Origin of the sequence: Micromonospora sp. SD12 (assembly GCF_052068495.1) — a bacterium.
GTDB lineage: Bacteria > Actinomycetota > Actinomycetes > Mycobacteriales > Micromonosporaceae > Micromonospora > Micromonospora echinofusca.
Genome location: NZ_JBQHDF010000004.1, coordinates 397646 through 455316, shown reverse-complemented (window position 1 = coordinate 455316; position 57671 = coordinate 397646). Strand labels below are relative to the sequence as shown.

Annotated in this window: 44 protein-coding genes (2 of these 44 running past the window's edge); 30 read left to right on the top strand and 14 right to left on the bottom strand. The window is 73.5% G+C overall.

What is annotated here, in order from left to right:
• The 4 genes from mnmA to ACTMS2_RS11920 form a co-directional block, all read left to right on the top strand.
• Positions 1–9, top strand: the 3' portion of a protein-coding gene (gene mnmA, locus ACTMS2_RS11935) for a tRNA 2-thiouridine(34) synthase MnmA (protein WP_441175434.1). It extends 1065 nt beyond the left edge of the window; 9 of the gene's 1074 nt are visible here — the last part of the coding sequence; the start codon falls outside the window, past its left edge; the stop codon is at positions 7–9.
• 93 nt (positions 10–102) lie between these two features.
• Complete coding sequence (locus tag ACTMS2_RS11930) at positions 103–1107, top strand: methionine synthase (protein ID WP_441175433.1); 1005 nt, start codon at positions 103–105, stop codon at positions 1105–1107.
• Between the two features lie 36 nt (positions 1108–1143).
• Positions 1144–1503 (top strand): VOC family protein, encoded by a 360-nt coding sequence (locus ACTMS2_RS11925; protein ID WP_441175432.1) that lies wholly within the window; start codon positions 1144–1146, stop codon positions 1501–1503.
• A 169-nt stretch (positions 1504–1672) separates the two neighbouring features.
• Positions 1673–2674 carry an ADP-ribosylglycohydrolase family protein gene (locus ACTMS2_RS11920; protein ID WP_441175431.1) on the top strand — a complete coding sequence of 334 codons (1002 nt, stop codon included), beginning with the start codon at positions 1673–1675 and terminating at the stop codon, positions 2672–2674.
• Between the two features lie 70 nt (positions 2675–2744).
• Here the strand turns inward: ACTMS2_RS11920 and ACTMS2_RS11915 are convergent, their stop codons facing one another.
• Positions 2745–3272 (bottom strand): type II toxin-antitoxin system PemK/MazF family toxin, encoded by a 528-nt coding sequence (locus ACTMS2_RS11915; protein ID WP_441175430.1) that lies wholly within the window; start codon positions 3270–3272, stop codon positions 2745–2747.
• 198 nt (positions 3273–3470) lie between these two features.
• Here ACTMS2_RS11915 and ligA point away from each other — a divergent pair, with 198 nt between their 5' ends.
• The 6 genes from ligA to ACTMS2_RS11885 all read left to right on the top strand — a co-directional run bounded on the left by ligA (position 3471) and on the right by ACTMS2_RS11885 (position 14537).
• Positions 3471–5606, top strand: coding sequence for an NAD-dependent DNA ligase LigA (gene ligA, locus ACTMS2_RS11910; RefSeq protein ID WP_441175429.1), 2136 nt, complete (start codon positions 3471–3473; stop codon positions 5604–5606).
• A 176-nt stretch (positions 5607–5782) separates the two neighbouring features.
• Positions 5783–8398, top strand: coding sequence for an EAL domain-containing protein (locus ACTMS2_RS11905; protein WP_441175428.1), 2616 nt, complete (start codon positions 5783–5785; stop codon positions 8396–8398).
• A gap of 239 nt (positions 8399–8637) precedes the next feature.
• The gene (gatC, locus tag ACTMS2_RS11900) at positions 8638–8943 is read left to right on the top strand and encodes an Asp-tRNA(Asn)/Glu-tRNA(Gln) amidotransferase subunit GatC (RefSeq protein WP_089001642.1); all 306 of its coding nucleotides are present in this window, start codon (positions 8638–8640) and stop codon (positions 8941–8943) included.
• A gap of 76 nt (positions 8944–9019) precedes the next feature.
• Positions 9020–10495, top strand: coding sequence for an Asp-tRNA(Asn)/Glu-tRNA(Gln) amidotransferase subunit GatA (gatA, locus tag ACTMS2_RS11895; RefSeq protein ID WP_441175427.1), 1476 nt, complete (start codon positions 9020–9022; stop codon positions 10493–10495).
• A 13-nt stretch (positions 10496–10508) separates the two neighbouring features.
• On the top strand, positions 10509–12002 hold the full coding sequence (gene gatB / locus ACTMS2_RS11890) for an Asp-tRNA(Asn)/Glu-tRNA(Gln) amidotransferase subunit GatB (RefSeq protein ID WP_441175426.1): 1494 nt from the start codon (positions 10509–10511) through the stop codon (positions 12000–12002).
• Between the two features lie 177 nt (positions 12003–12179).
• The gene (locus ACTMS2_RS11885; protein ID WP_441175425.1) at positions 12180–14537 is read left to right on the top strand and encodes a transketolase-like TK C-terminal-containing protein; all 2358 of its coding nucleotides are present in this window, start codon (positions 12180–12182) and stop codon (positions 14535–14537) included.
• Positions 14538–15144: 607 nt separating this feature from the next.
• Here ACTMS2_RS11885 and ACTMS2_RS11880 read toward each other — a convergent pair.
• The 3 genes from ACTMS2_RS11880 to ACTMS2_RS11870 form a co-directional block, all read right to left on the bottom strand.
• Positions 15145–16719, bottom strand: a complete 1575-nt coding sequence (locus ACTMS2_RS11880) for a metallophosphoesterase (protein ID WP_441175424.1) — start codon at positions 16717–16719, stop codon at positions 15145–15147.
• 57 nt (positions 16720–16776) lie between these two features.
• Positions 16777–17952 carry a PQQ-dependent sugar dehydrogenase gene (locus tag ACTMS2_RS11875; RefSeq protein ID WP_441175423.1) on the bottom strand — a complete coding sequence of 392 codons (1176 nt, stop codon included), beginning with the start codon at positions 17950–17952 and terminating at the stop codon, positions 16777–16779.
• Between the two features lie 67 nt (positions 17953–18019).
• On the bottom strand, positions 18020–19834 hold the full coding sequence (locus tag ACTMS2_RS11870; protein WP_441175422.1) for a SpoIIE family protein phosphatase: 1815 nt from the start codon (positions 19832–19834) through the stop codon (positions 18020–18022).
• Between the two features lie 186 nt (positions 19835–20020).
• Here ACTMS2_RS11870 and ACTMS2_RS11865 point away from each other — a divergent pair, with 186 nt between their 5' ends.
• Entirely contained in the window at positions 20021–20947 is a 927-nt protein-coding gene (locus ACTMS2_RS11865) for a 2-hydroxyacid dehydrogenase (RefSeq protein WP_441175421.1), read from the top strand.
• 36 nt (positions 20948–20983) lie between these two features.
• Here ACTMS2_RS11865 and ACTMS2_RS11860 read toward each other — a convergent pair whose 3' ends face one another.
• Positions 20984–21361: a PH domain-containing protein gene (locus ACTMS2_RS11860; RefSeq protein ID WP_101414506.1), complete on the bottom strand. Its 378-nt coding sequence runs from the start codon at positions 21359–21361 to the stop codon at positions 20984–20986.
• A gap of 203 nt (positions 21362–21564) precedes the next feature.
• Here ACTMS2_RS11860 and ACTMS2_RS11855 point away from each other — a divergent pair, with 203 nt between their 5' ends.
• Together ACTMS2_RS11855 and ACTMS2_RS11850 are read left to right on the top strand one after the other, a co-directional pair.
• Positions 21565–23832 (top strand): putative bifunctional diguanylate cyclase/phosphodiesterase, encoded by a 2268-nt coding sequence (locus tag ACTMS2_RS11855; protein ID WP_441175420.1) that lies wholly within the window; start codon positions 21565–21567, stop codon positions 23830–23832.
• 71 nt (positions 23833–23903) lie between these two features.
• Positions 23904–24728, top strand: coding sequence for a MerR family transcriptional regulator (locus ACTMS2_RS11850; RefSeq protein ID WP_441175419.1), 825 nt, complete (start codon positions 23904–23906; stop codon positions 24726–24728).
• Positions 24729–24777: 49 nt separating this feature from the next.
• Here ACTMS2_RS11850 and ACTMS2_RS11845 read toward each other — a convergent pair whose 3' ends face one another.
• Positions 24778–25797, bottom strand: a complete 1020-nt coding sequence (locus ACTMS2_RS11845) for a LacI family DNA-binding transcriptional regulator (protein ID WP_441175418.1) — start codon at positions 25795–25797, stop codon at positions 24778–24780.
• Between the two features lie 389 nt (positions 25798–26186).
• On the opposite strand from ACTMS2_RS11845, the gene ACTMS2_RS11840 reads away from it, so the two are divergent.
• The 7 genes from ACTMS2_RS11840 (at position 26187) to ACTMS2_RS11810 (ending at position 36472) form a co-directional block, all read left to right on the top strand.
• A complete protein-coding gene (locus ACTMS2_RS11840; protein WP_441175417.1) occupies positions 26187–27476 on the top strand; it encodes an ABC transporter substrate-binding protein in 1290 nt (429 codons plus the stop codon).
• Positions 27477–27562: 86 nt separating this feature from the next.
• The gene (locus tag ACTMS2_RS11835) at positions 27563–28579 is read left to right on the top strand and encodes a carbohydrate ABC transporter permease (RefSeq protein WP_441175416.1); all 1017 of its coding nucleotides are present in this window, start codon (positions 27563–27565) and stop codon (positions 28577–28579) included.
• Between the two features lie 108 nt (positions 28580–28687).
• Positions 28688–29575 (top strand): carbohydrate ABC transporter permease, encoded by an 888-nt coding sequence (locus ACTMS2_RS11830; RefSeq protein WP_441175415.1) that lies wholly within the window; start codon positions 28688–28690, stop codon positions 29573–29575.
• Positions 29572–32022, top strand: a complete 2451-nt coding sequence (locus ACTMS2_RS11825) for a glycoside hydrolase family 2 protein (protein ID WP_441175414.1) — start codon at positions 29572–29574, stop codon at positions 32020–32022. Before ACTMS2_RS11830 ends, ACTMS2_RS11825 begins: the two co-directional genes overlap by 4 nt.
• A gap of 78 nt (positions 32023–32100) precedes the next feature.
• A complete protein-coding gene (locus tag ACTMS2_RS11820; protein ID WP_089003636.1) occupies positions 32101–32439 on the top strand; it encodes an ArsR/SmtB family transcription factor in 339 nt (112 codons plus the stop codon).
• Positions 32436–34142 carry a SulP family inorganic anion transporter gene (locus tag ACTMS2_RS11815; RefSeq protein WP_441175413.1) on the top strand — a complete coding sequence of 569 codons (1707 nt, stop codon included), beginning with the start codon at positions 32436–32438 and terminating at the stop codon, positions 34140–34142. Before ACTMS2_RS11820 ends, ACTMS2_RS11815 begins: the two co-directional genes overlap by 4 nt.
• A 593-nt stretch (positions 34143–34735) precedes the next feature.
• Positions 34736–36472 (top strand): GmrSD restriction endonuclease domain-containing protein, encoded by a 1737-nt coding sequence (locus ACTMS2_RS11810; RefSeq protein ID WP_441175412.1) that lies wholly within the window; start codon positions 34736–34738, stop codon positions 36470–36472.
• Between the two features lie 63 nt (positions 36473–36535).
• Here the strand turns inward: ACTMS2_RS11810 and ilvD are convergent, their stop codons facing one another.
• A complete protein-coding gene (gene ilvD / locus ACTMS2_RS11805) occupies positions 36536–38383 on the bottom strand; it encodes a dihydroxy-acid dehydratase (RefSeq protein ID WP_441175411.1) in 1848 nt (615 codons plus the stop codon).
• 110 nt (positions 38384–38493) lie between these two features.
• Between ilvD and ACTMS2_RS11800 the strand changes: the two genes are divergently transcribed.
• The 5 genes from ACTMS2_RS11800 to serA all read left to right on the top strand — a co-directional run bounded on the left by ACTMS2_RS11800 (position 38494) and on the right by serA (position 46566).
• Positions 38494–40836: a putative bifunctional diguanylate cyclase/phosphodiesterase gene (locus ACTMS2_RS11800; RefSeq protein ID WP_441175410.1), complete on the top strand. Its 2343-nt coding sequence runs from the start codon at positions 38494–38496 to the stop codon at positions 40834–40836.
• 269 nt (positions 40837–41105) lie between these two features.
• Positions 41106–42992 (top strand): acetolactate synthase large subunit, encoded by a 1887-nt coding sequence (locus ACTMS2_RS11795; RefSeq protein ID WP_441175409.1) that lies wholly within the window; start codon positions 41106–41108, stop codon positions 42990–42992.
• On the top strand, positions 42992–43507 hold the full coding sequence (gene ilvN / locus ACTMS2_RS11790) for an acetolactate synthase small subunit (RefSeq protein WP_089001623.1): 516 nt from the start codon (positions 42992–42994) through the stop codon (positions 43505–43507). Before ACTMS2_RS11795 ends, ilvN begins: the two co-directional genes overlap by 1 nt.
• A gap of 126 nt (positions 43508–43633) precedes the next feature.
• Positions 43634–44647: a ketol-acid reductoisomerase gene (gene ilvC / locus ACTMS2_RS11785; protein ID WP_089001622.1), complete on the top strand. Its 1014-nt coding sequence runs from the start codon at positions 43634–43636 to the stop codon at positions 44645–44647.
• Between the two features lie 320 nt (positions 44648–44967).
• Positions 44968–46566 (top strand): phosphoglycerate dehydrogenase, encoded by a 1599-nt coding sequence (gene serA, locus ACTMS2_RS11780; protein ID WP_089001621.1) that lies wholly within the window; start codon positions 44968–44970, stop codon positions 46564–46566.
• Between the two features lie 65 nt (positions 46567–46631).
• Here serA and ACTMS2_RS11775 read toward each other — a convergent pair whose 3' ends face one another.
• A complete protein-coding gene (locus ACTMS2_RS11775) occupies positions 46632–46988 on the bottom strand; it encodes a hypothetical protein (RefSeq protein WP_089001620.1) in 357 nt (118 codons plus the stop codon).
• Between the two features lie 430 nt (positions 46989–47418).
• Complete coding sequence (locus ACTMS2_RS11770; protein WP_441175408.1) at positions 47419–48264, bottom strand: FAD:protein FMN transferase; 846 nt, start codon at positions 48262–48264, stop codon at positions 47419–47421.
• A gap of 222 nt (positions 48265–48486) precedes the next feature.
• On the opposite strand from ACTMS2_RS11770, the gene ACTMS2_RS11765 reads away from it, so the two are divergent.
• Positions 48487–49518, top strand: coding sequence for a 3-isopropylmalate dehydrogenase (locus tag ACTMS2_RS11765; protein ID WP_089001618.1), 1032 nt, complete (start codon positions 48487–48489; stop codon positions 49516–49518).
• 196 nt (positions 49519–49714) lie between these two features.
• Positions 49715–50812 carry a branched-chain amino acid aminotransferase gene (locus tag ACTMS2_RS11760; protein ID WP_441175496.1) on the top strand — a complete coding sequence of 366 codons (1098 nt, stop codon included), beginning with the start codon at positions 49715–49717 and terminating at the stop codon, positions 50810–50812.
• 71 nt (positions 50813–50883) lie between these two features.
• On the opposite strand, the gene ACTMS2_RS11755 is transcribed toward ACTMS2_RS11760, so the two are convergent.
• The 4 genes from ACTMS2_RS11755 to ACTMS2_RS11740 all read right to left on the bottom strand — a co-directional run bounded on the left by ACTMS2_RS11755 (position 50884) and on the right by ACTMS2_RS11740 (position 53442).
• Complete coding sequence (locus ACTMS2_RS11755) at positions 50884–51648, bottom strand: tyrosine-protein phosphatase (protein WP_441175495.1); 765 nt, start codon at positions 51646–51648, stop codon at positions 50884–50886.
• A gap of 34 nt (positions 51649–51682) precedes the next feature.
• Positions 51683–52141 (bottom strand): PRC-barrel domain-containing protein, encoded by a 459-nt coding sequence (locus tag ACTMS2_RS11750; RefSeq protein WP_357086715.1) that lies wholly within the window; start codon positions 52139–52141, stop codon positions 51683–51685.
• 207 nt (positions 52142–52348) lie between these two features.
• Positions 52349–52879: a carboxymuconolactone decarboxylase family protein gene (locus ACTMS2_RS11745; RefSeq protein WP_441175407.1), complete on the bottom strand. Its 531-nt coding sequence runs from the start codon at positions 52877–52879 to the stop codon at positions 52349–52351.
• Positions 52880–52881: 2 nt separating this feature from the next.
• The gene (locus tag ACTMS2_RS11740) at positions 52882–53442 is read right to left on the bottom strand and encodes a peroxiredoxin (RefSeq protein WP_089001610.1); all 561 of its coding nucleotides are present in this window, start codon (positions 53440–53442) and stop codon (positions 52882–52884) included.
• A 341-nt stretch (positions 53443–53783) separates the two neighbouring features.
• Here ACTMS2_RS11740 and cimA point away from each other — a divergent pair, with 341 nt between their 5' ends.
• Positions 53784–55364 (top strand): citramalate synthase, encoded by a 1581-nt coding sequence (cimA, locus tag ACTMS2_RS11735; RefSeq protein WP_441175406.1) that lies wholly within the window; start codon positions 53784–53786, stop codon positions 55362–55364.
• Between the two features lie 4 nt (positions 55365–55368).
• Here the strand turns inward: cimA and ACTMS2_RS11730 are convergent, their stop codons facing one another.
• Positions 55369–56358 carry an endonuclease/exonuclease/phosphatase family protein gene (locus ACTMS2_RS11730; RefSeq protein ID WP_441175494.1) on the bottom strand — a complete coding sequence of 330 codons (990 nt, stop codon included), beginning with the start codon at positions 56356–56358 and terminating at the stop codon, positions 55369–55371.
• Positions 56359–56761: 403 nt separating this feature from the next.
• On the opposite strand from ACTMS2_RS11730, the gene ACTMS2_RS11725 reads away from it, so the two are divergent.
• Both ACTMS2_RS11725 and ACTMS2_RS11720 read left to right on the top strand, forming a co-directional pair.
• Positions 56762–57289, top strand: a complete 528-nt coding sequence (locus ACTMS2_RS11725) for a hypothetical protein (protein WP_441175405.1) — start codon at positions 56762–56764, stop codon at positions 57287–57289.
• Between the two features lie 262 nt (positions 57290–57551).
• Positions 57552–57671 carry the beginning of an AAA family ATPase gene (locus ACTMS2_RS11720; RefSeq protein ID WP_441175404.1) on the top strand. Its footprint extends 930 nt past the window's final position, so 120 of the gene's 1050 nt are visible here — the first part of the coding sequence; the start codon lies at positions 57552–57554; its stop codon lies off the right edge, out of view.

Here is a 57671-nt window from a genome sequence, read left to right as displayed (position 1 = left end):
GCCGGCTGACGCCCGACCGGGAGCGTGCCTCCGGCCGGGCACCCCGGTCCGGTGCCCCGGCGGCCGGGTGGCGGGCGTCCGCGTACCGGATAGTCTTCGGCCGTGACAGATCAGGTGTGGCCCTGGCCGGCCGGCGCGGCGACCGGCATCGGTTCGCTTCCCGGCACCGACATCGCCGAGGCGCAGCGGATCGTCCTTGGTGAGCTTCCCGGCCTGCCCCACCTGCCGGAGCTGCCGGCGCGGGGCCCCGGCGCCGACCTGATCGGCCGGACCGCCGGCCTGCTGGTCGAGCTGCCGGTGGAGCTGTACGCCGCCCGCTGGCGGATCGCGCCGCGCCCGGGGCGGGACGTGCGCCGCGCCCGCGACCTGATGGAACGCGACCTCGACCAGCTCGCCGAGCAGGCGGAGGAGTACGCGGGGCCGGTCAAGATCCAGGTAGGTGGTCCGCTGACCCTGGCCGCGTCCCTGGAGCTGCCGATCGGCGGCCGGATGCTGCGCGACCCCGGCGCCGTCCGGGATCTCACGAACTCGCTCGCGGAGGGGCTGCGCGGGCACGTCGCGGCGGTCGCCCGCCGAATGCCGCGCGCCACCGTGCTGCTCCAGCTCGACGAGCCGTCGTTGCCGACGGTGCTCGCCGGGCGGGTGCCCACCGAGAGCGGGCTCGGCGCGTACCGGGCCGTCGATCCGAGCGCCGCCGCGTCGCTGCTGCGCACGGTCGTCGAGGCGGCCGGGGTGCCGACCGTGGTGCACTGCTGCGCGCCGGACGTGCCGCTGGAGCTGATCCGCTCGACGGGCGCCATCGGCGTCGCCCTCGACCTCGGCCTGGTCACCGACCTGGATCCGCTGGGCGAGGCGATCGACGCGGGGCTCGGGCTGCTGGCCGGCGCCGTCCCCACCACGCCGTCGTCCGCCGGTCGCGCGCCGACCTCGGCGCAGGTCGCCGATCGCGTACGCCAGCTCTGGGACCGCCTCGGGTTCCCCCGCCGGCAGCTCGCCGAGCAGGTCGTGGTGACCCCCGCCTGCGGCCTCGCCAACGCCACCGGGCAGTACGCGCGCGCGGTGCTCGCCGCCTGCCGGGACGCGGGCCGGCGGCTCGCCGAGGACTGAGGTTTCCCGTCGTACGGGCGGGGCAGGATGGCCGGCATGATCGGACAACTGCGCACCGTGGTCATCGACTGCCCCGATCCCCGGGCCCTGGCCGGGTTCTACTCGGAGCTGCTGGGCCTGCCCGTCGACGCCGACGCCAGCGACGACGGCTGGGTCGTGATCGCCGGCTCGGGTCACCGCCTCGCCTTCCAGACGGCGCCCGACCTGCGCCCGCCGGCGTGGCCCGACCCGGAGCGCCCGCAGCAGTTCCACCTGGACGTGCAGGTGGCGGACGTGGACGCGGCCGAGCAGCGGGTGCTGGCGCTCGGTGCCCGGCGGCTGCCCGGCGAGGGCGACGACTTCCGGGTCTACGCCGACCCGGCCGGTCACCCCTTCTGCCTGGTCTTCTCCGTCTGAGCGTCCGCTCCACGCTGGCCGACGCGTCGCCGGCGCCCGGGCCGGGCCGCCGGCACCACGGCCGGGCCGGGCCGATCCCTGCGCCGCCGCCGGAGCGCGCGGGCGCCGCCGGGTGCGGTGGACCGCCCGCCGGGTGGTGCCGGTTGCGTGCGGGCGGCATGATCGCGGAATGATCGACACCTCGCTCCGGCGGGCCGCCGGTTCCCTCTTCGGCCTCGCCTACGGTGACGCGTTGGGCAAGCCGACCGAGTTCCTGACCGTCGCCGAGATCGTTCGCCGCTACGGGCCGGCCGGGCCCCGCGAGCTCGCCGGCGAGCCGGCGCTGGTGACCGACGACACGCAGATGGCGCTGGCGGTCGGCTGGGCGCTGCACGACGCGCCGGCGCTGACCCCGGAGGCGGTCGAGCCGCTGCTGCGCAAGCGTTTCCTGGACTGGGCGGCCAGCCCGGAGAACAACCGGGCGCCGGGCATGACCTGCCTGCGGGCCTGCGCCGAACTGGAGCGCGGGATGCGCTGGCAGGAGGCGACGGTGGCCGGCTCGAAGGGCTGCGGGGCCAACATGCGGGTCACCCCGGTCGGCCTGGTCGACGTCGACCTCGACACCCTCGCCGGGCTGGCGCAGCTCCAGGCGGGGCTGACCCACGGCCACCCGACCGGCCTCGCCGCCAGCGAGCTGACCGCGTACGCGGTGCGACTGCTGCGCGACGGCGCGGCGCTGGCGGAGCTGCCCCGGCTGCTCGCCGACCGGGCCCGCGACCAGCGGCGGGTCTACCGCGCCGACTGGCTCGGCGACCTCTGGCAGCGCCCCGGGGTGGACACCCCGGAGGACTTCGTCGCCCGGGGCTGGGACGAGTGCCTCGCCGTCCTCGGCCGCCTCGACGCCGCGCTCGCCGCCCCGGACGACGGCGGCGACCCGTGCCGGCACACCGGCGAGGGGTGGATCGCCGAGGAGGCGCTGGCCACGGCCCTGTTCTGCGCGATCCGGCACGCCGACGACCCGGTGGCCGCGCTGGCCCGGGGCGCCACCACCGCCGGCGACTCCGACTCGATCGCCGCGCTGGCCGGCGCCTTCGTCGGCACGGCCCGGGGCATGGCGGCCTGGCCCGCGCCCTGGGCCGCCCGCATCGAGTACGCCGACCAGCTCACCGCCCTCGCCAGGGCCTGGGACTGAGCCCACGCCGTCGCCGCTGGGGTGCCCGACAGGCGGGTCGGGTCAGGCACCCGGCTGGCCGGGGTGAGGGTCAGGCACCCGGCAGGTGGGGGAGGCGGCGGATGCGACGCCACAGGGCGGGATCGCAGTCGCCGGCGCGGCGGGCGAAGTCGGCCAGCGCGACGTGCACCGGCTCGGCCAGGTCGACGAAGCTGTCGTGGTCGGCGTCGGGGTCCCACCGGCGGGTGGGGATGAGCACGTGGTCGTCCCGGGAGCTCTTGTCCTGACTGGTGATCTTCAGGACGTCGGCGCCCCCGCCGTCGGCGCGCAGCACCAGGCAGGGCCGCACCTTCGAGCCGGTGCCGTCGGCGTACGGGACGTCGGCCCACCAGATCTCGCCCGGGCGCGGCGCCCCGTCGGGGGCCCGCTCGGCGGTGCGCGGCCGGGGCGGCGCGCTCGACCGTCCGGGGCCGCCCGGCGGTGTCCTGCGGCCGGGCCGGGCACCCGGACGCCTCGGCGGTCGCCCGGCGTCGTCGCGGTCGCCCCGCCGGTCGTTCCACGCCCAGCCGGCGGCCACGGCCAGCACGATCCCCGCCGCCCAGAGCAGCCATTCCGGCATCCGTACCCCCGCCTGGTCAGTGGGTGCGGCGCGCAGGCCGCGGCGTCGACGGCGGTGCGGACCGCCCGCGCGGCACCGCCGTCCGGCGATCCTCGCACGGCCGGGGCCCCGACGCCGTCCGGGCGCGACGGGTGGCCGCCGGATTGTCCCACCGGACCGATACGGTGCCGAGGTAGCGGAATCACGGGAGGTCGCACGGTGTCCGAGGAAGCCATCGCCCAGCAGGTCACTCCGGCACAGGAGGCGGCCGCCGGCGCCGAGCCGACCCCCGATGCCCGGGAACGGCACGCCACGCTCAGTCAGGAGCTGACGGAACACCAGTACCGCTACTACGTGCTGGACGCGCCGACCATCCCCGACGCCGAGTTCGACCGGCAGTTGCGCGAGCTGGAGGCGCTGGAGGAGCAGTACCCGGCGCTGCGCACCCCCGAGTCGCCGACGCAGCGGGTCGGCGGCACCTTCTCCACCGACTTCACCCCCGTCGCCCACGCCGAGCGGATGCTCTCCCTCGACAACGCCTTCGCCGACGAGGAACTGGCGGCCTGGGCCGAGCGGGTCGAGCGCGACGCGGGCGGCCCGGTGCCCTACCTCTGCGAGCTGAAGGTCGACGGGCTCGCCATCAACCTGACCTACGAGCGCGGCCGGCTGGTGCGGGCGGCGACCCGGGGCGACGGGCGCACCGGCGAGGACGTCACCGCCAACGTGCGCAGCATCCGCGACGTGCCGGGCCAGCTCGCCACGTCGGCCGAGTTCGGCGACGTGCCCGAGTTCGTCGAGGTCCGGGGCGAGATCTACTTCCCGGTGGCCGCCTTCGCCGACCTCAACGCCGGGCTGGTCGAGCAGGGCAAGCCGCCGTTCGCCAACCCGCGCAACGCCGCCGCCGGCAGCCTGCGCCAGAAGGACCCGCGGGTCACCGCCTCCCGGCCGCTGCGCCTGGTGGTGCACGGCATCGGCGCCCGCCGCGGCTTCCAGCCGGTGGCGCAGTCCGAGTCCTACGCGGCCCTGCGGGCGTGGGGGCTGCCGACCAGTGACCGCTGGCGGGTGGTGCCCGACCTGGCCGGCGTCGCCGAATACATCGCCTACTACGCCGAGCACCGCCACGACGTCGAGCACGAGATCGACGGCGTGGTCGTCAAGGTCGACCCGGTCCCCATCCAGGGCCGGCTCGGCTCGACCAGCCGGGCGCCGCGCTGGGCCATCGCCTTCAAGTACCCGCCGGAGGAGGTGAACACGAAGCTGCTCGACATCGACGTCGAGGTCGGCCGCACCGGCCGGGTCACGCCGCGCGCCGTTCTCCAGCCGGTCAAGGTGGCCGGCTCCACCGTCGCGTACGCCACCCTGCACAACGCCCGGGAGGTCGAACGCAAGGGCGTCCTGATCGGCGACACCGTGGTGCTGCGCAAGGCCGGCGACGTGATCCCCGAGGTGCTCGGCCCGGTGGTCGACCTGCGTCCCGCCGATGCCCGGCCGTTCGTCATGCCCACCACCTGCCCGGCCTGCGGCACGCCGCTCGCGCCGGCGAAGGAGGGCGACGTCGACATCCGCTGCCCCAACTCCCGCACCTGCCCCGGTCAGCTGCGGGAGCGGGTCTTCCACCTGGCCGGCCGCAAGGTGTTCGACATCGAGGCGCTCGGCTACAAGGGCGCGGCGGCGCTGCTCGACGCGCAGGTCATCACCGACGAGGGCGACCTGTTCTCGCTGGACGAGAAGCAGCTCGCCCGGTCGCCCTTCTTCGTCAACAAGGACGGCACGCTCGGCAGCAACGCCGCCAAGCTGCTCGACAACCTGGCCGTGGCCCGCGAGCGCGACCTGTGGCGGGTGCTGGTGGGCCTGTCCATCCGGCACGTGGGCCCCACCGCCGCGCAGGCGCTCGCCCGGCACTTCCGCTCCATCGAGGCGATCGACCGGGCGAGCGAGGAGGAGCTCTCCTCGGTCGACGGCGTGGGGCCGACGATCGCGGCGAGCATCCGGGAGTGGTTCGCCGTCGACTGGCACCGCGAGGTGGTCCGCAAGTGGCGCGAGGCCGGCGTGCGGATGGCCGAGGAGGCGGTCGACGAGGGGCCGCGCCCCCTGGAGGGGCTCACCGTCGTGGTCACCGGCACCCTGCCCGGGTTCAGCCGTGACCAGGCGTCCGAGGCGATCCAGAGCCGGGGCGGCAAGGTCAGCGGGTCGGTCTCCAAGAAGACGTCCTTCGTGGTGGTGGGGGAGAACCCCGGCTCGAAGGCCGACAAGGCGGCCAGCCTCAAGGTGCCGGTCCTGGACGAGGGGGGTTTCCGGGTGCTGCTCGACGCCGGTCCGGAGGCCGCCCGGGAGGTCGCCCGCGTCGAGGAGTGACGGCGGGCGCGGCACGTCGCGCGTGGACCCGGCGGGGCAGGTCGAGATACCAACTTAATTACGACTACGACCGATTCGCGACTGTCGTGCCGGGCATTGCGACACGGAGGGCGTTTCATTGGTGGCACGGCGTGCGACCGGGTCACGCCCCGTGGACCGAGCCCTCGGGAGGTGTGATGGAGGCCGCAGACTCGCGCAACTCCGTTCCGCCTGGCCGGGCGCGCCCGTTCTTCGCCTTCGTCTGGTCGGTCGTCGCGCTGGCCGCGGTGCTCTGCGTACGCCCGCTGCTCGACCTTCCGGCCGAGCTGCCGCGGCTGCCGGTGGCGTTCTGGGTGATGGCGGCCCTGGCCGTCGGCTGCGACGCGCGCCCGTTCGTGCCGCCCGGGCGCCGGCAGACCTCCGCGGTCTTCCCGTCCACCTGCTTCACCTTCGCCATCCTGCTCGGCTGGGGCTTCGGCCCGGCGCTGCTGGTGCAGGCCGTGGCCGTCGTCGTCTCGGGCTGGCGGATGGGCCACGCCCCGTGGCGCACGGCGTTCAACGCCGCCCAGTACGCGGCCGCCCTGGGCGCCGCGTACGTGGTCACGTCGCTGGGGCCCGGCAGCATCTTCGACGGCGGCCGGCTGCGCGGCACGGACGTGCTGGCGGTGGGCGGCGCGACGGCGGCCTGGTTCGCCGTCAACTACGCGCTGGTCAGCGCGGCCGTCCGGTTGCGGTTCGGCGACCGCTGGTGGCCCAGCCTGCGGCAGGGGCTGGGCTTCGAGCTGCTCTCCACCGGCTCGTTGCTGCTGCTCGCCCCGGTGCTGGTCACGGCGGCGCGGGCCAGCGCCGCGCTGATCCCGCTGGTGCTGGTGCCGCTGTTCGCCGTCTACCGGATGGCCCGGCTCAGCGTCGAGCAGCAGCAACTCGCCTCCCTGGACCCGCTCACCGGCCTGCCCAACCGCAAGGCGCTGCTGGCCGAGGTCGGCGAGCAGGTGCACGTGCACGCCGAACGCGCGGCCCGCGGCGAGCCCGGCGCGCGGCTGGCGCTGCTCCTGATCGACCTCGACCGGTTCAAGAACGTCAACGACGCGCTCGGGCACGCGGTCGGCGACCGGCTGCTGGTCGAGGTGAGCGCCCGGCTGACCGGCGTGGTCGGTGAGGGCATGGTCGCCCGGCTGGGCGGAGACGAGTTCGCCATCGTGACGACCGGCCTGACCGACGCCGACGAGGCCCGTGAGCTGGCCGGCCGGGTGGTCCGGGCGCTGGCCGAACCCGTGTCGCTGGACGGGTTGCCGCTCGACGTGGGCGGCTCGATCGGCATCGCGCTCTTCCCCGAGCACGGCGAGGACTTCGCGACCCTGATGCGCCACGCCGACGTGGCGATGTACGACGCCAAGCACCGCAACGACACCGTGGCGGTCTACGCGGCCGAGTCCGACCACAACTCCGCCGAGCGGCTCGGCCTGCTCGCCGACCTGCGCCGGGTGCTGGAGGCGGGCCGTCCGGCGACCGCCCCGCCCGCCGGGCAGGTCGCGGCCGGACCGGCGGACGTCGGCGCCGACGGCGCCCCGGGCGACCAGGCGGTGGCCGTCGCGGCCGGGCCGACGCCGGGCGGCCGCCTGCCGGGTGACGGGCGGGCCGGCGCCACCCGGGGTGGCGACGGGGCCACGCTCTCCGCCGACGTCGCGGACCTCACCCCCGGAGCCGGTCGCTGGCGGCTGCGCCGCCGTCGGCAGCGGTCCGGGCCGCCGCCCGGGGACGAGCTGATCAACCGGATCGTCACCGCCGCCGACCCGATCCGCCGCCGGGCGGCGACCGCCGCGGTGGACGGCCCCGACCAAGGCGACGGTCCGGGCCGCCGCAACGGCGCCGGGCACCCCGGCGGGCAGGGCGCCGCCGTCGTACGCCGGCAGGGCCCGCCCGTCGACGACGGCGCGGGGGAGCCCGGCGGCGGCCGCACCCCGGCGGGCCGGCGGGGTCCCCGCCACGACGCGACCGGCCGGCGGGACCCCGACGCCGCTCCGGCCGCCGACGCCGGCGAGATCACGATGTACTACCAGCCGCAGGTCGCCATCGCGACCGGCGAGGTGGTCGGCGTGGAGGCGCTGCTGCGCTGGCGGCACCCCCGCCGGGGCATGGTGGACCCGGAGGAGCTGATTCGCGTCGCCGAGCAGAGCGCGGTGATGCGGCTGCTCACCCGCCGGGTGGTGGACGATGTGGTGGAACAGCTCGCCAAGTGGTCGGCCGCCGGGACGCACCTGCCGGCGGCGCTCAACGTCAGCGTGCGTGACCTGCACACCGGCGAGATCGCCGACCAGATCGCCGACCGGCTCGCCCGCTACGGGGTGCCGCCGCAGCGGCTGCAACTGGAGATCACCGAGGGCGCCCTGATGGCCGACCCACGTCGCGTGCTGGCCACCATCACCCGGCTGCACCGCATCGGCGTGGGCATCGCCCTGGACGACTTCGGCACCGGCTACTCCTCCCTCCAGCACCTGCGGCGGCTGCCGCTGTCCGAGGTGAAGGTGGACCGCTCCTTCGTGCTGGGGATGGCCGACGACGCCGACGACGCGGCGATCGTCAAGTCGACCATCGAGCTGGCGAAGGCGCTCGGGCTGCGGGTGGTCGCCGAGGGCGTCGAGGACGAGCGCACCTGGCGCATGCTCCACGCGGCGGGCTGCGACGCGGCGCAGGGCTGGTTCTACGCCCGGCCGATGCCGGCCGAGGAACTCGTCGGCTGGCTGGCCCGCTACCGGCCCGTTCGCCCTACGCCCAGCCCCGACACCGAGATTCCCCGCCGACACGCCCGCTGAGCCGCCCACCCGACGCACCCGGGACACCGGTGGCACGGCGCGTCGGTCGAGGCACCCGGGCCACCGCCCGCGCGGCGCGGCGGCGGACGAGGACCCCTGCCCGCCGCGCCGGAGGGGGAGTCGGGGACGCGCCGCCGGGGCGGAACAATAGACTCGCTCCGGTCACCGCGCGTCACGCACCTCGGCCGCGCGGCCGACACCCGGTCCGACCCGCAAGCACCGTCACGAAGGGGGCACCGATGGCCGCCATCTCCCGCGAGGAGGTCGCGCACCTGGCGCGACTGTCGCGGCTCGCCGTAACGGAGGAGGAGCTGGACACCTTCGCCGGCCAGCTCGACGTGATCCTCCAGGCGGTCGCGCAGGTCGGCGAGGTCGCCGCGGCGGACATCCCGCCGACGTCGCACTCGGTGCCGCTGACCAACGTCCTGCGCGAGGACGTCGTGGTGCCCGGGCTGACCCCGCAGGAGGCGCTGTCGGGCGCGCCCGACGCCGAGCAGCAGCGGTTCCGCGTACCGCGGATTCTGGACGAGGATGTGGCGTCATGAGCGAGCGCAGCGAGCGAATCATCAGGCTCGGCGGGTTCGTCGGTCAGGGCGCCGGTGAGCGAAGCGAGGCGGCGTCATGACCGATCTGACCAGACTGACCGCGACGGAGATCGCGGGGCTCGTCGCCAGCGGTGAGACCTCCGCCGTCGAGGTCACCCGGGCGCACCTGGACCGCATCGGCGCCGTCGAAGACCGGGTGAACGCGTTCCTGCACGTCGACTCCGAGGGCGCGCTCGCCGCCGCCGCCGACGTCGACGCCCGCCGCGCCGCCGGCGAGGAACTGGGCCCGCTGGCCGGCGTGCCGGTCGCCGTGAAGGACGTGCTGACCACCAAGGGCGTGCCGACCACCGTCGGGTCGAAGATCCTGGAGGGCTGGCGCCCGCCGTACGACTCGACGATCGTGCAGCGCCTGCGCGCCGCCGGCACGGTGATGCTCGGCAAGACCAACATGGACGAGTTCGCGATGGGCTCCTCGACGGAGTACTCGGCGTACGGGCCGACGCACAACCCGTGGGACCTCAGCCGCATCCCGGGCGGCTCGGGCGGCGGCAGCGCGGCGGCGCTGGCCGCGTACGAGGCGCCGCTGGCGATCGGCTCCGACACCGGCGGCTCGATCCGCCAGCCCGGCGCCGTCACCGGCACCGTCGGCGCGAAGCCCACCTACGGCGGCACCTCCCGCTACGGCCTGGTGGCGTTCTCCTCCTCCCTGGACACTCCCGGCCCGTGCGCCCGCAACGTGCTGGACGCGGCGCTGCTGCACGAGGTGATCGGCGGGCACGACCCGCGCGACTCCACCTCGATCCCGCAGCCCGTGCCGGACGTGGTGGCGGCCGCCAGGCTCGGCGCGACCGGCGACCTGACCGGCGTGAAGCTCGGCATCGTCAGCGAGTTCGTCGGCGAGGGCGCCGAGCCGGGCGTGATGGCGGCGTTCCGCGAGTCGGTCGACGCGCTGACCAAGCTGGGCGCCGAGATCGTCGAGGTGTCCTGCCCGCACTTCCGGTACGCGCTGCCGGCGTACTACCTGATCGCCCCGAGCGAGGCCTCCTCCAACCTGGCCCGGTTCGACGGCGTCCGGTTCGGCCTGCGGGTCGGCGACGACGGCAACCGGTCGCTGGAGGAGGTCATGTCGCTGACCCGGGAGGCCGGCTTCGGCGCCGAGGTCAAGCGCCGCATCATGATCGGCACCTACGCGCTCTCGTCGGGCTACTACGACGCCTACTACGGGCAGGCGCAGAAGGTCCGTACGCTGATCACGCGGGACTTCACCGCCGCGTTCGAGCAGGTCGACGCGCTGATCTCGCCGACCACCCCGTTCGTGGCGTTCCCGCTCGGCGCGCGCACCGCCGACCCCTACCAGATGTACCTGGCCGACCTGTTCACCATCCCGACGAACCTGTACGGCGGGCCGGGCATCTCGGTGCCGTGCGGGCTCTCCGACGGGCTGCCGGTCGGCTTCCAGATCATGGCCCCGACGATGGCCGACGACCGCATGTACCGGGTCGCCGCCGCGCTGGAGAGCGCCGTCGGCACGTTCACCCCACCGGCACTGTGAGGCAGGAGCTCAGATGACGACGACACTGCCCGCGTACGACGAGGTCGTGGCGCGCTACGAACCGGTGATCGGCCTGGAGACCCACGTCGAGCTGGGCACGAACACCAAGATGTTCTGCGGCTGCCCGACGGACTTCGGTGGCGAGCCGAACACCCGGGTGTGCCCGGTCTGCCTGGGCCTGCCCGGCTCGCTGCCGGTCGCCAACAAGGCCGCCATCGAGGCGACCATCCGGATCGGCCTGGCGCTCAACTGCTCGATCGCCGAGTGGTGCCGGTTCGCGCGGAAGAACTACTTCTACCCGGACATGCCGAAGGACTTCCAGATCAGCCAGTACGACGAGCCGCTGTGCTTCGAGGGCTACCTGGACGTCGAGGTCGACGGCGAGCTGGTGCGCATCGGCATCGAGCGGGTGCACCTGGAGGAGGACACCGGCAAGACGCTGCACGTCGGCGGCGCCACCGGGCGCATCCACGGCGCCACCGAGTCGCTGGTCGACTACAACCGGGCCGGCATCCCGCTGGTGGAGATCGTCACCAAGCCGGTCCCCGGCACCGGCACGCTCGCCCCCGAGGTGGCCCGCGCGTACGTCACCGAGCTGCGCGACGTGATCCGGTCGCTGGGCGTCTCCGACGTGCGGATGGAGGAGGGCTCGCTGCGCTGCGACGTCAACACCTCCCTCAACCTGCCCGGCGAGGAGTGGGGCACCCGCACCGAGACCAAGAACGTCAACTCGCTGCGTTCGGTCGAGCGGGCCGTCCGGTCGGAGATCATCCGGCAGGCGTCCGTGCTTGACGCGGGCGGCCGGATCACCCAGGAGACCCGGCACTTCCACGAGGACACCGGCGACACCACGCCGGGCCGGTCCAAGGAGACCGCGACCGACTACCGGTACTTCCCGGAGCCCGACCTGGTGCCGCTGGCGCCGGACGCCGCCTGGGTCGCCGAGCTGAAGGCCGCGCTGCCGGAGCTGCCCCGGCTGCACCGGCGCCGGCTCCAGGAGCAGTGGGGCCTGTCGGACCTGGACATGCAGTCGGTGCTGAACGCCGGCGCGGTCGAGCTGATCGAGCAGACCGTGGCCGCCGGCGCCTCCCCGGCGGCGGCCCGCAAGTGGTGGCTGGGCGAGCTGTCCCGGCGCGCCAACGAGACCGGCGTGGAGCTGGCCGACATCGGGGCCACCCCGTCGCAGGTCGCCGAACTCCAGGGCCTGGTCGACGCCGGCAAGCTCAACGACAAGCTGGCCCGTACCGTCCTGGAGGGCGTGGTGGCCGGCGAGGGCTCGCCGACCGAGATCATGACCAACCGGGGCCTGGAGGTCGTCTCCGACACGGGCGCGCTCACCGCCGCCGTCGACGAGGCGATCGCCGCCAACCCCGACATCGCCGACAAGATCCGCAGCGGCAAGGTCGCCGCGGCCGGCGCCCTGGTCGGGGCGGTCATGAAGACCACCCGTGGCCAGGCCGACGCCAAGACGGTCCGGGAGCTGATCCTGGAGCGCCTCGGCGCCTGAACCGGCAGGGGAGGGGACCTTCCGACGCCCTCCGTACGGGAGGGCCCCTTCCACCGCATCGAGCCGCCGCGTGCGCCCGTCGCACGCGGCGGCTGCGCACCCGTAGAAGCCCACCCTCGCGACCCGCCCGCCCCCGACCGGCCGTCAACGGTGACTGCCGGACCCCTGGAGTCGACCGTGAACCGTACCGACCTCGACGTCCTCGAAGAGATCCAGCAGCGGGTGCTCTGGCTCGCGACCCGGATCGTGGACGCGGCCAACCACGACCGGGACACCGGCGACGGGGTGAAGGTGGGCGGGCACCAGGCGTCCAGCGCCTCGCTGGTCACCGCCATGACGGCACTGTGGTTCGCGCACCTCGACGCCGAGGACCGGGTGGCGGTCAAGCCGCACGCCTCGCCGGTCTTCCACGCCATCCAGTACCTGCTGGGCAACCTCGACCGCTCCTACCTGACGAAGCTGCGCGCCCGGGGCGGGCTCCAGTCGTACCCGTCGCGGACGAAGGACCCCGACGAGGTCGACTTCTCCACCGGCTCCGTCGGGCTCGGCGCGGCGGCGCCGCTCTTCGCGGCGGCGACCCGCCGCTACGTCGACGCGCACTTCGGCGCCCGCCCACACTCCCGGTTCGTCGCCCTGATCGGGGACGCTGAGCTGGACGAGGGGAACATCTGGGAGGCCGTCGCCGACCCGGCCACGACCGGGCTGGGCAACGTGACGTGGCTGGTCGACTTCAACCGTCAGTCGCTGGACCGGGTGGTGCCCGGGGTGCGGATCAACCAGTGGCGGGGTCAGTTCGAGGCCGCCGGCTGGCACGTGGTCGAGGTCAAGTACGGCCGCCGGCTCGCCGAGGCGTACGCGCGGCCGGGCGGCGGGGCACTGCGCGACTGGATCGACGCGATGCCCAACGAGCAGTACCAGTCGCTGTTCGGGCTGACCGGCGCGGCGCTGCGCAAGCAGTTCCTCGACGGTGCGCCCGACGGGATCGAGGCGTTCATCGCCGACGTCGGCGACGACGAGTTGGGGCCGCTCGTGACCGACCTGGGCGGGCACGACATGGCGGCGATGCTCGACGCGTACGCCCAGTGCGACGCGGTCACGGACCGGCCCAGCGTGATCTTCGCGTACACCGTGAAGGGGTGGGGGTTGCCGATCGCCGGCAATCCGCGCAACCACTCGGCGCTGCTGAGCAGCGAGCAGGTCGACGCGCTGCGGGCCGCGCGGGGGCTGACGCGCGAGACCGAGTGGGACCGGCTGGACCCGGCGTCTCCGGCCGGCATCCGGGCCAACGAGCGCCGGGAGGCGCTGTCCCGCGCGCCCCGCGAGCGGGCGCTGGGCGTCACGGTCCCCGACACGACACGGGTACGCGCGAACAAGCCGATCTCGACGCAGGAGGTCTTCGGGCGGGTGCTGGTCGAACTGGCCCGCAACCCCGAGGTGGGCCGCTACCTGGTGACCACCGCGCCGGACGTGGCGACCTCCACCAACCTGGCCGGGTTCATCAACAAGACCGGCGTCTTCGCCCCGACGGAGCAGCGCTCCTGGAACGAGGACCGGATGCTGCGCTGGACGGAGAGCCCCGCCGGGCAGCACATCGAGCTGGGCATCTCGGAGATGAACCTGTTCCTGCTGCTGGGGCAGCTCGGCCTGTCGTGGGACCTGTCGGCGCAACCGCTGCTGCCGGTCGGCACGGTCTACGACCCGTTCGTGCTGCGCGGGCTGGACGCGTTCCTTTACGGCACCTATTCCGGCTCCCGGTTCGTGGTCGCCGGCACCCCGTCGGGCATCACGCTCGCTCCGGAGGGCGGCGCCCACCAGTCCACCATCACCGCCTCGGTGGGGCTGGAGCTTCCCGGGGTGACGTTCCTCGAACCCGCGTACGCGGCCACGCTGGACTGGCTGCTCTGCGACGCGCTGGGCCAGATCGCCGGCGGGGCGGCCCCGTCGGCGACGGCCGCCCCCGCCGAGGACGGCGCGTACTACTTCCGGCTCAGCACCCGCCCGATCGACCAGGCGCCCTTCGAGGCGGCACGGGCCCGCCTCGGCGACGCGGTGCTGCGCCGGCAGGCGGTCGCCGGGGCGTACCGCCTGGTCGACGCCCACGAGGCGTACCCGCATTTGGCCGACGCCCCGGTGGTGCAGCTGGCCGCCTCCGGCGCGGTGCTGCCCGAGGTGCTCGCGGCGGCGGCGGAACTGGCCGAGGAGGGCATCGCCGCGCACGTCGTCGACGTCACCTCGCTGGACCGGCTCTACCGGGCCTGGCAGCGCACTCTGCGCCAGGGCGTACGCACGGCCACGGTGCCGAGCGTGCCGGGCGCGCTCCGTTCGGCGTTCGCCGACCGGGTGCCGGTGGTGACGGTGCACGACGCCGCCTCGCACGCCATGGCGTGGCTCGGCTCGGCGCTCGCCGCCCCGGCGGTGCCGCTGGGCGTGGACGAGTTCGGCCAGTCCGGCAGCGTCCACGAGCTGTACGACCTGCACGACCTGCTCCCCGGCAGCATCGTCAACGCCGCCCTCGCGGCCCTGTCCCTGCGCTGACGCTGACAAGGCGGCCGGGGGCGGCGGCCCTGGTGCGGAGGGCTGCGGGCTCGGAGCGTGGACGGGTGGCGGGCCAGGTCGCCTTCCGGCTGCGCCCGGCCCACGTGGCCGCCGAGCAGGCGTCGAGAGGCTGCGGGCACGGGGTGTCGTGGCACTTCGGCATGTGTCGTGTCGAGTCAGTGCGGGGCTTGCGGCGCGGCGCGGACCGGCGTTCGGCGAGCCCTCGTCGTCGCTCAGAGTGACGACTGTTTGACGTTACGGAGAGTGGCGGGCGGTGCGGGGCGCGCCGCCAACCGTTCCCGCCCTTTGCTCTGCAGCCCCCGGCGCACCACTCTCCTGAACAGGAAAAATGTCAACTCGACCGACCGGCGGCTGGCCGCAGATCGCTACCTGGAGTTACTGGTGCGTCCGTGGCTGCAGAGCAAAGCGTCTGAGGGCCTGGGTTGCCGTGGACGCTGGTGGCCACGCAGCGTAACGCCGGTGAACGGAGTTTGCGCTGCGGCAACTGGTCGGGACGAACCCGGAGCGGACGGTCAGCCACCGGGACGCCGACAGGCTGGCTACTGGCGCGGCCCGCTCGGCACCCAGCGATCAGCGCGGATCAGGGTCAGCGGGTCGGGGTGGGGGTGACCGGCGCGGGCACGCCGGCCTGCGGGTCCTCCACGACGTGCCGCTCCAGGTTCACCTGCGCCTGCCCCGTGCCGCCGACGGTGATGTCGTCGTACGCCTGGAGCAGCTTGTCCTTGTCGAAGTAGAGCACGGTCATCGTCAGCGGGGTGGGCTTCTCGCCCTCCAGGCCGCGCAGGCCGGCACCGCCCGTGGAGCCCTGCACCATCAGCTGAGTGGGGCCCTTCCCGGGCACCTCCGGCAGCTTCGAGACCTGCCGGGCGTGGGTGTGCCCGGCGAGGACCAACGGGCAGGTGCCCGAGAGCGGGCCGGCGGAGGCCGGGTCGTGCACCAGCGCGATGTTCACGGGGCGCGGCGAGCTGGCAACCGTGGCCGCGAGCTGGTCGCCGACGCCGATGAGCTGGTCCGCGGTCTGCTGGGTGAGGCCGCTGCCGGCCGGCGACGTGTTCTTGTCGGGGGTGAAGCGCGGGTCGCCGATGCCGGCGATGGTCAGCCCCGCGACCGTCGTGGTCGTGTTGCTCAGCACGATCGCGTTCGGCTGGCGGGCCACGGCCGCCGCGGTCCGACCCGAGTCGTGGTTGCCCCGGATGTAGACGTACGGCTTCTTGAGCAGGCCGATCGAGCCGACGTAGGAGGCCTCCGGCTCGGAGCCCCAGTCGGTGATGTCCCCGGTGTCGATCACCACGTCGATGCCGAACTGCTCGACGACGGTGCGGATGAGCTGCCAGCCGGTCGGGTTGAGGTGCATGTCCGAGACGTGCAGTACGCGGGTCGTGCCGGGGGCGGGCTCGTAGACCGGCAGCGACGACACCGTGGTGTAGAGCTGGCTGACGTTGCCGACGATGCGCTGGAGCTGCTCGGCGTAGCGGGTGTAGTCGTTCGCGATCCGCCGGGCGTCACCGACGATCGCGGGCGCGTTGACCAGCAGCCCCTCGTAGCGCGGCTCCTCGATGGCCTCCGGCCGGATGGTGGTGGCGGCGGCGGCGAGGCTGCCGGCGGTGACCACCAGCGCCAGAGCGCCTGCCCAGGCCGCCCGGCGGGTGTCGCGGAAGACCAGCAGGGCCAGCAGCAGGGTGACCAGCACCGCCGAGGCGAGCGTCCGCAGCCCGAGCCGCAGCACACCCTCGCGGACGTCGTCGACGGCCGACTGGCTCGCCCGGTTGATGCTCGCCGGATCGTCGAGCAGCGCCTCGGTGCGGCTCTGGTCCAGCGCGCCCAGCTCCACGGTCAGGTGGGTCGGCCCGTCGTGGCTGTCGAGCAGCAGCGCACCCAGCGGCGGGATGTCGACGGTGGTGCCGCCGCCGACAGCCGGCGCGACCGAGAGGTCGGCCTGGAACGGGCCGATGTCGGTGCTCACCCGGCCGCCGGCGAGCACGCCGATCACCACGCCGACCAGGGCGACGGCGAGGACCGCCAGGATCACCCCGGTCCTGCGCAGCGCTCGCCGGCCGGTCCTTCCGGCGCCGTCGCGCCGGGGTGCCGGGCGCGGGGCGCGACCGGTCGCCGGGACGTCCTCGTCCCGGTTCGCGTGCTCTTCGTTCTCCTGGCCGTCCATGGTGAGATTCTGACCTGCCCACTGAAGGATCTTGGGAAACCCGGACGAGCCGGTGCGTCAGCTCCGGCCGGCCCCGCCACCGGCGAAGACCAACCGCAGCAGCCGGTCGTCCTCGGGTGCCGGCTGGCCCCGCCCGTCGTGGTTGGAGGTGCTCACCCAGATCGAGCCGTCCGGCGCGGCGGCCACCGCCCGCAGCCGCCCGAACCGGTCGGTCAGCAGCTCGCGCGGCTGGCCGAGCACGGTGCCGGTGTCGGTCAGCTCGACCAGCCAGAGGCGCTTGCCGCGCAGGCACGCGGTGACGAGCAGCCGGTCGGCGGCGGTCAGCCCGGAGCAGGACGCGTCGGACGTCGGCCACTGGGCGATCGGGTTGACGAAGCGCTTGTCGTCGTCACGCCCTTCGACCGTCGGCCACCCGTAGTTGCGCCCTTTGGTGATCTGGTTGATCTCGTCCCAGGTGTTCTGGCCGAACTCCACGGCGTACATCCGCTTGCCGGCGTCCCAGGCGATGCCCTGGACGTTGCGGTGGCCCAGGGACCACACCGGGGAGTTCGGGAACGGGTTGCCGGGCGCCGGCTTGCCGTCCCTGGTGATCCGCAGGATCTTGCCGCCGAGGCGCTTGACGTCCTGCGCCTGCGGCCGGTCGCCGGCGTCGCCGGTGCTCGCGTAGAGCAGGCCGTCCGGGCCGAAGGCGAGGCCGCCGCCGTTGTGGATGCCGGCCTTGGGGATGCCGGTGAGGATCGGGGTGGGCGTGCCGCCCAACTCCAGCCGGACGATCCGGTTGTCCCGTTCGGTCGTGTAGTAGACGAAGATCGCCTTGTCCCGCTGGTAGTCGGGCGAGACGGCGATGCCCATCAGCCCGCCCTCACCCGAGGCTGCCACGTCGGAGATGGTCTGCACCGGGGTGACCTTCAGCCCGTCGGGCCCCGACTCGGGGCCGACCCGCAGGATCCGGCCGCTGTCCCGCTCGGTGACCAGCGCCGCGCCGTCGGGCAGGAAGGCGATCGCCCACGGCACCCGCAGGCCCTTGGCCAGCACCGTGGTGACCACCTCCTGGCCGGTGCCGCCAGCGCTCGCCGTCGCCGACGGCGTCGGGAAGGTGGGCGGCTCGCCGGCCGGGTCGGGCTCCGGCTCGCCGAAGCTGCAACCGGCGGTCGCCAGCAGCAGCGCCGCGCACGAGGCCGCCAGGGCCGTCCGCAGACGGCGGGTGCGAGGGTACGGGGGACGGGCGCTCACCCGGCCCAGGGTAGCCGGCCACGGCGACGGACCGGGGCCGTCGGATCGGACCGGTTCCGTGGTGCGGTCAGATCGCCCGGACGGCGAGCAGCGCGACGTCGTCCTCCCGCCGGGGGGCGGTGGTCAGCAGCAGGTCGCAGAGATCGCCCAGCGGCAGCCGGTCGGTGCCGGCCAGCCGGGCGAGCAGCTCCGTCATCCCCTCGTCGATGGGCCGGTCCCGCCGTTCGATGAGCCCGTCGGTGTAGAGCAGCAGGGTGTCGCCGGTGGCCAGGTGGGTGTGCCGGGTGGTGCGCCGGACCGGCCGGTTCAGCCCGAGCAGGGGCTCCGGCGCCCCCGCGAGCAGCTCCACCGCGCCCCCGACCCGGACCGCGAGCGGCGGGGGGTGCCCCGCGTTGCACCAGGTGACCCGCTGGCCGCCGGCGTCGTCGGCGTGCAGCCGCACCAGGGCCGCCGTGGCCGCCGTCCGCAGGTGCAGCCCGCGGATCGTCTCGTCCAGGCGGCTCATCAGCTCGTCGACCGCGTCGGGCCGGCCGTACGCGTTGCCCCGGACCAGGTTGCGCAGCTGCCCCATGGTCGCGGCGGCCTCGATGTCGTGCCCGGCCACGTCGCCGATCGCCGCGATGAGCTCCCCGCCCGGCTGGCGGAAGGCGTCGTACCAGTCGCCGCCGACCTCGACCCGGTCCGCCGCCGGCTGGTAGCGGGCGGCCAGTTCGAGGTCCCGGGTGACCGGCAGTTCCGGCAGCATGCTGTGTTGCAGCACGTGCGCGACGTGCCGCTGTTCGCCGTACATCCGGCTGTTGCCGATCGCCTGACCGGCCCGACGGCCGATGTCCTCGGCGATGAGCAGGTCGCTGTCGTCGAAGTCGCGCCGCTGCGGGCCGTTGATCAGGGTGACGCAGCCGAGCACCCGCCCGGCGTCGATGATCGGCACGCTGAGGTGCGAGGAGAAACCGAGGCGGGCGGCGAGTTCCGGCATCTCCGGCCCGACCGTGCCCCGGCGCACGTCGTCGAGGGTCGCCGCGGCGGCCAGTACGGGCCGGCCGGTGCGCAGCACCGCCCGGGTGATCGAGTGGGCGCTCAGCCCGGTGCGCATCAGCTCGGCGAAGCGGGCGACGTCCGGGGCCCGGGCCGGGTCGCGGTGGGCGGCGGTCACGTCGCGGGGCGCCCCGTCGGGCCCGACCAGGGTCACCAGGGACCAGTCGGCCAGCAGCGGCACCATCGTGTCGCGCAGGTGGCGCAGCGCGGTGGCCACGTCGAGCGTGCCGGCCAGCGTGCCGGCCAGCCCGGCCAGCAGCTCCAGCCGGCCGTTGGCCTCCTCGGCGCGCCGCCGCGCCTGCTCGGCACCGTCGAGGGCGATCCGCAACCGCAGCTCGGAGGAGCAGGCGGCGGCCAGGTCGGCGAGCGTCCGCAACTGCTCGGCGGTCCAGTCGCGGGGCTTGTCGTCGATCGCGCAGAGCGAGCCGAGGACGCGACCCTCCAGGTCCGTCAGCGGCATTCCGGCGTACGCGACGACGCCCAGCTCGGGCACGGCGAGGTTGTCCCGCAGGGCGGGGTGCAGCCGGGCGTCGGGCAGCACCATCGGGGTCCCGAGGTCGACGACGTGCTGGCAGAACGAGTGGCTCAGGGGCGTCTGCCGCCGCGCGGCCCACGGCCGGACCAGGCCCACCTCGCCGGGAAAGAATTGGCGCTCGGCGTCGACCAGGGACACCAGGGCGACCGGCACGTCGAGCAGGTCCCCGACCAGCCGGGCGAACCGGTCGAACGCCTCGTCGGGTGCGGCCGTCAGCCGGGTCTCCGCGAGGGAGCGCAGCCGATCGGGGTCGCGGAGCGCCGAGATCGGATCGGCCCGCTCGGGGCCGTCGTCGCGCGAGCCGTCGGTCATTGACCACCTGTCCGTGCCGGATGGAGGCCGACCGGCACTCCGGTCCTCCCTTATACCCCCTGCGGACCGCAATCGCCTCGGCCGTCGCAGCGTCGCCCTGATCACTGCGCCGGCGGTCCACCCGTCCGGGTGCCGCAGCCGCCCCGCCCGACGGGCGGAGGCACCGGGAGCCTATCGTCGGCGGGCGTGAAGGTATGGATTCCGCACCAGGACGGTCAGGCGCTCCTCGGCGAGCTGCCGCAGGAGGTCACGGTCGAGGTGGCCGAGGACGTCTCCCGGCTTCCCTCGGAGACGGCCGGTGTCCGGTTCTGGGTGCCGCCCTTCCTGTCCGGCGGGGACGCCACCGCGCTGCTGCGCGAGCTGCCCGACCTGGCGGTGGTGCAGTTGCTCTCCGCCGGGGCGGACGCGTGGGCCGGCCGGGTCCCGTCCGGGGTGACGCTCTGCGACGCCAGGGGGGTGCACGATCCGTCCACCGCAGAGTGGGTGGTCGCGGCGATCCTGTCCCAGCTGCGCGCCTTCCCTGCCCTGGCCCGCGCGCAGGCCCGGCGCGAGTGGGCGTACGACGAGGTGGCCCCCACCGATCAGCTGGCCGGCAAGCGGGTGCTGATCGTCGGGGCGGGCTCCATCGGCACGGCGGTACGCGACCGGCTGGCGCCGTTCGAGGTGAGCTTCACGCTGGTGGCCCGGACCGCCCGCCCGGAGCAGGGCGTGCACGGCGTCGAGGAGCTGCCGGGGCTGCTTCCCGAGGCCGACGTGGTGGTGCTGCTGGTGCCGCTGACCGAGCAGACCCGGGGGCTGGTCGACGAGAGCTTCCTCGCCGCGATGCGGGACGGCGCGCTGCTGGTCAACGCCGCCCGTGGGCCGGTGGCCCGGACCGAGGCGCTGGCCGCCGAGCTGCGTACCGGCCGGATCTCGGCCGCGCTGGACGTCACCGATCCGGAGCCGTTGCCGGCCGACCACGAGCTGTGGACGATGCCGAACGTGCTGCTCACCCCGCACGTCGCCGGCTCGGTACGCGGCCTGCTGCCGCGCGCTTACCGGCTGGTCGCCGAGCAGGTCCGCCGGTTCGCGGCCGGTGAGCCGCTGATCAACACGGTGGTGGACGGCTACTGAGCGGCCCGGCGGTGCTCAGTAGCGGCCCGGCGGTGCTCAGCCGGCCGCGCCGGGCAGGCTCTGACCGGTGGCCGAGACGAGCCGGGGCAGGTCGGCGGCGCGTACGGCCGGCAGGGTGACCTGCTGACCGTCGTCGAGCCGGGCGACCGCCCGACCGCGCGGGTCGGCGGCCAGCTCGACGATCCGCTCCCAGCCGATCCGGCGCTGCCCGACCAGGGCCCGCAGGCGCAGCTCGCGGGCGTCCGCGTCGGTGCCGGCCCGCCACGCCCAGACCGCGACGGCGAGCGGGACGAGCAGCACCGGCAGCAGGTACCACCGGGCACCGGCCACCGGCAGGGCGCCGAAGAAGGCGACGATCGCGGCGGCCAGGATCGCCTGGTTGTGCCGGAAGTGGACGGTGTCTGGGCTGGTCACCCTCCGATGATCCCACCCCTGTCGGCGCCGGTACGCGGCGGGCCGAGCCGGCCGGACCGGCGGCGTCGGTGACGGAGGTCACTGGCTGGTGGGCGTCACCGCCTTCGCGGCCGGTCGTTGCCGACTGATGGGCAGCGGACTCACCCCGGGTCCGACGCCCTGCACCGTCGCACCGCCCGTGCCCCCTCACGAAGGCGACCGCCGTGCCCCTCGCGTACCCGCAACACGCGTCCGTCCCTCGTCCCTCCCGGCCGGACGTCCTCGTCCTCGCCGCCGTCACGCTGCTCCTGCTCGCCGGCGCTCTCGGCCGGATGCCCGCCCTGGCCGTGGTGGCGCTGGCCGCCGCCGCCAGCTGCGCCCTGGCGGGTACGCGGCTGTCCCGCCTCGCCGCCGCGCCCCCGCTCCCCGCCCCCGCGCAGGTTCCGGCCCGGTCCCGCGCCGCCCGCCGGCGCCCGGCCGCCTCCCGCCGCGTCGCCGTGCTGCTCGACGCCGCGGTGGTGACGGCGGGGCTCACCGCCGCCGTGCTGCCGCTCGCCGGGCCGGGCCACCGGTCCGCCGTCGCCGTGGCGGGGCTGGCCGCCGCCGCCGCGCTGTTCGTCGCGGGGTTGCCCGCGGTGCCGCGCTCCTCCGACCCGTCCGCCCGGGCCCGCCTGCGCCGGGCCGTCGACGCGAGCGCCGCCGGCCTGGGGCTGGTCCTGGCCGGCTGGCTGCTGCTGCCCCGCGGCCCCCTCGATCCGCCGGTCCGGCTCGCCGTGGCCGTGGCCCTGGGCGGGCTCGCGCTCGCCGTACTCGTCGTGCTGACCGGGCCGCACCGGCGCACGGGTGCGGCCCGCTGCCGGGCCGGGGCGGCGCTCACCCTGTCCGGGCTGGTGCTGCTGGCCGCGCTTCCGGCCGGGGCGGCACCGGAGCGGGCGGCGCTGCTGTCCGTACCTCCGCTGGTGGGCGGGGTGCTGTTGACGGCGGCCGGGGCGCGGCGGGCGACCCGCGCGGAGCCGGCCCCGCCCGAGGTGCCGACCACGGCGTGGCCCCGGGCGGTGGTCCCGGCCGTCGCGGCCGTGGCGGCCATCGGCTGGCAGTTGCGCGACGGCGGCCCGCCGGACCTGACGGCGATCCTGCTCGCCCTGGCCCTGGCCCCGCCGCTGGTGCTGCGCGACCTGCTGCGCTCGGACGAGCCGCCGCCGGCCCGTGCCGACGCCGCGCCGGAGCGGTCCGGATCGACCGACCGGAGCCGGCCCGGCACGCCCCTGGACCGCCCGGCGCTGCTGCGGGCCCTCGCCGCCCTCCGGGACGCGCCGACCCCCGGCGCGCTGCTCGTCGTCGACCTGCACAACGCCGGACCCGCCTCCGACGGGCACCAGGTCGGCGAGGCCGTGCTGGCCGAGGCCCTGCGCCGCGCCCGCGCCGTCGTCGGCCCCCGGGACCTGCTCGCGGACGTCACCGCCACCGGCTTCACCGTGGTCACCGAGGCCGGCCCGGTGCTGGCGTACGCGCTGGGCACCCGGCTGCTCGGCGCGCTCACCCAGCCCTACGAGGTGGCCGGTGCGGTGCTGCGGCTGCGGGCCGGTGTCGGGCTGGCCGAGATCGGCAACGGCGGCCCGGAGGACGTGCTGCGCCAGGCGGACCTGGCCCGGCGCCGGGCCGTGCAGCTCGGCCGGGACCGGGTCGAGTGGTACGACGCCTACCTGGAGGAGCAGCTCGTCCGCCGGCTCGACCTGGAACGGGAGCTGCCCGGTGCGGTGGCCCGGGGCGAGCTGGACCTCGTCTACCAGCCGGTGCTCGACCTGGCCGACGGGCAGCCGGTCGGCGCGGAGGCGCTGCTGCGGTGGCGCAGCCCGGTGCTCGGCACGGTGCTGCCCGCCGAGTTCCTGCCCGTGGCCGAGGACCTCGACATCGTGGGGGAGCTGGGCTGCTGGGTGCTGGACCGGGCGTGCCGGCAGCTCGCCGCCTGGTCGGCCGGGAGCCGGCAGCTCTGGATGGCGGTGAACGTGACCGTCCGGGAGCTGACCGCCCCCGACTTCGTGCCGCGCACCGCCGCCGTGCTGGACGCGTACGGGCTGACGCCGGAGCGGCTGGTGGTCGAGGTGGCGGAGCCCCGGGTGGGCGCCGAACTGCCGACGGTGGTGGCCCGGCTGGCCGGGCTGCGCTCGCTGGGCGTGCGCACCGCGCTGGACGACTTCCGGGCCGAGCACGCCTCGCTGGCCCAGCTCCGCCGGTTGCCGATCGACCTGCTCAAGGTCGGCCCGCAGCTGGTGGACCCGGCGGACCCGCAGCGCCCGCTCATCGACGTGGTGGTGAACGTGGGGGACCGGCTGGGGCTCGACATCGTCGCCGAGGAACTCGAGTCGGCCGGCCTGATCGACGGCGCGCGGCGGGCCGGCTGCCGGTACGGGCAGGGCTTCGCGTTGGCCCGCCCGGCCACCGCGGAGCGGGTCGAGGCGTACTTCGAGGAGTTCCCGACGGCCTCGCGCTGACGGGAGACCCGCCCGGGCCGCCCCGCCTGGTTGACTCTGACACCGTGTCAGGGCCGAACGTGTGAGGGGCCATGTTCACCATCGGAGACTTCGCCAGGCTGGGTCGGGTGTCGGTCCGCATGCTGCGCCACTACGACGGCATCGGGCTGCTCCGCCCGGCCGCCGTCGACCCGCACACCGGGTACCGCTTCTACCGGGCCGAGCAGCTCCACCGGCTCAACCGGGTGATCGCCCTCAAGGAACTCGGGCTCACCCTCGGGCAGGTGCAGGCCATCCTCGACGACACCGTGGAGGTCGCCGAGCTGCGCGGCATGCTGCGGCTGCGCCGGTCCCAGCTGGAGGCCCAACTGGCGGCCGACACCGCCCGGCTGGCCGGGGTCGAGGCGAGGCTCCGCATGATCGAGACGGAGGGTCGGATGACCAGCCAGGACGTCGTACTCAAGCAACTGCCCGCCGTTCGCGTGGCGGAACTGAGCGGGGTGGCCCGCAGCTACGAGACGCCGGACATCTCCACCGTGATCCAGCCGCTCTACCCGGAGCTGTTCCGGCGTCTCGACGAGGCGGGCGTCACCCCCTGCGGCCCGGGGCTGGCCTGGTACGAGCCGGCGGGGGAGGGCGAGGCCGTGGTGGTGCACGCCGGCGTGCCGGTCGCCGCCGATCCCTCGGCGGCGCGGGGCTTCGCCGTCGTCGACCTGCCCCCGGTGCCCGCCGCCGCGACGATCATCCACCACGGGCCGATGGACGAGGTCGCGGGCAGCATGCAGGCGCTCGCCGCCTGGATCGAGGCGAACGGCTGGCGCGCCGCCGGGTACGCCCGCGAGCTGTACGTGGACTACTGCCCGGACGCCCCGGAGAAGGGCGTCACCGAGCTCCAGCTGCCGGTGGTGACGGCGTGAGCGGTGCAGGAAATCGACGGGCGGGGCGCCCAGGCCGGCGCGCCCCGCCTCAGCTCGCGCGCGGCGGGGCCGTGCTGCCCCGGGGCGTCAGGTGGGCCGTCTCGTCCTGGACCCGCTCGGCCGGTGCGCCCCCGATCACCGCGAGCAGTTGCCGGGCGGCGTGCGCGCCGTACGCCGGGATGTCCCGGCCGAGCGCCGTCAGCGGCGGGTGCACCAGTTGGCAGAGCGGCGAGTCGTCCCAGGCCACGATGGACAGGTCGCCCGGCACGGAGAGGCCCATCTCCTGGGCCACCGACAGTCCCGCTATCGCCATCACGTCGTTGTCGTAGATCACGGCGGTGGGGCGGCCGGCCGAGCTGAGCAGCCGCCGGGTCGCGCGCGCCCCCTCCTCGCCGGTGTAGTCGGCGGGCACGGTGACCGCGTCGGTCAGGCCGAGCCGCCGGCACACCCCGGTGAACGCCTCGGCGCGGATCTCGGTGTGCAGCAGGGCGGGCAGGCCGCCGACGCGGGCGATCCGGCGGTGGCCGAGGGCGAACAGGTATTCCACGGTCTCGACCAGCGCCGCCGCGTCGTCGGACCAGACGCTGGCCAGCCCGCCGGTGCCGCCCGGGCCGCCGATCACCACCGCGGGCAGGCCCAACTCCTCCAGCACCGGCACCCGGCGGTCGTCGGCGCGCAGGTCGCAGACGAGGACGCCGTCGACCCGCCGCTCGCCCCACCACCGCCGGTAGACCGCGACCTCCGCCTCCTGGTCGGCCACCACCTGGAGGGTGAGGGCGTACGACCGGGCGGAGAGTTCGGCCTCCACGCCGCTGATCAGCTCCATGAAGAACGGCTCGATGCCGAGCGTACGGGCCGGCCGGCAGAGGGTGAGGCCGACCGCGTCGGCGGTGGCGCCGGAGAGGGAGCGGGCGGCGCGGCTCGGGCTGAAGCCGATCTCGGCGGCGATGGCGAGGATCCGTTGCCGGGTGGCCTCGGAGACCCCGGGCTGCCCGTTCAGCGCGTAGGACACCGCTCCCTTGGACACCCCGGCGCGTCGGGCGACGTCGGCGATCGTGGGCCGCTTCACCGGCGTACACCTCCACTTCTCCCGCCCGGGCGGGTGTCACCGCGAGGCCGGGACGACCGGCGGCGGTCCACGCTACTGCACCGACCGGCGGCCGGGCCGGTCCGACCGGCACGTGGCGCGGATCGGGTCACCGCCTTTCCCGGTTAAGTCACCTTGGCCTCGATGTGTCGGCGACGCCATCCGCCCTCCCGGCGCGGGCTCCCGCCGCCCCGCGAGCCATCTTCACCTCCCCCGATCGCGCTCCCATGAGGCGGGGAGGTTTCCGCGAGGCGACCGCGTTGACGGCCCGTTGACACTACCGGGACCGGCCCGTACGGTGGCGTCACTTATCCGGTTCAGTCAACGGCTCTCGATGTCCGGGAGCGTTCCCATCTGGCGCGGAGGATGACATGAGACGGTCCCTGACGCACTGGGCCAGGGCGGCCGCCGTCGGCGCGGTCAGCCTGGTCATGGTCGCGGCGTGCAGCGGCAACAGCGGGGGTGGCGGCGACTCCCGGGCGGGCGGCCCGGTCACTCTCAAAATCAACTTCTGGGGCGACTTCGGGCTCGACGAGCTCAAGACGAAGTACGAGGACGCGAACCCGAACGTCAAGATCAGCCTGAACACCGGCGAGTACAACGCCCAGCACGAGGACCTCCAGAAGAAGCTCGTCGCCGGCTCCGGCGCGCCGGACATCGCCGCCGTCGACGAGGGCTTCGTCGTCCAGTTCCGTGGCCAGGCCGACAAGTTCGTCAACCTGCTCGACAAGGGCGCCGGCACGTACGAGCAGAAGTACCTGCCGTGGAAGTGGAAGCAGACCCTGACACCCGACGGCAAGGCCCAGATCGGCCTCGGCACCGACGTCGGCGGCCTGGCCATGTGCTACCGCACCGACCTGTTCAAGGCAGCCGGCCTGCCCACCGCACGCGACCAGGTCTCCGCGCTCTGGCCCACCTGGGACAGGTTCATCGAGGTCGGCCAGCAGTACACGGCCCGCAGCGGCAAGAAGTTCATCGACTCCGGCACCAACGTCTTCAACCCCGTCCTCGGCCAGCAGCCCGTCGGCTTCTACGACGAGAGCGAGACCCTGAAGATGGACGGCGGCCCGAAGGTCGCCTTCGACGTCGCGGCCCGGACCATCGCCGCCGACCTCTCGGCCAACCTCACCGCGTTCTCGCCCGAGTGGAACAGCGGCTTCGTCAAGGGCAACTTCGCCGTGCTCGCCTGCCCGGCCTGGATGCAGGGGCACATCAAGAACACCGCCCCCGGCACCAGCGGCAAGTGGGACGTGGCCGCCATCCCCGGCGGGGGCGGCAACTGGGGCGGCTCCTTCCTGACGATCCCCAAGCAGGGCAGGAACGTCGACGAGGCGTACAGGTTCGTGGAGTGGCTGATCCAGCCCGAGCAGCAGATCGAGATCTTCAAGAAGGTCGGCAACCTGCCCTCCCAGCCGGCGCTCTACCAGGACCCGGCGATCAGGGACTTCACCAACCCCTTTTTCAACGACGCCCCGGTGGGGCAGATCTTCTCGAAGACGGCCGAGAACCTGACCCCGCAGTACCTCGGCCGGCGCAACGGCCCCACCCGGGTGGCGGTGGAGAACGTCCTCAACCGGCTGGCCACCGGAAACCTGAAGGGCAAGCCCGACCAGGCGTGGACCGAGGCGGTCAAGGAGGCCGAGAAGGCCGCCAAGTCCTGACCGCACGCCGACCCCGGCCGGGGCGGGCCGCCCCACGACCCGCCCCGGCCGGCCGGCCGTACCCCTTCGGTCCCTGGAGGTCCCCGATGTCCACCACCCGTGCCGCTCCCGCGACGCCCCGGCCCGGCCGGGACCCCGGCGCGACTGCCCGCCGCCGCGACCGCCCGCACGAGCCCGGCCCATGGCGTACGCGGCTGCACCGCTTCGACATGCGCTACGTGCCGTACCTGCTGATCGCCCCGTTCTTCCTGCTCTTCGCGGTCTTCGGGCTCTTCCCGATCGTCTTCAACGGCGTCGTCGCCCTGCGCCACTGGCGGCTCGACGACCCGACACGCACCGGCTGGGCCGGGCTGGAGAACTTCCGCCGCCTCTTCACCGACGACGACTTCTTCAACGCGCTCTCCAACACCTTCGGCATCTTCCTGCTCTCCACCGTGCCGCAACTGCTGCTGGCGCTGATCGTCGCGTCGCTGCTGAACCGCAAGCTGCGGGCCCAGACCTGGTTCCGGGTCGGGGTGCTGCTGCCGTACATCACCCCGGTGACCGCGTCGACGCTGATCTTCTCGGTGGTCTTCGCCCGCGACACCGGCATCGCCAACTGGGCCCTGTCGCTGCTCGGCATCGGCGAGACCGAGCCGATCGACTGGCGCTCCGCCAAGTGGTCCTCCTGGATCGCCATCGCCACGATGGTCAACTGGAAGTGGATCGGCTACAACGCGCTGCTCTACCTGGCCGCCATGCAGTCCATCCCGCGCGACGTCTACGAGGCCGCCGCCGTCGACGGGGCCGGGCCGTGGCGCCAACTGTGGCGGATCACCGTGCCGATGATCCGGCCCGTGGTCATCTTCACCGTCGTGCTCTCCACCATCGGCGGCCTGCAACTGTTCACCGAGCCGATGCTCTTCGACGCCAACCCGGCGCTGGGCCTCGGCGGCGACGACGGGCAGTGGCAGACCGTCGCGCAGCTCATCTACAAGGTCGGTTGGCGGGACCTCAACCTCGGCTACGCCGCCGCCATGTCCTGGGCGCTGTTCCTGGTCATCCTGCTCGTCGCGGCGGTCAACGCCCTGCTCACCAACCGCCTGGGCGGTGGCAGGCGGTGAGCGCGAGGAGTGAGCTTGCGAGCCCCGCAGTCGCGAACGGAGGGAGGCACAGGTGAGCGCGAGGAGTGAGCTTGCGAGCCCCGCAGTCGCGAACGGAGGGAGGCACAGGTGAAGGTTTCGAACTCCCGGCGGGCGGCGCTGACGGGCCGGGCGCCGCAGCACCTTCCCGGCACCGTCTGGACCTACCTGTTCCTGAGCGTCGTGATCGCGTTCTCGGCGTTCCCGCTCTACTGGATGTTCGTGATCGCCACGAACACCGACGAGGCGCTGGCGAAGATCCCGCCGCAGGTGCTGCCCGGCGGGCAGCTGGTCACCAACCTGCGGGAGGTCTTCTCCATGCAGGACGTGTTCTTCCTCCAGTCCCTCGGCAACAGCGTGATCGTGTCGTCGGTGGTGACGGCGTCGGTGCTCTTCTTCTGCTCGCTGGCCGGCTTCGCCTTCGCGAAGCTGCGGTTCAAGGGGCGCAACGCGCTGATGGTCATGGTCATCCTGACCATGACGGTGCCGAACCAGCTCGGCGTCGTCGCGCTCTACATCCTGATGGGCCGGATGCCCGGCGAGGGTGGCTGGAACGGCACCCTCCTCGCGGTGATCGTGCCCGGACTGGTCAGCGCGTTCGGGGTCTTCTACATGCGGCAGTTCATCCTCGACGCGGTGCCCGACGAACTGGTCGAGGCCGCGCGGATGGACGGCGCGAGCACCATGCGGATCTTCTGGAGCGTGGTGGTGCCGGCGGTCCGGCCCGCCATGGCGGTGCTCGGCCTGCTGACGTTCGTCGCCACCTGGAACGAGTTCCAGTGGCCGCTGATCACCCTCGGCGGCACCGACTACCCGACCTCGATGGTCGCGCTGTCCGACCTGGCCAGCGGCAACTACGTGCTGTACCGGCGCGTGCTGGCCGGCGCCCTGGTCGCCACCCTCCCGCTGCTGGTGATGCTCTTCATCGGCGGCCGTCAGATCGTCCGCGGAATCATGGAAGGTGCGGTGAAGTCGTGACCCGGCAAGCGTTGCACGAGGGCTGGACCCTGCGGGCGGTACCGGGGCCGCAGGTGCCGGCCGCGATTGTCGGGCGCGCGGTGCCGGCGAGCGTACCCGGCTGCGTGCACACCGACCTGCTCGCCGCCGGCCTGATCCCCGATCCGTACCGGGACGACAACGAGAAGGGCCTGGCCTGGATCGGCCGGACCGACTGGGTCTACGAGACCACCTTCGACCATCAGCCGGGCGACGACAAGCGGATCGACCTGGTCTGCGCCGGCCTCGACACCGTCGCCACGCTCACCCTCAACGGCGCCGAGGTCGGCCGCGCCCAGAACATGCACCGCGGCCACCGCTTCGACGTCCGGTCGCGGCTGGTCGCCGGGTCCAACACCCTCGCCGTACGCTTCGACTCCGCCTACCGCTACGCCGAGGCGCAGCGGGACCGGCTCGGGGACCGGCCGAACGCCTACCCGGAGCCGTTCCCGTTCATCCGCAAGATGGCCTGCAACTTCGGCTGGGACTGGGGGCCGACCCTGGTCACCGCCGGCATCTGGCAGGAGATCGGGCTGCACGCCTGGTCGACGGCGCGGCTGGCCGTCGTACGTCCGGTGGTGACCGTCGAGGCCGGCGACGGCCGGGTGGAGCTGCACGTCGAGGTCGAGCGGGCCGGGGACGCGCCGCTCACCGTGCGGGCCACCGTCGCCGGCGCCACGGCCGACGCGAGCATCCCGGCCGGCGGACGCACGGCCGTGCTGACCCTCACCGTCCGCGACCCGGCGCTGTGGTGGCCCCGGGGGTACGGCGAGCAGCCGCTGCACCCGCTGGAGGTGACGCTGCACGACGCCGACGCGCGCCCGCTCGACACGTGGACGCGCCGGATCGGCTTCCGCTCCGTACGCCTCGACACCACCCCCGACGCGCACGGCACCCCGTTCGCCCTGCACGTCAACGACACCCCGGTCTTCGTCCGGGGGGTCAACTGGATCCCCGACGACGCGTTCCCCACCCGGATCACCCGGGACCGGCTGGCGCACCGGTTCCGGCAGGCCGCCGACGCGAACGTCAACCTGCTGCGCGTCTGGGGCGGCGGCCGGTACGAGTCGGACGACTTCTACGACCTCGCCGACGAGGCGGGCCTGCTCGTGCAGCAGGACTTCCTCTTCTCCTGCGCCGCCTACCCGGAGGAGGAGCCGTTGGGCGCCGAGGTGGCCGCCGAGGCCGCCGAGCAGGTGGTGCGGCTCGCGCCGCACCCGTCGCTGGTGCTCTGGACCGGCAACAACGAGACCCTCTGGGGCTGGCACGACTGGGACTGGCAGGAACCCCTCGCCGGGCGCAGCTGGGGGCGCGGCTACTACCTCGACCTGCTGCCCCGGATCGTCGGCGAGCTGGACCCGACGCGGCCGTACTGGCCGGGCAGCCCGTGGTCGGGCAGCGAGGAGATCCACCCCAACGACCCGGCGCACGGCACCACGCACATCTGGGACGTCTGGAACACCGACGACTACACGAAGTACCGCGAGTACGTGCCGCGCTTCGTCGCCGAGTTCGGCTACCAGGCCCCGCCCGCGTACGCGACGCTGCGCCGGGCGCTGTCGGACGAGCCCCTCGCGCCCGACTCGCCCGGGATGGCGCACCATCAGAAGGCCGTCGACGGCGACGCCAAGCTCCGGCGGGGGCTCGACGCGCACCTGCCGGCGCCGGCGGACTTCGACGACTGGCACTGGCTCACCCAGCTCAACCAGGCGCGGGCGATCCAGCTCGCCGTCGAGCACTTCCGCTCCCACCGGGACGTCTGCGCCGGCACGATCGTCTGGCAGCTCAACGACTGCTGGCCGGTGACCTCGTGGTCGGCCGTCGACGGCGACGGCCGCCGCAAGCCCCTGTGGTACGCGCTGCGTCGGGCGTACGCCGACCGGCTGTTGACCGTCCAGCCCCGCGCGGGCGGCCTGGCCCTGGTCGCCGTCAACGACGGGCCGGTGCCGTGGCGGGCGAGCGCGTCGGTGACCCGGCTGACCCTGGCCGGGGAGCCACGGGCGAAGACGACGCTGGAGCTGGACGTCGCCGCGTACGCCAGGATCGAGCTGGCGCTGCCGGCGGAGCTGGCGCGGCCGGAGGAGGCCCGCCGCGAGCTGCTGGTGGCCGAGGCGGGCGACCCGGCCGGGCGGGCGCTGTGGTTCTTCGCCGAGGACCGCGACGCGCACTGGCCGGCGGCCGGGTACGACGCGACGGTCGAGCCGGTCGACGGCGGCCAGCGGGTCCGGGTCACCGCCCGCACGATCCTGCGCGACGTGACGCTCTTCCCGGACCGCCTCGACCCGACGGCCGAGGTCGACGAGGCGCTGGTCACCCTGCTACCGGGGGAGACGGCGACCTTCACGGTGAGCACCGGCGTCCCACTGGACCCGGCGGCCCTGACCACCCGCCCCGTCCTGCGCCACGTCAGCGACACCGTCGCCGGCTGAGGTGATGACGCACTAGTTGAAGGTTTTCGCAAGTGCTAAAGTCGGCAACCGGATGTGGGTCGCGTGACGGAGGCTGACGTGTCGGTGCCGCTCTACCAGGCGAAGGCGGAGCTGTTCCGCACCCTCGGCCACCCGGTCCGGATCCGGGTCCTGGAACTGCTCCAGGACGGGCCGAAGCCGGTCCGCGACCTGCTGGCGGCCATCGACGTCGAGGCGTCCAACCTGTCGCAGCAGCTCGCGGTGCTGCGCCGGGCCGGCATGGTCACCTCCAGTCGCGAGGGTGCCCTGGTGATGTACGCGCTCAGCACCCCCGACGTGGCCGACCTGCTCGCCGCCGGGCGGCGCATCCTGGGCGCGGTCCTCACCGACCGGGACGCGCTGCTGGACGAGCTGCGGTCCTCCGGGACGCAGCGGTGAGCCAGGCACTCAGCCTGGGTGAGCGCTTCCTCGGGCTGCTACCGCCGCGCGCCGACTGGCAGGCCGTCCGCCGCTCGCCCCGGCGTGACCTGCTCGCCGGGCTGACCGTGGCGGTGGTGGCGCTGCCGCTGGCCCTGGCCTTCGGCGTCACCTCCGGGCTCGGGGCGCAGGCCGGGCTGGTGACGGCGGTGGTGGCCGGCGCCGTCGCCGCCGTCTTCGGCGGCTCCCACCTCCAGGTCTCCGGGCCGACCGGGGCGATGACCGTGGTGCTGGTGCCGGTGGTCCAGCAGTTCGGCCCCACCGGTGTGCTGATGGTCGGGGCACTGGCCGGGCTGGTGCTGATCGCGCTGGCCCTCGCCCGCCTCGGCCGGTACGTCCACTACCTCCCCGTCCCCGTGATCGAGGGATTCACCGCCGGCATCGCGGTGGTCATCGCCCTGCAACAGGTGCCGGCGGCGCTCGGGGTGACCGACGCGCACGGCGACCGCGTCTGGGCCGTGGCCGCCGACGCGGTCGCCCGGTTCGTCGCGGACCCGCGGCCGGTCCCGATCGCGGTGGCCCTCGGCGTCGCGGCGGTGATGCTGCTCGGCGCACGCTGGCGTCCCGGCTGGCCGTTCTCCCTGCTCGGGGTGGCCGTCGCTACGGTCCTGGCCGAGACCGCCCCGGTCGAGCTGGCCCGCATCGGCGCCCTGCCCGCCGGCCTGCCCGCGCCCTCGCTGGCCTTCCTCGACCCCGACGCCGTCGGGGTCCTGCTGCCCTCCGCCCTCGCGGTCGCCGCGCTGGCCGCCCTGGAGAGCCTGCTCTCCGCCACCGTGGCGGACGGGATGACGGTCGGCCAGCGCCACGACCCCGACCGCGAGCTGTTCGGCCAGGGGCTGGCCAACCTCGCCGCCCCGGCGTTCGGCGGGATCCCGGCCACCGCCGCCATCGCCCGTACGGCGGTGAACGTGCGCGCCGGCGCCGGCTCGAAGCTGGCCGCGCTCACCCACGCCGTCGCCCTCGCCGGGATCGTGCTGGCCGCCGCCCCGCTGGTCGGCCGGATCCCCCTCGCCGCCCTGGCCGGTGTCCTGCTGGCCACCACCGTCCGGATGGTCGAGGCCGGGTCGCTCTGGGCGCTGGCCCGCGCCACCCGGGGCGACGCCCTCGTGCTGGTGCTCACCTTCGCGGTCACGGTGGCCCTGGACCTGGTGACCGCCGTGGCGGTCGGGGTGGGCGTGGCGATCGTGATCGCCCTGCGCGCGGTGGCCCGCACGGCCCGCGTGGAACAGGTTGCCCTCGATCCCGGCGAGCACAGCGCCGAGGAGCGTGCCCTGCTCGCCGACCACATCGTGGCCTACCGGCTGGACGGCCCGCTCTTCTTCGCCGCCGCGCACAACTTCCTGCTCCAACTCTCCGACGTGGCCGACGTGCGCGTGGTGATCCTGCGGATGTCCCGGGTGACCACCCTCGACGCCACCGGCGCGCAGGTGCTCGGCGACGCCATCCTCCGGCTTTCCGAACGCGGCATCACCGTGCTGCTCTCCGGCATCGACCCCGGCCACGACCAGGTGCTGGCCACCCTCGGCGTCACCGACCGGTTGCGCCGCGAGGGCCTGGTCTTCCCCGACACCCCGGCCGCCATCTGGTACGCCCGCACCGTCGTGCTGCCCGGCGGGGAGGGCCTGACCGGTGACGCCGCTCAGGAGGCCACCAGGGCCGGGTGAGCGGCAGTCCGTCAGGGTCCCGTCGTGGCGCGGACGTGGGCGATGATTCCGGCGTCGGTCCACCCCGCCACGGCGGCGCCTGGCGACGCGGTCAGGTACGGCGGAGGGTTCCTGAGTTCGGCCCGAGCGATGAGAGCCCTCCGCAACCGTCTATCAGCGATGGACCGACGCGTTCAACCCTAGCGGGGCAGTTGCTTCGTCTATTGGATCCTCCCCGGCGTACAGGACGGCGGTGCCAGCGTGTGGGCGAGTGCCTCCTAGGAATCGGCCAAACCAGCATCGCGGAGAATAAGGTTGTTCCCAAGCCGAACCCCACGCCCGCTCGGCGTAGAACGCCTCCAGCCGGCCCGAGAATTTGCATTAATCCAGTGCGCCCGGTGGATAACCGATCGGGATGAGTCGCGCCCAACTTCCCCGTTGTCTCAGCGCGACTCCTCCCGAGGAAAGCCGAAGAATCGACCCTTTCGGCCAGAGCTAGGCGTTCAGGCCGGGTGCCTGTTGCAGCGTGAATGCGCCATGGAGTGTCAGAAAGTTGACGGCATCGCTATTCGACGCCCAAGCTGTTCGGGCTGTAAGGGCAGGTCAGGGGGCTAATGAGACGACCGACCCACAGGACCCAATGCTGCCTGCGGTTGCCGGGTACCGCTGACGGGACTAGAAACAGTAAGACCTCGTCAGCCGGTGGTGGCGGCACCGAGAGCCGGACCGGTCGTTCGGCTCAGGCTGTGGACTGGCGAGCCAGACTACTTGCTGAGGCGGAGGGTATGACTTCCATTAGGCAGTTAATCAGTGCTGTAACCGAAGGGCGAGTGCGGATCCCTGCGTTCCAAAGAGGTTTCGTGTGGGACTCGGACCGCGTCGCTCAATTGATGGATAGCATCTATAAGGGGTACCCGTTCGGCGCACTACTGTTTTGGCGCACCAAGGCTGAACTGCAGACGGAGCGGGATCTCGGCCCCTTCATTCTTCCTCCGAGACCTGCAGACTATCCCGTCGATTATGTGCTCGACGGCCAGCAACGACTAACCAGCATCTTTGGTGTTTTTCAGACGGAGTTGAAGCCGGTCGAGGCGACCGAATGGACCAACATCTACTTCGACTTTCGAAGCCCTGCTGATGCTCAGGACAGCCAATTCCTACCACTTTCCCCTGGTGATGTAGACCCAGACAGGTACTTTCCACTGGCGGTACTGTTTGATGCCCCGGCCTACGGCGAAGCGTCACGAAGGTTGCCGCCGGATGTGATATCTGTCATCGACGAGTTGCACAGCAAATTCAAAGAGGTGTCGATCCCGATACAGAGTTTCGCCACCGACGATAGGGCTGGCGTCGCAATCGTTTTCGAGCGGGTCAATCGCCTTGGCGTCGAGTTGGATACGCTTCAGCTTTTGAGTGCATGGACTTGGTCGGACGACTTCGACCTTCAGAGGAAGTTCTCAGAGCTGAGCGAGGAGTTGGAGCCGTTCGGATTCGGGGACGTCGGGGAGGAGATCACTCTCCTGTTGCGATGCTGTGCTGCCATAGTGGAGGGGGATGCTTCCCCTAAAGCGATGATCTCGATGAAAGGCGCGAAAGTTCGTGAGCTATTTCCTCATGTCATAAACGGCATTCGAGGGGCCATCGATTTCGTCCGTAGAGAGCTTGGTGTGCAGCAGCTCGCGAATCTTCCCTATGCGTCTACGCTGGTGCCCCTGTCCGTCTTTTTTGCTGCTGCTGACGGAAAGTCGGTTGGTTATTCTGATGAACAGCGACGCACGATCCTGCGCTGGTTCTGGCGGGCTTGCTTTTCTGCCCGCTATGGCAGGTCGGTCACGCCGAGTCTCGCTGCTGATATCAGCGAGATGAGGAATCTGCGGGCGGGTCGCAAGTGTCGACTGACGGATATATCGGTAACTGTCGACGAAGGTATCTTCCTTCGTCACAATTTCAAATTGAGCACCGTCTTGAGTCGTACGTTCGTACTGATGCTGGCTCAGAAGAGGCCTCGAAGTCTTGTCTCGGGGCAGGCTATCGATCTGGCGGCAGTGCTTAAGAGTTACAACCGGAACGAGTTTCATCACATTTATCCGCAAGCTTATCTTCGCTCTGTGGGGATTGATGTCGAGAAGCATAGCCTGCTCGCCAATATTTGTTTTATAAGCTCGATCGACAACAAGGTTCTCGGGGGTGATTCGCCGAGCATCTACCGGATCAATTTGGCGCCATCCGCAGTTTCGCTTACGCAGGCGTTGATCCCTGAAAGCGAACTGTTTGCAGATGATTATGAGGAATTTGTTAGAGCGCGGGCGCGGCTGCTGGCGACTGAAGCGAGGACGTTGATGGGAATGTAGCGGTAGGTAAACCTACAGGGCTCTCAGTCACGTCGGAGGCGTTGGTAGGGGTACGCCTCATGTCTACTCCGGGACGCGGCGGTAGGCGCCGTCGCTGGCCGAGGTCGCCATCGAGGCGTACGCGCGCAGCGCCGCGGACACCGGCCGCTGCCGGTCGACCGGCGTGTACGGCCTGTCGCGCTTCTCCTGCGCGATCCGCCGGGCCTCCAGCACGTCGGCGGCGACGTTCAGCTCGATCGACCGGGCCGGGATGTCGATGACGATCTCGTCGCCGGGCTCGACGAGGGCGATCAGCCCGCCGGAGGCCGCCTCCGGTGAGACGTGCCCGATGGAGAGCCCGGAGGTGCCGCCGGAGAAGCGCCCGTCGGTGAGCAGCGCGCACGAGCGGCCCAGCCCCCGGCCCTTGAGGAACGAGGTGGGGTAGAGCATCTCCTGCATGCCGGGGCCGCCCTTCGGCCCCTCGTAGCGGATCACCACCACGTCACCGGCGACGATCCGCTTGTTGAGGATCGCCTCGACCGCGTCGTCCTGTGACTCGTAGACCTTCGCCGGGCCCCGGAAGGTCAGGCACTCCTCGGGCACCCCGGCGGTCTTCACGACGCAGCCCTCCGGCGCCAGGTTGCCGTGCAGGATGGCCAGCCCGCCGTCCGCGCTGTAGGCGTGCGCGAGGTCCCGTACGCAGCCGGTGGCCGCGTCGGTGTCCAGCGACGACCAGCGGTTGGTGGTGGAGAACGGCTCGACGGTACGCACCCCGCCCGGGGCGGCGTGGAACAGCTCGACCGCCTGCGCCGTCGCCGACCCGCCCCGGACGTCCCAGTCGGCGAGCCAGCGCTCCAGGTCGGGGGAGTGCACCGCGTGCACGTCGCGGTGCAGCAGGCCGGCCCGGTCCAGTTCGCCGAGGATGGCCGGGATGCCGCCGGCGCGGTGCACGTCCTCCATGTGGTACTGCGGGGAGTTCGGGGCGACCTTGGCCAGGCAGGGCACCCGGCGGGAGACGGCGTCGATGTCGGCGACGCCGAAGTCCAGCTCGGCCTCGCGGGCGGCGGCGAGCAGGTGCAGGATCGTGTTGGTCGAGCCGCCCATCGCCACGTCCAGGGCCACCGCGTTCTCGAACGCGGCCCGGCTGGCGATCGCGCGGGGCAGCACGGAGGCGTCGTCGCCGTCGTACCACCGCTTGGCGATCTCCACGGCGGTGCGGCCGGCCTCGACGAAGAGCGACCGGCGCGCGGCGTGGGTCGCCAGCGTCGAGCCGTTGCCGGGCAGCGCCAAACCGATCGCCTCGGTGAGGCAGTTCATCGAGTTGGCGGTGAACATGCCGGAGCAGGAGCCGCAGGTCGGGCAGGCCGACCGCTCGATCTTGCCGAGCTGGTCGTCGGTGACGGACTCGTTCGAGGAGGCGATCATCGCGTCGATCAGGTCGATCTTGGAGTGCACGACGCCCTCGATCGCCACGGTCTTGCCGGCCTCCATCGGCCCGCCCGAGACGAAGACGGTGGGGATGTTCAGCCGCAGCGCGGCCAGCAGCATGCCCGGGGTGATCTTGTCGCAGTTCGAGATGCAGACCAGGGCGTCCGCGCAGTGCGCGTTGACCATGTACTCCACCGCGTCGGCGATCAGCTCGCGGCTGGGCAGGGAGTAGAGCATGCCGCCGTGGCCCATGGCGATGCCGTCGTCCACGGCGATCGTGTTGAACTCGCGGCCCACCCCGCCGGCCTCGGCCACCGCCTCGGCGACCAGGCCGCCCATGTCCTTGAGATGCACGTGACCGGGTACGAACTGGGTGAAGCTGTTCGCGATGGCGACGATCGGCTTGCCGAAGTCGTCGTCGGTCATCCCGGTGGCCCGCCACAGGGCCCGGGCGCCGGCCATCGTCCGACCGTGCGTGGAGGTCTTCGACCGCAGCTCAGGCATGTCCACCAGTGTGACACCGCCGCCCCGGCGGCCGGCGGGCGTGCGCGCCGTGTCCCAAAGGTTGCACACCCGGGCTCCCGCGCCGGGCGCGTATCCGGCACAGTTGGCACGTGCAGTTCCCCCCGGGCATGGTCGCGGTCGCGGTGCTGTGCGGGCTGGTGGCCACGGCGGCCGCCGCGCTGTCGGCCGTCGAGGCCCGCCGCCGCTCGGGGCCGCCCCGGCAGGCGTACGCGCTGCTCGCCGGCGCGTCCGGGGTGGCGCTGGTGACCCTGCTGCTCGGGGTGAGCGTGGCGCTCACCACCGCCGGGCACGACGGGCACGCCCCGGGCCGCAGCACCGGCTGGGCCGGCGTCGTGTCGATCGGCACGGCGGTGGGCGGGCTGCTGCTCTCCGCCGGGCTGCTCCGGCTGCCCGGCGTGGCCGCCCCGGCGGCGGCCACCGCCCGGCTGGCGCTCGACGGCCTGGTGATGGCCACGGCGCTCTGGTTCGTCGGCTGGGTGCTCTTCTCCGAGCCCACCCGGCTGCTCGGCGACGCCACCCCGGCGGCCTGCGTGCCGATCCTGCTCGCCACGGTCAGCGCGGCCCTGACCGCCGGGCTCGCCCTGATCGTGGCCTTCCGCGCCCCGCCGCCGCGCGGTCGCGCCGCCTGGCTGGGCGCCGGGGCCACCGCCGTGACCTGCGGCGGGCTCGGCGTCGCCACCGGGCTCTGCCAGGCCGGGCCGACCGTGGCGCTGGCCGGGGCGGGGGTGCTCGCCGCCGGCCTCGTCGCCGTCGCGTGGGCCGCCCGTCGGCTGGACGCGGCGGTCCAGCCGCCCCACGACCTGATCCGCCGCGACGGCGCGTACGCGTTCGTCCCGATGTTCGCCATGGCCGCCTCGGCGATGTACCACCTGCTCCAGGACGGCCGGTTCGACGCCCTCGGCATCGTCGCCGGCAGCGTGGAGGGCTTCGCCCTGGTCACCCGGCAGTACCTGACGCTGCACGACGTGCGCGGCTACGCCCGGCGGCTGGCCGAGCGCGAGGCGCACTTCCGCGAGCTGGCGCACACCGACCAGCTGACCGGGCTGGCCAACCGGCGGGGGCTGTTGCGGGCGCTGCACCGCTGCGCCGGTGCCGGCGCCCCCTGCGTGCTGCTCGGGCTCGACCTCGACGGCTTCAAGCACGTCAACGACATGCGGGGCCACGACGTGGGCGACGCGGTGCTGGCCGAGGTGGGCGAGCGGCTGCGCGCCAACCTGCGCCCCGGCGACGTGGCGGCCCGGCTCGGCGGCGACGAGTTCGCGGTGCTGATGCACGGCCAGCCCGCCGAAGCGGACCGGGTCGCCGAGCGCCTGCTCGGGGTGCTCGGGCGCGCCTACGAGCAGCCGGAGGGGCCCGTCTTCCTGTCGGTGAGCATCGGGGTGGCCGGCTGGGCCGGGGAGCCCGACGTGGAGCTGCTGCTGCGCCACGCCGACCTGGCGCTGCGCTACGCCAAGCAGCGCGGCAAGAACCGGATCGAGCGCTACGACGCCGCGTACGACCAGTTGCTGCGCCGGCGCACCACGGTGGAGCACGAGCTGCGCGGCGCCATCGAGCGCGACGAGCTGCGCCTGGTGTTCCAGCCGGTGGCCTCGCTGCCCTCGGTACGCCCGGTCGGCGCGGAGGCGCTGCTGCGCTGGCGCCACCCCGTGCTCGGCAACGTCGGCCCGGACGAGTTCATCCCCTTGGCGGAGGAGTGCGGGATGATCGCCAAGCTGGGCGCCTGGGTGCTGCACCAGGCGTGCCACCAGCTCTCCCGTTGGCTGGCCGACGGGCACGACGTCTGGGTCTCGGTCAACGTGTCGCCCCGGGAGCTGCACGCCCCGGAGTACGTGGTCCAGGTGGCCGAGGCGCTGCGCGCCCACCACGTGCCGCCGCAGCGGCTGGTGCTGGAGGTCACCGAGCACGCCGTCGCGACGGACCTGGACGAGCTGATCCGGCGGCTGACGGCGCTGCGGGCCACCGGGGTCCGGATCGCGCTGGACGACTTCGGCGCCGGCTACTCCTCGCTCGGGCAGCTGCGCCGGCTGCCGATCGACATTCTCAAGATCGACCACGGGCTGGTCGCGGAGCACGAGCCGGTACGGCCGGTGGGCAGGGACGGCCCGGCGTTCGCGCCGATGGTCGACATCGTCATGCGCCTCGGCCACCAGCTCGGTCTGGAGGTCATCGCCGAGGGGGTGACCACGCCGACCGAGCTGGCCGCCGTGGTCGCCGCCGGCTGCCGGTTCGGTCAGGGAGCGCTCTTCGGCTGGGGCGTACCGGCCGAGCACCTGGAGGCGATGCTGGAGGCGGCCACGTCCCCGGGCGCCCGCCCGGCCCCCGCCGCGCCCGCCCCGGCCGGCCCGCCCGCGGCGCCGCCCCGGCGGCTGCCGAGGCTGCCCGCCCAGCGCCCCTCCGAGCAGGGGTCCGCGCAGGTGGAGTGGGGTCCCTAGGCGCCCCGGACGGGTGAAAGCCGGCGACCCGTGAACCAACATGTGGGATCAGTTGACTCATCGCGTGAGATGCGTCAGGCTTGACCGCATGTCGTCGTACCGGTCGCTGCGAGTACTTACCTGAGCGCACTCTCCACGTCGAGAGTGCGCTGGCCCCGTGCATCCTGCACGAGGGCTTTTTTGTTGCCGTCGGACCCATCGACGCCGGGCGCCGCCCGCGTCACCCGCTCGAACAGCCGCACCCACTCCAGCCGAAGGCCTGAACCGCCATGACGAGACCCACGCCAGAGACACTCGCCCACTCCGCCCGGCGGGCCCGCACGTCCGCCGAGCCCGCGAGCGACGCCGAGCACGCCGGCGCCGTCCGCGCCGCGGCCACCCCGGCCGTCCCGGGGGTACGCACACCCGCCCCGGCCCAGGTCAGCGGCGCCGGCTCCCTCGTGCGGTCGCTGGAGGCGCTCGGCGTCGACGTCGTCTTCGGCATCCCGGGTGGCGCCATCCTGCCGGCGTACGACCCGCTCTACGACTCCACCGTGCGGCACATCCTGGTCCGCCACGAGCAGGGCGCCGGGCACGCGGCGACGGGCTACGCCCAGGCGACCGGCCGGGTGGGGGTCTGCATGGCCACCTCCGGCCCCGGGGCGACCAACCTGGTCACCCCGATCGCCGACGCGTACATGGACTCGGTGCCGATCGTGGCCATCACCGGCCAGGTCGCGCGGCCCTCGATCGGCACGGACGCCTTCCAGGAGGCCGACATCCAGGGCATCACCCTGCCGATCACCAAGCACAACTTCCTGGTGCAGGAGGCCGAGGAGATCCCCCGGGTGCTGGCCGAGGCGTTCCACCTGGCGGCCACCGGCCGTCCCGGGCCGGTCCTGGTCGACATCCCCAAGGACGTCCTCCAGGCGCCCACCACCTTCACCTGGCCGCCGACGCTGGACCTGCCCGGCTACCGGCCCACCCTGCACCCGCACGGCAAGCAGATCCGCGAGGCGGCCCGGCTGATGTCCAGCGCCCGCCGCCCCGTGCTCTACGTCGGCGGCGGGGTGCTGAAGGCCGGCGCCACGGAGGGGCTGCGGCGGCTGGCCGAGCAGACCGGCATCCCGGTCGTCACCACGCTGATGGCGCTCGGCGCGTTCCCGGACTCGCACCCGCAGCACCTGGGCATGCCCGGCATGCACGGCACGGTTGCCGCGGTCTACGGCCTGCAGAAGGCCGACCTGATCGTGGCCCTGGGCGCCCGCTTCGACGACCGGGTCACCGGCAAGCTGGACTCGTTCGCCCCGGACGCGGCGGTGGTGCACGCCGACATCGACCCGGCCGAGATCGGCAAGAACCGGCACGCCGACGTGCCGATCGTCGGCGACGCCCGGCACGTCATCGACGAGCTGATCGCGGCGGTGGGCACCGAGCAGGCGGCCGGCCGGCGGGCCGACCTCGCCGACTGGTGGACCCAGCTCGACGACCTGCGCAACCGGTACCCGCTGGGCTACGAGGAGCCGGCCGACGGCACCCTCTCCCCGCAGCACGTCATCAAGCGGCTCGGCGAGCTGGTCGGCCCGGACGCGATCTACGTGGCGGGGGTCGGCCAGCACCAGATGTGGGCCTCGCAGTTCATCTCCTACGAGAAGCCGTACACCTGGCTGAACTCCGGCGGCCTCGGCACCATGGGCTACGCGGTGCCGGCGGCGATGGGCGCCAAGGTCGGCAAGCCCGACACGGTGGTGTGGGCGGTCGACGGCGACGGCTGCTTCCAGATGACCAACCAGGAACTGGCCACCTGCGCCCTGGAGGGCATCCCGGTCAAGATCGCCGTGATCAACAACGGCAACCTCGGCATGGTGCGGCAGTGGCAGACCCTGTTCTACGGGGAGCGCTACTCCAACACCGACCTCGGCACCCACAAGCACCGCATCCCCGACTTCGTCAAGCTGGCCGAAGCCCTCGGCTGCGTGGGGCTGCGCTGTGAGAACGCCGAGGACGTCGACAGGACCATCGCCGCCGCGATGGCGATCGACGACGCGCCGGTGGTCATCGACTTCGTCGTCGGCAAGGACGCCATGGTGTGGCCGATGGTCGCCGCCGGCACCAGCAACGACGAGATCATGTTCGCCCGGGGCGTCCGCCCGGCCTTCGACGAGGATGACATCTGATGACCATGCACACCCTGAGCGTCCTGGTGGAGAACAAGCCGGGCGTCCTGGCCCGGGTCTCCGGCCTGTTCTCCCGGCGGGGCTTCAACATCGACAGCCTCGCCGTCGGTGAGACCGAGAACCCGGACGTCTCGCGGATCACCATCGTGGTCAACGCCGAGTCGTCCCCGCTGGAGCAGGTCACCAAGCAGCTCAACAAGCTGGTCAACGTGCTCAAGATCGTCGAACTGGACCCGCAGGTCTCGGTCGCCCGCGAACTGCTCCTGGTCAAGGTGCGCGCCGACCGCGCGGCCCGCGCCCAGGTGCTGGAGACCGTCGGCCTGTTCCGGGCCCGGGTGGTCGACGTGGCCCCGGACACGCTGACCATCGAGGCGACCGGCACGCCGGACAAGCTCGACGCGCTCCTGCGCGACCTCGAACCCTTCGGGATCAAGGAGATGGTCCAGTCCGGACTGGTGGCGATCGGGCGCGGCTCGCGTTCCATCACCGCCGGGCCCTCGCTCCGGGCCGCCTGACCCCGACCCGGCCGGCGCCCCCGCGCGCCGGCCGGGACCGCCCGACCCGGCCGGCGCGCGCCGCCCGGGACCGACACCGCACAGATCCACGACGGGCCGCCCGGGCCGCCGTACGAAAGGGAAACCATGAGCGTTGAGGTGTACTACGACGACGATGCCGACCTGGGCCTCATCCAGGGTCGCAAGGTCGCGGTGATCGGGTACGGCAGCCAGGGCCACGCCCACGCGCTGTCGCTGCGCGACTCCGGAGTCGACGTGGTGGTCGGCCTGCCCGAGGGCTCCAAGAGCCGGGCCAAGGCCGAGGAGCAGGGCCTGCGGGTGCTCACGCCGGCCGAGGCGTCCGCCGAGGCCGACGTCATCATGATCCTCGCCCCGGACACCGCCCAGCGCCGCATCTACGCCGAGTCGATCGCGCCGAACCTGGCCGCGGGCAAGGCGCTCTTCTTCGGCCACGGCTTCAACATCCGCTACGGCCTGATCAAGCCGCCGGCGGACGTCGACGTCGCGATGGTCGCGCCGAAGGGCCCGGGTCACCTGGTCCGCCGCCAGTACGCCGACGGCAAGGGCGTGCCCTGCCTGGTCGCCGTCGAGCAGGACGCCAGCGGCGGTGCCCTCGCGCTGGCCCTGTCGTACGCCAAGGGCATCGGCGGCACGCGGGCCGGCGCCATCCGGACCACCTTCACCGAGGAGACCGAGACCGACCTCTTCGGCGAGCAGGCGGTGCTCTGCGGCGGCGCGGCGGCGCTCGTGCAGACCGGCTTCGAGGTGCTCACCGAGGCGGGCTACGCCCCCGAGGTGGCCTACTTCGAGTGCCTGCACGAGCTGAAGCTGATCGTCGACCTCATGTACGAGGGCGGCATCGCCAAGATGCGCTACAGCATCTCCGACACGGCCGAGTACGGCGACCTCTCCCGTGGGCCGCGCGTCATCGACGCCCGGGTCAAGGAGGAGATGCGCAAGATCCTCAGCGAGGTCCAGTCCGGCGAGTTCGCCCGGGAGTGGGTGGCCGAGGACGAGGCCGGCCGGCCCAACTTCAGCAAGTGGCAGGCCGAGGGCGCGGCGCACCCGATCGAGGAGACCGGCCGCAAGCTGCGCGGCATGATGAGCTGGGTCGACCGCCCGATCACCGAGACCGCCTGACGCGTCACCCCCGCGGCCCGGCCCGGGCGCTCTCCCCGGCGCCCGGACCGGGCCGCTCCCTGTCCGCCGCACCACCGCCCGCCGCGCCGGCTCGCCGCCCCCAGGTGACCCGGGCGCCCCGTCGCGCGCCGTTCACCGGCGCGTCGTCACCCGTTGTGAGGGCACTCACCCCACGGTCCGGGACCTGCCGGCCGGCCGGCCACCTACGATCGCGGGTAGGTGCGTAGCCGGCACCTGACGGCCATGGCCCGGATCAGCGCAGGGCGCAGCGCGGCGTCCCGCAGCCCGGCCCACCGCTCTGACGACAACTACGAGGACCAATGACTCCTGTCGTACTGATCGCCGAAGAACTCGCCCCCGCCGCCATCGAGGTGCTCGCCCACGACTTCGACGTCCGCCACGTCGACGGCACCGACCGTCCGGCCCTGCTCTCGGCGCTCTCCGAGGCCGACGCCGTCATCGTGCGCAGCGCCACCCAGATCGACGCCGAGGCGATCGCCGCCGCGCCCCGGCTGAAGGTCGTCGCCCGGGCGGGCGTGGGTCTGGACAACGTCGAGGTGCCGGCCGCCACCGCGCGGGGCGTCATGGTCGTCAACGCCCCCACCTCGAACATCGTCTCCGCCGCCGAGCAGGCCCTCGCGCTGCTGCTCGCCGTGGCACGCAACACCGCCAGCGCCAGCGCCGCGCTGAAGGCGGGGGAGTGGAAGCGGTCCAAGTACACCGGCGTCGAGATCCAGGGCAAGACCGTCGGCGTGGTCGGCCTCGGCCGCATCGGCGTGCTCTTCGCCCAGCGCATCGCCGCCTTCGGCACCCGGCTGATCGCGTACGACCCCTACATCCAGCCGGCCCGCGCGGCCCAGCTCGGCGTCCGCCTGGTGGGCCTGGAGGAGCTGCTGCGGGAGAGCGACTTCATCTCGATCCACCTCCCGAAGACCCCGGAGACCGTCGGCCTGATCGGTGAGAAGGAGTTGGCTGTCGTCAAGCCGGGCGTCCGGATCATCAACGCCGCCCGGGGCGGGCTGGTCGACGAGCAGGCCCTGGCCGACGCGATCGCCGAGGGCCGGGTCGCCGGCGCGGGCGTGGACGTCTACGCCAAGGAGCCCTGCACCTCCTCGCCGCTGTTCGCCTTCGACAACGTGGTCGCCACCCCGCACCTGGGCGCCTCCACCGGCGAGGCACAGGACAAGGCCGGCCTGGCCGTGGCCAAGAGCGTGAAGCTGGCGTTGCAGGGCGAGTTCGTGCCGGACGCGGTGAACGTGCAGGCCGGCGGCGTCGTCGCCGAGGACGTGCGCCCGCTGCTGCCGCTGGCCGAGAAGCTCGGTCGCGCCTTCACCGCCGTCGCGGGCGGGGTCGCCGCCAGCGTCACCGTCGAGGTGCGCGGCGAGATCGCCAACCACGACGTGTCGGTGCTGAAGCTCGCCGCCACCAAGGGGCTGTTCAGCTCGGTGGTCGAGGAGCAGGTCACCTACGTCAACGCCCCGCACCTGGCCGCCGAGCGCGGCGTCGAGGTCACCCTGGTCGCCCAGACCGACACCGTCGAGCACCCCAACCTGGTCACCGTCCGCGGCGCGCTGCCCGACGGTCGTACGGTCAGCGTCTCCGGCACGGTGGCCACCGCCGGCGCCCGTGACGTGCTCAAGCTCACCGAGGTCGACGGCTTCGACGTGGAGATCGGCGCGGAGGGGATCCTGGTCTTCCTGCGCTACGCCGACCGCCCCGGCGTGGTCGGCACGGTCGGCACGCTGCTCGGCGAGGCCGGCGTCAACATCGCGGCGATGCAGGTGGCCCGTCGCGAGGCCGGCGGCGAGACCCTGATGACCCTCACCGTCGACCAGGCGCTCGGCGCGGACCTGCTCACCTCGGCGGCGGACTCGATCGGCGCGGTCGCGGCCAGCGCGGCGGATCTGCGCGACGAGTGACCTGAGCGCGCGACAGCGGGGGCCCGGCGGATCTCGCCGGGCCCTTCGTCGTACTCGGGCAGTGGTCAGCCGGGCAGCCGGGCCGGCGGCGGGTAGACCGAGCCGTCCTGGGCGTCGAAGAGCATCAGGTCGTACGCGCCGGCCAGCCGTTCGATGTCGAGCAGCACCTGGTCCTCGCAGGTCGGGTGCAGGTTCAGCTCGACGTGGTCGGCGGCCGCGTGCAGCGGCGTCACGGCCCACGGGCTGCCGGGGCCGGCCGGGCGGTCGGGGTAGCTGCCGGTGATGGCCCGGTAGAAGGCCACCACCCGCGGGTCCGGGTGCCGGTCGACGTGCTGCCCCTGCCGGCACCGCAGCACCGCCGCCCGCACGTCCTCGGGTGTCGCCCCGTCCGCCAGGGCCCACACGCTCAGATCGAAACTCACGGCGGACAGCGTGCCATTCCCCGTTCACCGCGTCGAAATCGCCCCGCCGCCGGTTCGGCACGCTCCTGTCGCGACGGTCCGCAGTGGAGACCCTTGCGTTGAGTTGCGTCGATTCGCTAGCGTACCGGTGCGGTCACTGGCCGAGCTCGCGACGTGGGCCCGTCTTCGGGTGGCGAGGTCGACGTCCGGCCGACCGGCCCGCACCCCTCGATTGCGCGAGCCACGCGCACTCGTCGCTGACCGGCCCTCACGGTCGTTGCCGAGACCGTGGGGGCCGATCGCGCATTCCTCCCGGCGGCCCGCCGGCAGCGCACCCACCAAACGCCGCACCCACTCCCGCGCAACACATCGCTGATGGCGCGGCAGCGGCCGGCTGGGGCCGGCCGATCGCCCGGTACGGGCAGTCGGCGCACTCGCTGAGCAGCAGGGCTCAGCGGCGGTGGGCGAAGAGCGCGCGGTAGTCCGACCCGTTGCGGAACCAGGCCAGCCCGGCCGGCCCGGCGGCGTAGAGCGCGGTGGCGTAGGCGTCCGCGACGGCGAGGTCCGGCCCGACGACCGTCGCGGCGACGAGCTGGTCGGCAGGCTCCCCGGTGTGCGGGTCGACCACGTGCCCCTGCCGGCCGCTCACCCCCGAGGTGCCGACCGCGCCCGCCGTCATCTCCAGCACGAGCGGCGCCCGTTGCCGGTCCGTCGGGTGGTGCACCGCCACCCGCCACGGGCCGCCGTGCGCGGCGTGCCCGCGTACGACCAGGTCGGCGCCGGTGAGCACGGCGTAGTCGTGCACCCCGGCGGCGCGCAGCCGGGCGGCGGCCCGCTCCACCGCCCACCCGCCGAGCAGCCCTCCGGGGTCGAAGCCGCCGGGCACCGCCCAGGCGTCGAACCAGCCGTCGGTGGCGGCCCGCATCGCCGCGCAGCGGTCCACCAGGTCGGCCAGCGGCGGGTACGAGTCGGCGCTGATCTCGTCCCGGCGCAGTCGGGAGACCAGGCTCTCCGGCCGGGTCGGGCCGTAGGTGAGGTCGATGGCGCGCAGCTCCGCGACCGCGTCGCGCAGCGCCTCTCCGATGCCGCGCCGCCCCAGCCACTCGGGGGCGTTGAGCAGAAGCGTGTATTCGGCGGTCGAGGTGCGCACGGTGTGCTGGACGGCGATCCGGTCCTCGCCGACGGTGCCGGGCCGGTCGGCGCGGTGGCTGCGGGCGCCCAGCCGCAGGTCGGGCCGGCGCGGCTGGAAGGCGGACTGGTCCACCCAGCGGGTCCGTGGCTGCTGGTCGATCCGCATGACGCTGCTCCCTCGCTGACGCCGGCCGCGTCGTCGTGGCCTCCGTCACGGGCCCCCGTCGACCCGCTCGCCATCACGCTAGGCAGCGGAGATGACCTCCCCATGAATGCCACCTGGGAGGATCCTGTGCATCCGACTTTCCCGCATTCTGGAAGGTTCGTACCGGGGGACGGGACGGCGGCGTACGGTCGACGAAACGGCGAGGCGAGGGAGCACAGGGACGTGGCACGGATCGCGGTGGTGGCCGGGGACGGGATCGGACCCGAGGTGGTCGCGCAGGCCCGCAAGGTCATCGACGCCGTGCTGCCGGGAGTGGACGCCACCGAGTACGACCTGGGCGCCGCCCGCTGGCACCGCACCGGCGAGGTGCTGCCCGACTCGGTGCTGACCGAGCTGGCCGGGCACGACGCGATCCTGCTCGGCGCCGTCGGCGACCCGACCGTCCCGCCGGGCGTGCTGGAGCGGGGGCTGCTGCTCAAGCTGCGCTTCGCCTTCGACCAGTACGTCAACCTGCGCCCGTCGCGGCTGTGGCCCGGCGTGCCCGGCCCGCTGGCGAGCGTCAAGCCCGGCGAGGTCGACCTGGTGGTGGTCCGCGAGGGCACCGAGGGCCTCTACGCGGGCGCCGGCGGCGCGCTGCACCGGGGCACCCCGGCGGAGGTCGCCACCGAGGAGAGCCTGAACACGCGGCACGGCGTGGAGCGGGTGATCCGCGACGCCTTCGCCCGCGCCACGCGCCGGGAGCGGCGCAAGGTCACCCTCGTGCACAAGACCAACGTGCTGACCCACGCCGGTTCGCTGTGGGCGCGGGCGTTCGAGGCCGTCGCCGCCGAGCACCCCGACGTGGCCACGGAGTACCAGCACGTCGACGCCGCCGCGATGTTCCTGGTCACCCAGCCCCAGCGCTACGACGTGGTGGTCACCGACAACCTGTTCGGCGACATCCTCACCGACATCGCCGCCGCCGTCACCGGCGGGATCGGACTCGCCGCCAGCGGCAGCATCAACCCCGAGGGGGCGTACCCGTCGATGTTCGAGCCGGTACACGGCTCGGCGCCGGACATCGCCGGTCGCGGGGTGGCCGACCCGGTGGCGGCCGTACTCTCGGCGGCGCTGCTGCTCGACCAGCTCGGGCACGCCGACGCCGCCGCCCGGGTCACCGCCGCCGTGGGCGTGGAACTGGCCGGTCGGACCCCGGGCGCGGCACTGCGCACCGAGGAGGTCGGCGACCGGCTGGCCGGGTACGCCACCGCCTGAGGCCGCCGGCCACCCACCCGGAGGTTCCCCGCGACGCCGCCCGGCCGCACCGTGGCCCGGCGGCGTCCACCCGTCCGGCGCTGCCGGTACGCCCGGGCGGCGCTACCCCCTGAACGACCGTTCGGGGTAAGTTTCTCGCACCAGGTTTCTCGGCATGCGGACCCGCGTGCCGTTGTCCCGCAGGGAGGTCAGCGCGATGAGCGGTGGTGACAAGCTCGACTTCGAGATCCGTCCGAATCCCGCGCCGGTATCCGTCGCCGACCGGGCCGCCCTGCTGGCCAACCCGGGCTTCGGCCGGGTCTTCACCGACCACATGGTCACCATCCGCTACGCCGACGGCAAGGGCTGGTACGACGCCCGGGTCGAGGCGCGGGCGCCGATCCCGATGGACCCGGCCGCCGCGGTGCTGCACTACGCGCAGGAGATCTTCGAAGGGCTGAAGGCATACCGGACGGCCGACGGCGGGGTCACCATGTTCCGTCCGGAGGCCAACGCCGCGCGCTTCGCCGCGTCCGCCCGACGCATGGCGATGCCGCCGCTGCCCGAGGAGTCGTTCGTCGACTCGCTGCGCCAGCTCGTCGAGATCGATCGGGAGTGGATCCCCGAGGGCGAGGACGGCAGCCTCTACCTGCGGCCGTTCATGTTCGCCAGCGAGGTGTTCCTCGGCGTCCGGCCGGCCAACGAATACCTCTACGTGGTGATCGCCTCGCCGGTCGGCGCGTACTTCTCGGGCGGGGTGAAGCCGGTGACGGTCTGGGTCTCCCCGGACTACACCCGGGCCGCCCCGGGCGGCACCGGCGCGGCGAAGTGCGGCGGCAACTACGCCGCCTCGCTGGTGGCGCAGGCCGAGGCGATCGAGCACGGCTGCGACCAGGTGGTCTTCCTGGACGCGGTGGAGCGCCGCTACGTCGACGAGCTGGGCGGCATGAACGTGTTCTTCGTCTACGACGACGGCACGGTGGTCACCCCGCCGCTGACGGGCACGATCCTGCCCGGCATCACCCGGGAGTCGGTGCTCACCCTGGCGGCCAACGCCGGGCACCGCATCGAGGAGCGGCCGGTGAGCTTCGCCGACTGGCAGGCCGACGCCGCGAGCGGCCGGCTGCGCGAGGTGTTCGCCTGCGGCACCGCTGCGGTCGTCACCCCGATCGGCGAGGTGCGCTTCCCCGACGGCGAGTTCCTCGTCGGCGGCGGCGAGCCCGGCCGGGTCACGATGGCCCTGCGTCAGCAGCTCGTCGACCTCCAGCGCGGCAAGGTCGACGACCCGCACGGCTGGGTGCGCCGCATCCTCTGACGGCCCTGGCGACACCGTCCCCGCCCCCGCCTCGTCGGGCGCGGGGACGGCACGCCGCCGCCGGGACGGGCTCAGTCGAGCAGGTGCTCGCGGAGGGCGGTGAGCTGGGCGTCGGTGACGCCGGCGTGGCGCAGGTAGCCCTCGACCGAGCCGTGGGCCTCGCGCAGCTCGGCGAGGAAGAGCGTCATGGCCTCGGCGGGGCAGGTCAGCACCGGCAGGGTGTGCCCGCTCTGCCGCCCGGTGGCCTCGAACCAGGCGCGGTAGCGCTCGCCCGCCTCGGTGCTCAGGGCGTAGTCGGCGGCGATCTCGTCGTCGGCCACGCCGAGCACGGCGAGGGTGAGGCCGCAGACGATGCCCGTGCGGTCCTTGCCGGCGACGCAGTGCACCACCACGGGGGCGCTGGCGTCCTCGGCGATCAGCCCGATCGCCTCGGCGAGCCCGGCGGTGCCGGTGCCGGCCAGGTCGGCGTACCGGTCGGCCAGGTAGCGGGCCAGGTCGGTGCCGGGGCGGTAGGGCCGCTCGCCCCACTCGGCGTGCTCGGGGTGGATGTTGTGCCAGGTCAGGCCGTCGAAGTGGGGGACGCGGCCGTCGCGCTCCACCTCGTACGGGCGGCGCAGGTCGATGACCGTGCGGACGCCGAGGGCGGCGAACGCCTCCCGGTCGGTGTCGTCGAGACGGTGCAGCGAGTCGGAGCGGTAGAGCCGCCCGGCGCGTACCCGGCGGCCGTCGTGGCCGGCATGGCCGCCCACGTCACGGAAGTTGAACATCGTCGTGAAGGGAATCCGGCGACCGGCCTCGACAGCGTCCACCCCGACACGGTAACGGCCCCCCGCGATCCGCGGGAGGCCGTGGCGCGCCGGTGCTGCCGGGCTAGCGGGCGGTGCCGGGCGGGATGGCCGAGTACGTCTCGTCGTAGTAGCCGCCGAGCCGGTCCCGGTAGGTCGGGTCGGTGTCGGCGGTCTCGTCGTACTCCGGGGCGGCCTTGATCTGGTCCTTGCTCCGGTCGACGTGCACCTTGCGCTCGTCGTGGTCGACGTGGTTGACGGTGCCGGCCGGGATCATGACCTTCCGGCCGAAGATCCACGGGCCGGTGTCCACCACCAGGTAGCTGTCGTTGACCTCGTGGCTGGCACTGTCGATCTTGCCGATGCCGCCGTCGGTGGCCTCGACCTTGTAGCCGACCAGGTCGGCGTCGGCCACCCTCGCGGTGTCCCGGTAACGCCACGGGTCGAACGTGCCGGCGGGGGCGCCACCGGCGAACTCGCCCTGGCCGCCGCCGCGCAGCGGGTCCGGGCTGCCGTGGGTGCTGTGCGGGTCGAGCCTGTCCATCTGACAACTCCTGCCCCGACTGTCGCCAGTCGTCTCGCCGGTCCGGTGTCCTCTGCCTCCTCCGGGAGCTACCCGGGCGGTCGGCACCGGAAACGAGGGCCGGGCGGGGCGGGTGCCGGAGACGGCGGTGGGCGGGAGACGACGGTGGGTGGGAGACGACGGTGGGCCGGCGCCGCGAGCGCGGCACCGGCCCACCGGGCGTACGCGTCAGGCGAGCGCGGCCTGGGCGTCCAGGGTGACCGCGGCGGCGTGCACGACGGCGGCGATGCGCAGCCCCTCGTGCACCTGCTCGCGGCTGAAGCCCGCGTTGCGCAGGGTCTTCTCGTGCGACTCCAGGCACACCCCGCAGCCGGTGATCGCCGAGACCGCCAGGCACCACAGCTCGAAGTCGGCCTTGTCCACGCCCGGCTTGGCGATGATCTGCATCCGCAGCCGGGCCGGGATCGACTGGTACTGCTCGTCGCCGATCAGGTGCTTGGCCCGGTAGTAGACGTTGTTCATCGCCATGATCGTGGCGGCGCCCTTGGCCGCCTCGACGGCCTCCGGCTTCAGGTGGTCGGCCGCCTCGGCGGCGATCTCCCGCAGCACCTCCGGGTTGCGCCCGGCCACCGCGCAGGCCAGGGCGGTGCCCCAGGCCTGGGTCGGGGTCAGCGTGCTGTTGGCGATGGTGGAGCCGAGGTTGAGCTTGATGTCCTTGGCGTACTCCGGCAGAGCCGCCTTGATCGCGTCCAGACCCATGGTCAGGCCCCGGCGCCGGCGAGGAGCTTGGTGGCGTCCAGGGTCTCGCCGCCCTTGTTCCAGTTGCACGGGCACAGCTCGTCGGTCTGGAGGGCGTCGAGCACCCGCAGCACCTCGGAGACGTTGCGGCCGACGGAGCCGGCGGTCACCATGACGAACTGGATCTCGTTGTCCGGGTCGACGATGAAGGTGGCCCGCTGGGCCACGCCGTCCTCGCCGAGCACGCCGCAGGCGGCGGTCAGCTCACGCTTGACGTCGCTGAGCATCGGGAACGGCAGCTCGCGCAGGTCCGGGTGGTCCTTGCGCCACGCGTAGTGGACGAACTCGTTGTCCACCGACACGCCGAGGACCTGGGCGTCCCGGTCCGCGAACTCCTCGTTCAGCCGGCCGAACTCCGCGATCTCGGTCGGACAGACGAAGGTGAAGTCCTTCGGCCAGAAGAAGACGACGCGCCACTTCCCCTGGTGGGACTTGTGGTCGATCGACTCGAACGCCTTGTCGGCGTCCAGCGACACGCAGGCGGTGAGTTCGTACTCGGGGAAGCGGTCACCGACAGTGAGCACAGGTCCTCCTTGACAGCGGCACGAAGGCCGGTAACTGGATCAATTCCAGATTCTGCCGCAGCCCCGTTTCCGCCGGATGGCGGCCAGGTGACTTGTGAAGTCGATCACCGGCGGCGGGTTGTGCCGGCGCGCCGCCCGTCGATGCGGTATCGCGACCCTCCGTCACCGTCCCGCCATGTGGATTCTGCCTCCCAAAACGAGAGGGCGGGTGGCAGAGTGGCGACCGTGACCAGCACCCACCTGATTATTCGCACCTAGCGCGCCGGCCTCCCCTCCGCCGAGCGCGCAGACCTCCCGCATCCGCGGGGGGTCTTTTTGTTGCTCTGAGAAAGGACTCCCTGATGACGTTCCAGGTCTACGACACGACGCTGCGCGACGGCGCCCAGCGCGAGGGGCTGAGCTACTCGGTGGTCGACAAGCTCGCGGTGGCCCGGCTGCTCGACGAGTTCGGGGTCGGCTTCATCGAGGGAGGCTGGCCCGGCGCCGTGCCGAAGGACACGGAGTTCTTCCGGCGGGCGCGCACGGAACTCGACCTGAAGCACGCGCTGCTGGTCGCGTTCGGGGCCACCCGGCGGGCCGGGGTTCCGGTCGCCGACGACCCGCAGGTGCGTGGGCTGCTCGACGCGCAGACGCCGGCGGTCGCCCTGGTCGCCAAGGCGGACCTGCGGCACGTCGAGCGGGCGCTGCGCACCACCGCGGGGGAGAACCTGGCGATGATCCGCGACACGGTCGCGCACCTGGTCGCCGAGGGGCGGCGGGTCTTCGTCGACGGGGAGCACTTCTTCGACGGCTACCGGTCCGACCCGGCCTACACCGCCGCCGTGGTGGAGACGGCGCTCGCCGCCGGTGCCGAACGGGTGGTGCTCTGCGACACCAACGGCGGGATGCTCCCGTCCCAGGTGACCGCCGCCATCGCCGACCTGACCGCGCGGCTCGGCGTCGGTCCGGAACTGCTCGGCATCCACTGCCAGAACGACACGTCCTGCGCGGTCGCCAACACCGTCGCCGCCGTCGAGGCGGGCGTACGCCACTTCCAGGGCACCGCCAACGGCTACGGCGAGCGCCCCGGCAACGCGGACATCTTCGCCGTGGTCGCCAACCTCCAGCTCAAGCTCGGGCTGCCCGTCCTACCGGACGGCTGCCTGGGGCAGATGGTGCGGGTCTCCCACGCCATCGCCGAGATCGCCAACATCGCCCCCGACACCCACCAGGCGTACGTCGGGGCCGCGGCCTTCGCCCACAAGGCGGGGCTGCACGCGAGCGCGATCAAGGTGGATCCGCTGCTCTACAACCACGTGGACCCACAGGTGGTGGGCAACGACATGCGGATCCTCGTCACCGAGATGGCCGGCCGGGCCAGCGTCGAGCTCAAGAGCCGCGAGCTCGGCCTGGACCTGGCCGGCCATCCGGAGGCGCTGTCGCGGGTCACCCGGCGGGTCAAGGAGCTGGAGGCCGGCGGCTGGTCGTTCGAGGCCGCCGACGCGTCGTTCGAGCTGCTGGTCCGCTCGGAACTGGACACCGCGCCCGCCAGGCCGTTCGCGCTGGAGTCGTACCGGGTGCTGGTCGAGCACCGGGAGGACGGGTCGGTGGTCTCCGAGGCGACCGTCAAGATCCGCGTACGCGGGGAACGGGTCATCGCCACCGCCGAGGGCAACGGTCCGGTCAACGCCCTGGACGAGGCGCTGCGGGTGGGGCTGGCCCGGCACTACCCGGAGCTGCGCGACTTCGTGCTGGCCGACTACAAGGTGCGGATCCTGGAGGGCACCCACGGCACCGGCGCCGTGACCCGGGTGCTCCTGGAGACGGTCGACGGGGCCGGCCGCGACTGGACCACAGTCGGCGTGCACCCCAACGTGGTCGAGGCGTCCTGGCACGCCCTCGTCGACGCGCTCACCTACGGCCTCGACCGGGCCCGGGTCTGAGCCGTCAGCCGGCCGGGAGGCGCAGCTCGGCCAGGACGGCGCGGTGGTCGCTGCCCGGCACCCGGTGCACCGTGACGGCCCGCACGGCGATGCGCCGGTCGACCAGCACGTGGTCGATCACCACCGGCGGGATCGGGTCCCCGTCGTACGGGCCCCACGTGCCGACCAGGCCCGCGCCGGCCTGGTCGGCGGCGTCGACGTAGCCGGTGTCCAGCAGGGCGCGCAGCGGGGCGTGGTCGAGGGTGGCGTTGAAGTCGCCGGCGAGGATCCGCAGCGGCCCGTCCGGGGTGGCGGGCGGCTGCGCCGCCAGGTCGGCGCGCCAGTGGCCGACCTGGTCCAGCGCGTACGGGGCCGACGGGTGCGCCGACTCGACCCGCACCGCCGGCGCCCCGGGGACCGCCACCGTGCCGTGGGACTGGTCGAAGCCCCAGCCGCCCCGGTTGTGGCGGACGCCGCCCTCGCCGATCGGGAACCGCGCGTAGAGCCCGGAGCCGACGGTGCCGACCCGTGGGTCGAGCTGCCGGTGGGGGAGCAGCCGGTCCAGGCCGAGCCGGTCCAGCTCCGCCCCGGCCTGCGGGGTGAACTCCTGCACGGCGAGCACGTCGACGCGGTGCCGCCGGACCAGGTCGACCAGCGCCCGCGCGTCGCCGGCCCCGGCCAGCAGGTTGGCGGTGAACAGCCGCACCGTCGGGCCGGTCACCGCGGGCTGCCCGGACGGCAGGGCCCGGGGCACCACCACGGCCACCAGGGCCGCCGCTGCCAGCGCCGCGACCGCCGCGGGCCAGCGGCGCCGCAGGGCGAGCGCGAGCAGCAGCGGCAGCACGCTCGCGGCGGCGGCGTACGGGGTGAAGGCGAGCAGCTGCACCAGCGGTCCCCGGTCGAGCCCGCCGAGTCGTACGGCCGCCCAGGCGGCCCCGGGCGCGACGGCGGCCCAGCAGAGCGCGGTGCGCAGCCGTGCCGCCCGGCCGCCCGGTGCCCGCCGCGGGGCCTCGATGATCACCACTGGAGGGTAGCGCCCGCGCCCCCCGGGTACGGCCCCGGACGGGGCGACACCAGGCGCGGCGGCGCGCCGCCTCCGACGCATTCGTGAATGGCTGAGCGCTCGCTTTTCACAATTTCCCGGGGCGGAACGAAACCATTAACAGAGCGTGATCAACTATTGACGTCCCACTTTTTGCGGTGCTACCTTCCAGTGGGTTGAGACGTCGAAACTCTGAGTAGTAATGCCAGCTCAGAGCCGGTGGAAATTGTTGAGGCGACAACATCTAGGGTGCGGCCCGAGGTGCGGGCTCCAGGCGGTTGTCGCTCATTTCCCCGGGCCCACGAAATGGAAATCAGCCGTCCCTCGCTCGGTGGGACAGGCCGAATCCGCACGGTCAACAAAAGGGAGACCTGTCATGACCACACTCTTCCGACGCAAGGCGGTGGCGGTGGCGTTCGCCGCGCTGGCGCTCACCCTGGCCGGGGGCGGGATCGCCGTCGCCCAGCCGGCGGCCAAGGCGCCCGCCGAGGTCGCCCAGCCAGCCGTCCGGCAGCCCGGCTCCGGCGGCCAGCCCGCCGTGACCCCCGCCGAGGCCCGCAAGGCCAAGGCCGCCCTGGCGCAGGGCCCGTCCGCCCAGGCGACCGCGCCGGGCACCGTCGCCTCCGCCGTCGTCTCCAGCGGCGGCACCCTGCTCCGCGGCTCGCCCGAGGCGGTCTCCGCCACCCGGTACGGCCCCGGTCAGTACCAGGTGCTGTTCAACTACAACGTCTCGCTGGAGACGTTCGTGGCGACCATCGGCACCACCGACCCGTACAACGTTCCCCCGGGCGGCGAGATCTCCGTCGCGCCTCGGCTCCAGACGCCGAACGCGGTCTTCGTCCAGACCCGCAACTCGTCGGGAAGCGTCGCCGACCGGCCGTTCCACCTGGTCATCGCCAACTGATCGTCCGCTGACGACGCCGGCCCCCGCCACGCGCGAGGGCCGGCGCCGCCGCGTCGTCCCGCCCCTTCGCAGGTCGATCACGCGGCGGTGGTGGGAATCGTGCCCTGCGCGGGGCGCCGCCACCGCATGATCGACGCTGGTTGGGGCGTGGCCGTGTCCGTCGACGGTGGTCGGGAGGGTTGTCCTGGTTCGGGCCGGTAAGGGGCGGCCCGGGGTTGATAATCCGACGTTTGTCCGGCCGTCGGCACGGGAAGCAAGCACCGTGACGGACATCTCGGACACCCTGGCCAGCGTGCCCAGCCCGGCCGATCCCGATGCGACCCCGGCCGACCTGGAACAGACGCTCTTCGAGGTCAAACGCGTGATCGTCGGGCAGGATCGG

Coding starts and splice junctions, on each gene's coding strand:
- ACTMS2_RS11925 (WP_441175432.1), top strand. CDS start 1,144: ATGATCGGACAACTGCGCACCGTGGTCATCGACTGCCCCGATCCCCGG.
- ACTMS2_RS11920 (WP_441175431.1), top strand. CDS start 1,673: ATGATCGACACCTCGCTCCGGCGGGCCGCCGGTTCCCTCTTCGGCCTC.
- ACTMS2_RS11915 (WP_441175430.1), bottom strand. CDS start 3,272: ATGCCGGAATGGCTGCTCTGGGCGGCGGGGATCGTGCTGGCCGTGGCC.
- ACTMS2_RS11905 (WP_441175428.1), top strand. CDS start 5,783: ATGGAGGCCGCAGACTCGCGCAACTCCGTTCCGCCTGGCCGGGCGCGC.
- gatC (WP_089001642.1), top strand. CDS start 8,638: ATGGCCGCCATCTCCCGCGAGGAGGTCGCGCACCTGGCGCGACTGTCG.
- gatA (WP_441175427.1), top strand. CDS start 9,020: ATGACCGATCTGACCAGACTGACCGCGACGGAGATCGCGGGGCTCGTC.
- gatB (WP_441175426.1), top strand. CDS start 10,509: ATGACGACGACACTGCCCGCGTACGACGAGGTCGTGGCGCGCTACGAA.
- ACTMS2_RS11880 (WP_441175424.1), bottom strand. CDS start 16,719: ATGGACGGCCAGGAGAACGAAGAGCACGCGAACCGGGACGAGGACGTC.
- ACTMS2_RS11870 (WP_441175422.1), bottom strand. CDS start 19,834: ATGACCGACGGCTCGCGCGACGACGGCCCCGAGCGGGCCGATCCGATC.
- ACTMS2_RS11850 (WP_441175419.1), top strand. CDS start 23,904: ATGTTCACCATCGGAGACTTCGCCAGGCTGGGTCGGGTGTCGGTCCGC.
- ACTMS2_RS11840 (WP_441175417.1), top strand. CDS start 26,187: ATGAGACGGTCCCTGACGCACTGGGCCAGGGCGGCCGCCGTCGGCGCG.
- ACTMS2_RS11835 (WP_441175416.1), top strand. CDS start 27,563: ATGTCCACCACCCGTGCCGCTCCCGCGACGCCCCGGCCCGGCCGGGAC.
- ACTMS2_RS11810 (WP_441175412.1), top strand. CDS start 34,736: ATGAGACGACCGACCCACAGGACCCAATGCTGCCTGCGGTTGCCGGGT.
- ilvD (WP_441175411.1), bottom strand. CDS start 38,383: ATGCCTGAGCTGCGGTCGAAGACCTCCACGCACGGTCGGACGATGGCC.
- ACTMS2_RS11795 (WP_441175409.1), top strand. CDS start 41,106: ATGACGAGACCCACGCCAGAGACACTCGCCCACTCCGCCCGGCGGGCC.
- ilvN (WP_089001623.1), top strand. CDS start 42,992: ATGACCATGCACACCCTGAGCGTCCTGGTGGAGAACAAGCCGGGCGTC.
- ilvC (WP_089001622.1), top strand. CDS start 43,634: ATGAGCGTTGAGGTGTACTACGACGACGATGCCGACCTGGGCCTCATC.
- serA (WP_089001621.1), top strand. CDS start 44,968: ATGACTCCTGTCGTACTGATCGCCGAAGAACTCGCCCCCGCCGCCATC.
- ACTMS2_RS11770 (WP_441175408.1), bottom strand. CDS start 48,264: ATGCGGATCGACCAGCAGCCACGGACCCGCTGGGTGGACCAGTCCGCC.
- ACTMS2_RS11760 (WP_441175496.1), top strand. CDS start 49,715: ATGAGCGGTGGTGACAAGCTCGACTTCGAGATCCGTCCGAATCCCGCG.
- ACTMS2_RS11750 (WP_357086715.1), bottom strand. CDS start 52,141: ATGGACAGGCTCGACCCGCACAGCACCCACGGCAGCCCGGACCCGCTG.
- ACTMS2_RS11745 (WP_441175407.1), bottom strand. CDS start 52,879: ATGGGTCTGGACGCGATCAAGGCGGCTCTGCCGGAGTACGCCAAGGAC.
- cimA (WP_441175406.1), top strand. CDS start 53,784: ATGACGTTCCAGGTCTACGACACGACGCTGCGCGACGGCGCCCAGCGC.
- ACTMS2_RS11725 (WP_441175405.1), top strand. CDS start 56,762: ATGACCACACTCTTCCGACGCAAGGCGGTGGCGGTGGCGTTCGCCGCG.